We start from the raw sequence: 57,671 nt of genomic DNA, 5'->3' as shown, positions 1-57,671 counted from the left end.
CCGACTTATTTATTCAAACGGGATATTTTGGAGGCTTATCTTCTACTATACAATATGGAGATATCTTAATTGTATCTGCAGCACAAATGCAAGACGGCGTATCGCACTGGTATTTACCAGACCAAACGCTTGTAGAAGCTGACAAAGAGCTAGTGGAAGCCGCCTGCAGATATTGTGAACAAAAAGGCTACAGCTATATAAAAGGACATGTGGTCAGTATGGGTGCCATGCTTATGGAGACGCATAATATGATAAAAGAATGGTCACTTGCAGATTTTCTCGGCGTGGATATGGAGACAGCTACCACTTTAGCGATTGCTCATAAATTCAACAAGCGCGCCGTGGGCTTATTAAATTTATCAGACCACCTTCTTCACGGTGATACTCTTTATTCGTATACTAAGGACAGAGAGTTAATAGAAAGTGAAACTGATAAAGCCATTCGCGATGTGGCTCTTTATTTAAGTAGTAAATTCTACTAGCGTGCTGTCTTATAAAAATTTTTGTCTTACTGATATGAGTAAAATCTATTTGGAGTAGAATGCTCAGTTATACTATTGTTTTTAGAAGTATAGTTTTATATGACTCTAAAAAAATGGGGTAGACTAAAAAGATAATCACTTATAAAAGCGATTATCTTCTGGCTGCTTGAAAGTATAAAAATGAACCTTATAATAAAGATACAAATTTTTTTGCACTATAAATGAGACAGTCATTGTGAATTAAGAAGCATTCAGCACACTCTGCTCCTTTTTTCCTTTTTCTTTAATTAGTAAGACACCTAACAACCCCATCATTGAAAACAAAATGGGAATCATAAAAGCATAATGATACCCGATCTGCAGCGAGCGCTCGGGGAATAAATCAAGGACGTTTCCAAAAATACTAGGTAATAATACGGCGCTTAGAAAACCTCCCATATTAGCAAAACCTGATACAACTCCTACTTCTTTTACTGAGAAAGATTGACGTACTACGGCAAATGTCAAAGCGCTTGCGCCGTTTCCAAATCCGATGATAAAAAGTAAAATAACGACTAGCATGAATGAAGGTTTCACTCCGGTTAATAATAATCCTGTCCAGCTAAGCACCACAATAAGATGGACGAGTGAATAGATTTTTTTAATAGAGTTTAACCTGCTTGATACCCAGCTGATTAAAGGTCCGCCAATCATAGCGCCAAACAAACCATACATAATAAGCTGACTTGCATCAGCGCGAGATAAATGAAACACATTCATGCCATAAGGAACTCCCCAAGAACCAATAAAGCCAATGTATGTACCCACTACACCAAAATGACAAAGAAATGTTGCCCATGCTTGACGAGTCGTCATTACCCTTTTTAGGATCGCCCATACGCTTTCTTGAGTCTTAACAGAGGCTTTATTTGCTTTAGCATCATCTACAAATAATCGTTTAGGTTTTATAACTAAAACGACATAAAGCAAATAAGATACCGCCATTAAAACCAGACCTATGCTAAGAAAAGGAACTCTCCAGCCTGAAAGTGAAATCCACATAGATAAAGGCACAGTAGCTGATAATGAACCTACACTTCCTACCAGCCCAATTAAACCTAACAGCTTTACAAACTCATTTCCCTTGAACCACTGACTTAAAATTAACACTAAATTGACAAAAATCATGGAGTCTCCGGTACCGACTAGCAAACGAGAGAAAATTAAGACATATTCGTTGGGAGCCGTACTGTAGATAAGACTTCCTATTCCGGTTAAAAGCGACCCTATAATAAGAAATCGATTTGGACCGTACCGGTCAGAAAGTAAGCCAACAGGAATCTGAAGGCCTGCGTATGCTAAAAATTGTATGCTCGTCATTAATCCTATAACAGACGCTGAAACGTGAAAATCTTTCATTAACTGTTCTGTAATAAGTCCGGGGGCTGTTCGTTGACTGACAATCAAATAATATGCTAATAAAGCGGTTCCAAAAACAACCCATCTATAACTACTTTCCTGTTTGTTCATTTTGACAGATCCTCTCGTGTATAATTTTTCTGCGTAGAAATGTTAGTAGAAAACGTTTAAGAGACGAAGATATTGATAGAATGAAGGTCTTTTAAACAAATAAAGTGCTAATTTGGGGAAGCCCTTTTTTATCCTAGTTTTTCCTTTCTATCATAATTTTAAGTTTTTAAATGATATTTTTCAATGAAGTATGGACTTTTAAAATATATCCTTTACTATTTCCCTTTCACTATTAGGCATCCAAGTTAGAGTTCTTCTTGTCATTTTTGGGTATAAAGCAATTTAATAAGAACCCATAAAGAACCTATGTTATGCGTATTTTTTCAAAAGACCTCTTCTTTCACAGCTGTTCAGCTGTTTAATAAGTTGGTATAAAACTTGCATGTTCATCTATGAACACTTAATTAAAGGAGGAGAACTTTATGAAAAAAGCTAAACGTAAGAAAAGTATTAAAAAGCAAGTCATCACTTGTGCTGTTCTCGCGACGTCTCTTTTACTGCCCATTTCAGCTTCTGCTGCTTCTGCACCTTATACGCTTTATCAGGTGGGAAGTACTGCAGACAAAGCGACCAGTACAAGCTTCGGACAAGTCTATATGGGAGGAAGCACCGATGTAGATGAAGCGTTCAAATGGATGATTCAAAAGGCAAACGGCGGAGATTTCTTAGTTATAAGAGCGACGGGTACTGATGCCTATAACTCTTATATCTACGACCTAGCAAAAAGCATAGGTAAGCCTCTTAACTCTGTTAGCACAATTCTCGTCGATGATTTAATAAGAGCAGGCTCAGACTCTTCTTTAATTGATAAAATCAACAAAGCAGAAGGCATCTTTTTTGCTGGAGGCAATCAGGATGATTACGTAGATTTCTTAGAAGGTTCTGCGGCTCTGACAGCATTAAATAATCGTATCAATCAAGGCATTCCTTTTGGGGGAACAAGTGCTGGTACTATGATTCAAGGGGATCATATTTACGACTCTATCTCAGCAGGCTCTACAACTTTAGATTCTAAAACAGCGCTAAACAATCCTTATAGTTCTCTTATTTCCTTTACAGATTATTTGATTCAAACACCTCATAACAACAACATCCAAACAGACACCCATTTTGAACAACGAGATAGAATGGGACGCTTTCTAACATTTCTAGCACGTAATATCCAAGACGGAGAAGAAACTGGGACAACCGCAAAAGGGATTGCTGTTAATGAACAGTCAGCGCTTCTGGTAGAAAAAGACGGTTTAGCTAAAGTAGTAACACAGCCAGGCTCTACAAATGCTGCTGTTTATCTGGCTAAAACAAATAAGGCGCCTACTACTTGTGTAAGCGGTCAGCCTCTGACGTTTAATAATATTTCTATCTATAAACTATTTAATGGCAGCACTTTTAATCTTTCCACTTGGACAGGTTCTGGAGGATTAGCTTATACTTTAAACGTAAACGGCGGTGTTATTACTTCTTCTACAGGAAAAGTTTACGGAGGAAATCAGCCGTAAACGGTAAATGAATATTTTATTTTATAGAAAAGGGAAACTTAATTAGTGAAGTTTCCCTTTCTTCCTTATATTAAGGATTGATTAAGTGCTGTTTTGTTTTTAAATGATATAGATAATGCAGTCCTTTTTCTGTTATTTTTGTTCCTGCTCTGCCTCTGCGCTTTATAATATACTCTTTTTCTTCTAGTACATCCAAACGATTTCTCACCTGCTGTTCTGTAAGAGTAAAGCCTTTTAAATGCTGTGTGATCCACTTTCTGCTTGCTGCTTTTCCTGTATCATTACACTGTTTTATCGTTTCTAACAGAGCATGATTTTCTTGAAGTTCAATCAAGTCCAACGATTCATTTTCAATTTCATACAAAGAATGATCCTCTTTTTGACTACTAAGCCTATATTCTACGTCTTTTGCTTTCACTTCGTTTTCATCACAGACGGTAAGCAAATACTCAATGACTCCTTTTAATTCTCTTATATTTCCTAACCATTCGTATTCCATCAGCAGTTTCATCGCTTCTGGATGGATATGCGTCCACGTTTTCGATTTAGAAATAAAATGATGAATGAGTAAAGGAATATCGGTTCTTCTATATCTTAAAGGAGGAATGGTTAAAGATAGTACATGTAAACGATAGTATAAATCTTCTCGAAACACACCTTCTTTCATTTTATGTAGTAAATTGTTGTGAGTGGCTGCTATGATTCTTACATTAATCGGAATTACTCTTGCACCTCCTACCCGCCTAATTTCTTTTTCTTGAAGCACCCTTAAAAGCTGGGTTTGTAAACGCGGGCTGATATCACCAATTTCATCTAAAAAGATTGTACCTTTATCAGCGCTCTCAAACAGCCCTTTTTTGCCGCCTTTTTGCGCTCCTGTAAAGCTGGCTTCTTCGTACCCAAACAGCTCGCTTTCTAACAATGTATCGGTCATGGCACTGCAATTTACCGCAAGAAATGGTCCATTTTTACGTGTAGAATGATTGTGGATAGCCTGAGCAAACAGCTCTTTTCCTGTACCGGTTTCTCCTTGAATTAAAATAGGATACTCAGTGGCAGCCATTTTCCGGGAAATTTCAATCGTTTTAAGCAAAGCTGGATGTTCTCCGATAATATCTTGATAGTTATACTTAGCAGAAAAACCGTTTTTTCTAAGTTCTGACTGCGCTTTTCCTTCTATTTCAACAGCTTGATTAACACTTTTAAACGTTGCTACAGTAGTATTGCTCTCTTTAATCATTGACTTATAGATAACCATTTCGTACCCGTTTATGTTAAAGTACTGACTTTTCTCGTTGGACGATATAATAAACTCCACAAGGCTTTTGTTAGAAATTACGCTTTGAATCTCATGATCTATAGCATCAGAAGAAGCTAGTTGAAACAATGATTCTAACCTTTTATTGAATAACGTAATTTTTCTATTAAAATCCACGGCAAGAATACCATCTTCTACTACGTTTACAATACTCTTTACATGAAGGTGAAGTTCTTTCATTTGCCCTTCTGCTTCTATTAGTTTTTTTTGCAGCACAATGATGTTTCGCAAATAGCGATCCCAAATTATTGAATGATTAGACTGATTAAAACCGAATGATTTTATAAGTTCAAAAATGGTCGCCATATCAAAAAGTCTAACGCCTATATCAATTACATGTTTTACGTATGGGGGACACAAGTGAACCTCACCTGGAGAAACAGCAATTTCAACCCCTTCGTAATAGGTCTTTTGCTTTTTAAAAGGAATAAACTGAACATGATTAATCCCTACTTGATAGAGAGACTCTATTAACTTAAGAGTTTCTTTATCATCATCGTTTACAATTAACACTTTTGTATGGGCAGGGATTTTCAGCAATTTACTTATATGTTTATGGTGAATCGTTCTATTTCCTACAATTTCATGTGCATGCTGAACGTCTAATCTGTTCTTTATTTCATGATATATACTCTCTGATGAATAAAGGACAACATCTCCATCAATTTTTCCGGGTAATTCTTCATCAATCGCAAAGCATTCAATAAAAATGTAATCTCCTAACAACTCTTTTAATTGATTGTGTAAAATGATTCTAGTTTGCTTACTTCCTGTTATTAAAACTAATTTCTTTTTCATCGTATGGACACCTTTCTACAGGCCTTTAACTTGACTTGCCTTCAGAGATTAGCTTTTGGAATACTGTACCTATCATTTTATACTTTGCTGTGCATTTCATCTAGCGGACGTTTGTCCCTTTTGTAAATAAAAAAAGTAGAAAAAAGCGCCTCCACTTTAATAGGTGGAGGCACGATATGCTAAAGTGCTAGATGCATTGAATTACTTCCTTCTCATTTAATGTCTACGTTTATTGGTTTGATATCTAAGGCTACTTTCACAATAGAGTAATTGTCTTTTTGACCGTCGGTATAAGCCCAATAGCCATTGCTTTCAGGGCTTTTTCTGAAGGTAAGCTCAAAACCTTTGTTTTGGTTAAACGTATAGCTCTTTATTTCTTTGCTCTGAGCGTTATCGATAAGATCGTAAGCTAAAAATTTTCTTAATACACCGTGCGGAGAGAAAAGACCCGTGTTTGGCCCAATTTTTTCACTGTAGTATTCATTTTTTCTAGTAGACGTTTTACCTGGGTTTATTACGATTTCTTTTGTTGTCATATTTACTTTATCGCCTGGAGTAATACAAGAGATAAGAATATTTTTGTAATCACTCGGAAATTTGTCATTTGCCTGTACTTTGGCTAAATCAACTAACGTAATACCGCCTCTTCCAACAACTTCTATTTGTTTTCCTGAATTGTTGACCACCATAGCTGTATCTTCATCGATTCCGTACGCAAGCTGATTTTTATTTCCTTTTTCGTACGCTGTTGCAATAAGACGTCCCAGTCTTGCTTTGTTGTCAAAATGCTGATCTACAAGACCGTATTGAAAAAAGCCAAGGCCTTTTTCTAAATAAGCAGGACCGCCTTCTTGCTGAGTCATATCATCGTATGTGTCTGTAAATCCGTACGAAAGAGCTCCGTAGCTATCTCCGCCAGCGAGCATAGTATTACTCATAATCGCCGCTCCGGCACTCGTACCGCCAAGTACTGCCCCGTTTTTATACGTATGCCATATGGCTTGTAAAACTTTTGAGTCCGAACCATTTTCATTCCGCAACGAGCCCGTAATCAAGGTTTGATCTCCTCCTACAAACCAAATACCTGTTAGCCCTTTAACTTTTTGCGCTAGTTTATCACTATTCATATTTGCTTTCCAATTCGACTCATTTTCAGAAGTTCCTTTAAAGTCATGGTTTGAAATAGGTAAAATCTCTATATTTTCTGCCTTCACTCCGTATTTAACTAAATCACTTTTAAACTGATTAGAAGAGTCGAACTTAGTACTCGCTGCAGGAACAATTCCTATTTTGGCCTGCTTTCCTCCTGCCAGAGTAATAAACTTGTTATACACGCTTGAATTACTGCTGCCAAGCGCTCCTCCTGCAATTAAGAGGTTACCTTTAATCGAATCGTATGCAGGACTTTCAGATGAAGAAAAAGTAGGTTTTTTATACGTTAAACTAGTTTTTTTATCCGGTTGAAATTTGACGGTTTTAGGCGTAATGTCCATTCTTACATTTACAATGGAATAATCATCTTTTTGTCCGTCAGTATATCTCCAATAGCCGTTTGTATCACTATTCTTTTGAAAAGCAATTTCGTACCCAGACCCTTGACTGTCATAAACATAGCTTTTGGCAGATTTCATCGATTCATTGTCAATAAGAGAATAGGATAAATAAGCCTTTAACCTTCCATACGGTGTAAAAACACCCGTAGCAGGTAGTGCGTTAAAGGAATAATATTCAAACCCCTTCGTTTCTACTTTATCGTTTGGAAATTCAAATGATTTTAAATGATAGTTAATTTTATCTCCAGGAGATAAGTAACTGACTTTTATGTTCTCTAAGCCTGAACGCACTTTTTGCTTAGATATAAGCTTAGCTTTGCTCATATCTAATACAGCTACTCCGCTTCTTCCAACGACTTCAACCTTTTGATCTTTATTGTTAACGACCATAGCAGTATCTTCGTCTACACCGTATGCAAAGTTTTTTTCTTTGTCGCGTTCAGCATTATACGCAGCTACTGCAAGTCGCCCAAGTCGTGCTCGTTCATCCATATGCTGATCAATTATGCCGTGTTGGAAAAATCCCAGCCCTTTTTGAACTGATAGAGGCTCGTACTCTTTCTTATTGTGTTGGTTTTCGTTTACATGTTTATTTTCCTTGTTTCCTATACTTTCTTTTAAAGCTCCTAGACTGTCTCCTCCTGTAATCATGACGTCACTCATAATTGCAGCTCCTGCACTTGTACCTCCGATAACTGCTCCCTTACGATATATATCCCAGATAGCTTTTAACGCTTCAGAATCGTTTCCATTATTTTGACGAAGGGAATCCACAATTTTTGTTTGGTCTCCTCCAACAAACCAAACTGCCGTTAGTCCTTTAATCGTACGGGATAACTTCTTGTCGTTCACTTGATTCTTCCAAGTCGATTCATCTTTTTGTGTGTCAGAAAAATCGTGATTGGAAACGGGAAGAATTTGAATAGAATCTGAGTTTACTCCGTATTTCACGAGGTCTTCCTTAAACTTTTCAGAAGACTGCAGCGTTGTGCTAGCAGCTGGAATAATCCCTACTTTGGCTTTTTCTTTTCCCCCAGCAAGCAAGAGAAATTTTTCATATATATCGTGATTGGATGTTCCTACACCTCCGCCTGCAATAACAAGGCTGCCTTTAATGCCCTCAGTATTTTCTTGTGCTTTTGCAAGCAGGGGTGTACTCAACGAAGAAAGTAATGTAAAGCTGATGAGACATGAAACCAGTTTCTTTTTCATTTGAAAGATCCTTTCCACGCAAATTTTAATACCCTTCTCTAATTAGCTCGTATCCTTTCCGCGATACTTTCGATAAATGATGTCTAAAACCTGTTATTCAAACGTTCCTTTCACAACAGGGACACCGTCTTTTACCATTACTTTACCTTGAGCAAAAACCGTTTTAATTGTTAGCGTCTCTTTATTTAAAAGGACTAAATCTGCATCTTTTCCGGGTTGAATATGCCCTTTGTTGGACAGTTTTAATACTTTGGCAGGATTAGACGTAATGACTTGAAGAGCTGTTTCTAACGGTACTGATTCCTCTAATACTGCATCTCGTACTTCTTGAAATAAAGAAGACACTTTTCCAACTTGAAGACCTTTATAATCTCCGTTATCATCAAAAAACGGCAGGCTCGCGTTTCCATCGGATGAAAACGTAATGCTGTCAATCGCCACTTTCTCTTCCAACATGATGCGTAACCCTTTGCTGCACTTAACTTCGCCTTCTTCTAAAAAGTGAGGGATCGTGCTAGTCGTAAAATCTACATATCCGCCTCGCTTTGCAAATTGAATTCCTTCTTTAAACAGCTCTTCATTTCTATTAATATGTGTAGGATGAAATTGACGAATTGGCAGGTCTGTTTTATCTGCAATTTGATTTAATAAAGATAATTTTCTTTCTCCATCTCCTACGTGAATCTCTAACGTTCCGGCTTTTCCTGATAAAATTCCTCCATTGCGAGCAGCGGTAGCCACCTTCACCAGTTCTTCAAATGTCGGTTCAGAGGAACGATGGTCAGAAATGGCAATTTCACCTACTCCGATAATTTTATCAATTAAAATAAGATCTTCTTCGATGCTATTAGTTAACGTTTTTACCGGTATTTGATAGGAACCTGTGTGAATGAAGCAGCTGATCCCTTCTTCTTCTAACCCTCTTGCTTTGGCCAGAAGGTTTTCCATTCTTCTTGTTGTACCGTCTGTTCCAAGTACACCTACAATAGTTGTAACACCGGCAGTCGTTGCATCAGTTAACATTAGTTCAGGAGTGCGTGTTTTATATCCACCTTCTCCTCCTCCGCCAATAATATGAACATGTGAGTCAATGAAGCCTGGAGCTATAATGTGATTAGCGGCATCTACAACATCAATAGGAATGGACGTATTTACATGATCAATACAATCTTTTATAAGGATGATTTTGCTGTCTGCAAGCAATATATCTTTTTTTCCTAAGTGCTGTGGTGCATATACTTCTGCGTTTTTGATTAAGGTTAACAACTTCTATTCCTCCTACTAGTAAGCTCGACTTGCGAATAACATTTTTCTATATAATTTTAATGCTTAAAATGGCCCGTAATTGATAAAATAAGCAATTACAACGGCTATTAGACCAATCACATATTGAATAAGGACTAACGGCAACACCCATTTTGCCCACTTTGTCCATGAAATTCCCGCAATCGCTAAGCCAGCCATTAATGTTCCAGCCGTCGGGAAAATAATGTTTCCGATGCCGTCTGCAAAAGAAAAAGATAATACTGCCGTTTGTCGCGTAATATCAAGCAAATCTGCAAGAGGGGTCATGATTGGCATCGTCAGCATCGCATGACCCGTTCCAGATGCTAAAATAAGATGAATCAGCGCTTGGAAGTTGTAGATTCCGATGACGCTTAAATATCCCGGAATATGTTGAATCGCTCCAGATACTTGATGAAGCATAGGGTCTACAATATGACCTTCATTTAAAACAACAAGAACTGCGCGAGAAACTCCGATAACAAGCGCTCCTCCAACTAGTGCTGCTGCCCCGTTTGTAAACGACTTAACTGTATTTTCAACAGAGAGCCTTCCAATAATCCCAATCACAACTGTCAAAATCACAAACAGAGAGGCAATTTCAGTAATGTACCACTTATACTTAATAACACCAAAAGCAAGAATTACATAGTTAACAAGAAATGCTGCCATAATCCATTTATGCTTTCTAGTTAACTTCGCGTCTGAGTTTAAAAGTTTATTTGCATTAGTTATGCTGTATTTTCCGTATGTTCCAATCGAAGGACTTTTTTTCACTTTCATCGCATATCGATAGACAAACCATACTGAAACAGCGTACACAACTACGAATAAAATAAGGCGAAAGCCCATTCCAGAAAACATAGGAAGTTCTGCTACTCCTTGTGCAACACCTACTGTAAACGGATTCATAACTGCCGTAGTAAAACCAGCTGATGCTCCAATTAAAACAATGGCAGTTCCCGTTAATGCGTCGAACCCAAGAGCAAGTGCCAGCGGAATTAAAAGAGGAATATAGGCTAGCGTTTCTTCCGCCATCCCCATTAAAGAACCGCCTACCGCAAAAAATAGCATCATAACAGGAATTAATAATTTTTCTCTAGTAGCAAGCTTTTTAGCCATCGTTGTAATTAATACATCTACTGTACCCGTAGCGCTTAGTACACCAAAGAAACCGCCGATAATTAATACAAAAAAGATAATGTCGGCTCCTTCTACCATTCCTGTATGTATCGCTTTGACCATATCAAAGAAACCAACGGGTGTAGAATCAATCCATTTAAACGACTGAGGATCTACCGTTGTTCGTCCGTCTACTTCTACACGTGCGTATTCTCCGGCTGGCAAGATATACGTTAAAATAGTAGCAATCACAAGAAAGCCTAACAATAAAGCAAAAACGTTTATTTTTCTCTCTTTTTTCCGTATCTTATTTAATGAACTCATTTCCTTTTGCGGTTCACTCATTCTTCTTCTCCCCTTCATTATGAAATAATAGCCTTAGACAAACATCTCTTTCTTTAAAAGCAGCTTCCTTATCTGCGCCTACATATTGCTCCTTTCTTTTGTATTCCTCATATACAATACAAGCAATTTTCGTGCCAACGTAGAACCGTTTAATTTTCTGAATTATGATATAATTAAATCGTATTTTAGGTATTAATTGGGTGTTTTTTAAAATTTAATAGCGCCAATTAAGGTACTGGTTGATAGAAAATCTGGAGCACGAAGCATTAGCTAGTTCTTTTTTTAAAAAGCAGCAAAAAGAAAGATAAAAGAATTTAATCTATAGACATAAAAAAATACTATACTCAAATGGCTGGCTGAAAAACATGCGGATCGTAAACTTACAGAAGTGGCTGCTACAGTAGAACACGCACTTTATCAAACGCTCCAAGATGAAGTGAAAACGAAAGATTTAGGCGGACATGCCTCTACATCGGAGTTTACAGAAGCTATTTTAGAGAAAATAAAATCCACGCAAAATTAACAGCAATTTATCCATTCTATAGAGGTGATCATAATGAAAAAAAGAAAGATTATTATGGACTGTGATCCAGGTCATGATGATGCCATTGCAATTATTTTAGCTGCCGCACGACCGGAATTAGATATTTTAGCGATTACAACTGTTTCAGGAAACGCGGAAATCGAAAAAACGACGGTGAATGCTTTGAAAGTGTGTGACTTGGTATCGTTACATAACGTGATTGTTTCAAAAGGAGCAAGCGAACCAATGATGCGCAGACGTGAAAACGCGCCTAGTATACACGGAGATTCAGGATTAGACGGTCCTGAGTTCCCGGCTCTCTCTCGCAGCTGGAGCGAAGAACACGGAGTAGATACTATTATACGAATGGTCAAAGAGTCAGAAGATCCCGTTACGCTTTTGCCTACCGGTCCTTTAACGAACATTGCCTTAGCTTTAATAAAAGCTCCAGAAATTAAAGAAAACATTGGAGAGATTATCCTTATGGGCGGTGGAACCTTCGGGAACTGGACGCCAACGGCTGAGTTTAATATTTGGGCAGACCCAGAAGCGGCTAAAAAAGTGTTTGACAGCGGCATTCCACTCGTAGTAATGGGGTTAGATATTACGCATCAAGCCGTTGCAACAGATAATGTTATTAACCAAGTGATGAACATTGATAATAACGTAGCAAAAAAAGTGGGTGAATTATTAGCATTTTTTAAATCTACCTATAAAGAAACCTTTGGCTTTGATGGTCCGCCTGTTCACGATGTATTGACCGTTGCTTATTGTGTAGCTCCAGAACTATTTACGCTCAAAGAAGTTAATATTGTAGTAGAAACACGCGGAGAATACACGGCTGGAACAACTTCAGTTGATTTGCTTGGAGTTACAGGAAGGAAAGCGAATGCGAAGTTTGGTTTAACCCTTGATGTAGATGGTTTTTGGGATTTAATGATTGAGGCTCTTAACACATATTCGGCTTCGTAATGTTCATGACTTTATAAAAGTGAGGCAGCACCATAGCAGAGTTTGCCACTTGCTGGTGCTGACTTACTTTTATTCATACTATCTAGCTGTTTTTTTCGCTTTTTGATTGAGCATTACAGTAATGATTGAAGCAACAATAACACCTGTAATTAAACAGTTGGATATATCTTTATAAAAGCAGCTATTTAACAATAAAAAAAGTAAGGAAGTATACTCCCTCACTTTCTGTTTACAACTCCCGTTAAAAAATTCAAAAATACGTGTACGCCTGCTTTTACAGTTATTTCTCTTACATCACGCAACGGATCTAGACATACAATATCCATTGCTTGAACAAGCGGATGACTCCCAGCCGTGTATACCGCTTCAAACAATTCCTCCGTTCTCATTCCCCCTGTCGTTCCTGCTGGAACTCCAGGTGCGTAAGCAATATCTAACACGTCCATATCAACCGTTAAATAGATCATGTCTACTTCTTTACTCAGCTGCTTTAATGCTTCTTTCACCGTATGGGTTATTCCCGCTTTTTTTGCTTGTAGTAACGTTACATAATGAACGCCTTTGCTATCTGCATATTCTTTTAACGATTTTGAGTTGTAAAACCCGTGAAGTCCGATATTCCATACATGTCTTGCATCAATCGTGTTGCTTTCAATTAAATTTCGTATGGGGGTTCCGTTAGAAGGACCGTTATCTTCTAAGCTGCGTAAGTCAAAGTGCGTATCAAACTGTAAAATCCCTATTTTCTGTTCGGGATGTGACTCTTTCCATCCTTTTACTAACATAGCTGTAATGGAATGATCTCCTCCAAGCATAACAGGAAGCGCATGCGGATGATGTTTCCGCATAGACATCATCGCTTCTTTTATATGCTGATGAGACTTCTCTATATCTGTTACGTGCTGTTTGACGTCTCCTAAATCCAACACTGACAAGGAAGTCAAATCTGTATCATACTCAATATGATACGGATTAAAGGATTTCCAGAGTTTCCTCATGGCCATTGGCGTCTCGCTGGCTCCAGAAGCACTAATGGAAGACCTTGAAAGAGGCACGCCCAAGACCGTAATATCTATCGATGTAAAGTCGACGTTGCACCCATCTTCAACTGTCTGAATCCAATCACTTACTTTTGGGTCAGAAGTACTTTGACGCTGCCAGCAAAAAGGCGGTCGATCAAGCTGTGGGTACGGATAGTTCATGTAAAACACCGCCTTCAACCACAACTTTTCCATCTTTTAATACCGTGTCTACAAGATTTACGGCATAGTTATACTGCAGCGTTTGGTAATTGGGCGCATCGAATAGCACTAAATCGGCTTTTTTACCTACTTCAATACTTCCGATTTGATCCCCTTTGCAAATAGCATGAGCCGCGTTGATCGTACATGCCGTTAAAACTTCTGCTGGCGTCATCTTCATCGTTAAACAAGCTAAATTCATAATAAACGGCAGCGATTCTGTAGGAGAAGATCCTGGGTTTCGATCTGTAGACAAAGCAACCGGCACTCCTGCTTCGATCATTTTTCTAGCACGCGCCGGCTCTTCCATTAAAAAGAATGCAGTACCCGGCAATAGAACGGCTATAACTCCGCTTTCAGCCATTTGCTTAATTCCTTGATCCGATGCTTTTAACAAATGATCCGCAGACACAGCTCCCACTTTAGCCGCTAATTCTGCCCCGCCAAAAGACACAATTTCATCGGCGTGGATTTTAGGTTTTAGTCCGTATGCTTTTCCAGTTTGTAAAATACGCTCTGACTGTTCAACTGTAAACACTCCTTCTTCACAAAATACATCACAAAACTCCGCTAGCTCTTCTTTTGCAACAATTGGTATCATTTCTTCGATAACAAAACGAACAAACTCATCTTCATTTCCTTTGTACTCAGCTGGCACCGCATGAGCTCCCATAAAGGTTGAAACAACATCTACTGGATGCTGTTCATTCAGTTTCTTCGCTACTTTTAATTGTTTGATTTCATCTTTAAGATTTAAACCGTACCCGCTTTTGGCTTCGACAGTTGTAACTCCGTACTGCAGAAATTTATTTAAACGTTTTGTAGATTGCTTGATTAGCTCCTCTTCTGTTGCTTGTCGTGTACTAACGGTTGTTTGTAAAATTCCTCCTCCCGCTTTTAAAATATCAATATACTTTGCCCCGTTTAAGCGCATTTCTAATTCTTTTTCACGACTGCCACCAAACACAAGGTGAGTGTGGGGATCAATCAACCCAGGCGTTACGATTTTTCCTTCGGCATCAATTATATTAATAGGTTCATGGATATGCTCAAGGTATTCCTGCGCTTTGACGTCAGGCCCAACAAATACAATTTTTTCATTTTTAACGAGTACGCTGCCATTTTCAATGATTCCTAGATCTGACATTTCTTCTGCTCGTCTAGGCTGACTTCCACCTTTAACCGTAATGACTTGTTCAGCGCATTTAATATACGTAATAGTCATACGTATCCCTCCTTTTTATTCATTTAACGCGGGAATTTGTATCCCTTTTTCTTTTGCAGTTTGAATGGCCTTATCATAGCCGGCGTCTACATGACGAACAACACCCATGCCAGGATCTGTTGTTAAAACACGTTCTAGACGTTTGGCGGCATCTTCTGTCCCGTCTGCTACTACAACCATTCCAGCGTGCAGAGAATACCCCATACCTACTCCTCCTCCGTGGTGAACGGATACCCAGCTTGCGCCTGCTGCCGTATTTACTAATGCATTTAAAATAGGCCAGTCTGCTACTGCATCACTGCCATCTTTCATTGCTTCAGTTTCACGATTTGGCGAAGCCACAGAACCGGCATCTAGATGATCTCTGCCAATAACGATAGGCGCAGACAGCTCTCCGTTTGCTACCATGTCATTAATAATTTTTCCAAAGCGCGCTCTTTCTCCGTAGCCTAGCCAGCAGATACGAGCCGGCAATCCTTGAAACTCAATTTTTTCTCTCGCCATTTTAATCCAGTTGCAAAGATGCGTATTATCCGAAAACTCACGTAAAATGACTTCATCTGTTTTATAAATATCTTCTGGGTTTCCTGACAAAGCGACCCACCTGAACGGTCCTTTTCCTTCACAGAACTGCGGACGGATGTACGCTGGGACAAATCCCGGGAAATCAAATGCATTCGTGACACCTTCATCGAGCGCCACTTGGCGAATATTATTGCCATAGTCAAAAGCAACCGCGCCTTTTCTTTGCATCTCTAACATGGCTTGAACGTGAATAGCCATACTTGCTTTTGATTGTTTTATATATTCATTTGGATTTGTATTCCGCAGTTTTTCTCCTTCTGCTAAGCTGACTCCAATCGGCAAATATCCATTAAGCGGATCATGTGCCGATGTTTGATCTGTCACAACATCTGGGATAAATCCTCGCTTTATCATTTCAGGAAGAATCTCGGCTGCATTTCCAACTAATCCAATGGAAAGCGCTTTGCCCAATCTTTTTGCATCTTCAGCTAACGTGATTGCATCAGCTACACTTTCGACTACCGTATCGCAATACTTTGTTTCGATACGTTTTTCAATACGCGTGCGATCAACATCAATTCCAATTACAACGCCGCCTGCCATCGTAACGGCTAGTGGCTGTGCACCTCCCATTCCTCCTAATCCAGCTGTTACGGTAATCGTTCCTTTCAAAGTTCCGTTAAAATGCTGGTTGGCACACTCAGCAAATGTTTCATACGTTCCTTGAACAATGCCTTGGCTTCCGATATAAATCCAGCTTCCTGCAGTCATTTGCCCGTACATCATTAGCCCTTTTTTGTCGAGCTCATGGAACGTCTCCCAATTCGCAAAAGCAGGAACAAGATTTGAATTTGCTAATAAAACACGCGGCGCATCACTGTGCGTTTTAAAAACCGCAACCGGCTTGCCGGACTGTATGAGAAGCGTTTCATCTTCTTCTAATTCTTTTAACGTATCTACAATACGATTGAACGCCTCCCAGTTACGGGCTGCTTTTCCGATTCCTCCGTATACGACTAACTTTTCAGGATGCTCTGCTACTTCGGAATCTAAATTGTTTAGAAGCATGCGAAGAGCAGCTTCTTGTACCCAGCCTTTTGTTGTTAGTTCTGTTCCACGAGGTGCTTTTATTCCACTTTGTTTTGTCTCCATTTCGTTTTCCTCCTCTATAAAAATGAAAAACTGTTAAACTAACTTTTTATTACAGCGCTAGTTCATAATTAGTATCTTGCACAAAAGTTTTGAAATCAGCTGCTAACGCCTCAATATCACGTGAGAAAATTCGATCTTTAATAATGGTTGGTACGGTTTTTCTAATTCTTGAATGAATTTTTCTTGTTTCTGAAGCGAGTTTATCCACTCCTTGAATATCGGCTGCTTGAGCGGCACAAATTGCTTCAATCGATAGAACTCTTCGTGTATTTTGGATAATTTGATAAGCATGACGTGCAGCAGTCGTTCCCATGCTGACATGATCTTCTTGATTTGCTGAAGATGGGATAGAATCAACACTTGATGGATGTGCTAATACTTTATTTTCGGAAACTAATGAAGCTGCAGCGTATTGAGTAATCATGAGCCCGGATTCTAGACCTGGATCTGCACTTAGAAATGCGGGCAGCCCACTAAGCTGAGGGTTTACTATTCGTTCAATGCGCCGTTCAGAAATATTCCCAAGCTCCGCCATTGCAATTCCTAGAAAATCCATAGCAAACGCAACAGGCTGCCCGTGAAAATTTCCTCCAGAAATTACTTTGCCGCTGTCAGCAAAGATGAGCGGGTTATCGGTTGCTGAATTAACCTCAATTAACAGCTTTTCTTTTACATAATTTAAAACTTGATAAATAGCACCATGAACTTGAGGAATGCAGCGCAGTGAATAAGCATCTTGCACTCTCATTTGACCTTGAGAAGTAGTTAATTGACTGCCTTCTAAGTACGAAAGAATTCGAGCAGCTACCTGCTGTTGTTCCGGATAAGGTCTTACTGCATGAGACTCGGGCATGAATGCTTCTACAATACCCTGCAGACCTTCTAATGTTAGTGCTGCAATTCCGTCAGCAAGATCAGCGAGCTTTTGAGCTTCAAGGTACGAAACTATTCCTACAGCCGTCATTGCCTGAGTGCCGTTGATCAAAGCTAGCCCTTCTTTCGCCTGTAATTGTATAGGTTCAAGCCCCGCTAGCTTTAAAGCTTCTTCTCCTTGCATTTGCTGACCATTATATACAGCTTCCCCTTCTCCAACTAGCAGCAGCGCTAGATGTGATAACGGGGCTAAGTCACCGCTAGCTCCAAGCGAACCTTGACTCGGGATAACCGGTACTACGTTTTGATTTAAGCAATCGATAAGAAGCTGCAAGGTTTCCAGTCGTATTCCGGAATATCCTTTAGCTAATGCGTTCGCTCGTAAAAGCAGCATGACTCTGCTTACTTCTAACGAGAATGGCTCTCCTAGTCCGCAGGCATGACTGCGAATCAGGTTAATCTGCAGATCAGCTAAGTCTGTTTTTGAAATAACCGTATCGCTAAACTTTCCAAATCCCGTATTGACTCCGTAAATTACGTTGTTGTTCGTAATGCTCTCTTCAACTAACGTTCTGCTTTTTTGTATATGTTCAACTGCGTGATCGCTAATTTTCACGGAGTATCCTTGGTAAATAACTTTGTAAATTTGGTCGAACGTCAGTGAATTTCCATCAATTTGAATAAACATCATACCCGCTCCCTTGTTAAACTGTAGACTATCTTTTCTTTTTGAACACAAAAAGGGGCTATATCAAAGAGGAAACAAGCTCCTTTTGATATAGCCCCCTATAAACTAACCTACTTAAACTATGGGCTTTTATTAATAATCGGCATTTTACCTTATGCATACAAACAATCGCTAAATGACTAAATCACTATACACTTTAAGCTGTACAACTTAAAGCAACTAGGGTACCTACACTAAGTATTACGTTGAATTAATCATTTGTCAATTATTATTTAAGAAAATTTAAAATAATCTGAAATAAAACCGTTATTTTCTTATAGCAGCCATGGTTCAGGCTGCACATTTTTATTTTTTAAACGTTATCGGACGTTCATGTCACTTGGGTGCGGACCTTTGCGGCGGTTGCTGTTTAACCCGTTAATCTCTGCCATATCATCAGCAGTGAGTTCAAAATCAAACACGTTAAAGTTTTCTTCTATTCTAGATGGCGTAACTGACTTAGGAATGACAATTGTGTTGTTTTGTAAATGCCAGCGCAATACAACTTGAGCCGGAGTTTTGCTATGTACTTCAGCAATTTTTTGAATAACCTCATCTTGTAACACTTCTCCTCCTTGATCAAGAGGGCTCCATGCTTCCACGAAAATATTATGTTTAGCGCAAAACTCTTTTAATTCATTTTGAGCAAGATACGGATGGCACTCAATTTGGTTTAAAACAGGCGTTACGTCACATTCATTTAACAAGCGCTCCAAATGCTCAATTTCAAAGTTGCAGACGCCAATTGCTTTTACTTTTCCGTCGTGATAAAGCTTTTCTAATGCTTTATACGTCTCCACATACTCATCATATTGAGGAGTAGGCCAGTGAATCAAATATAAATCGACATAATCAAGTCCTAATCGTTCTAAGCTTTCATCAAACGCACGTAGTGCATTTTCATAGCCTTGGTCGCTGTTCCAAACTTTTGTTGTAATAAAAAGCTTTTCCCGAGGAACAGAAGATTCTTTAATCGCTTGACCTACTCCTTCTTCATTTTTATAAATCATAGCTGTGTCAATAGACGTATATCCAACTTCAATTGCTTTTGACACTGCAGCTGCTGCTTGGTTATCTTCTACTTGCCACACGCCAAATCCAAGCTGAGGCATTTTTAAGCCGTTGTTTAATGTAACAATATTCATTTTACATGTCTCCTTTTTTGTTAAAAAGTTCAAAGTTTTAATGATGGTGCCAGCCGATCAGCATAGCAACCTGGCCCATTATAATGCCGACTGGGATTCCTGCAATCATGGCTCCAAATCGAAATTTAAAAGACCATGCCCTCGGTACAAGGGAAAACAAATAAATCATACTCATCGTTGCCATACATGTACTGCTAAAAAAACTGACGACAGTGTGTAAATTTGGCATTCCTTCTCCTCATTTCACTAGAACGTTTGCGCCTTTTCAATTTCATCATTTATCTTTTGTTCTAATGCCTATGTTTTCGCAGCCGACATAGTTACATTCGTCAAAGGGTTCCGTAATCCTGCTTCAATCAGCTAAAAATACTTTACCTACGTAACTTTTTTAATTAAAACGAATATGTGCTTTTAACTGAGAAGTTGTGTATAATTTCCGTATATACAAAATAATAAGAATCTTTTTATTTCAAAGAGAAACTGTACGTTCTCTGTAAGGCAATCATACATATTTGCAAGAGTTAACGAAAGGAATGGATATAAAAAATGGCGATTGAAAGAGTAAAAGCATATTTTAAACAATATGGCATGGAGAATCGAATTATTGAAATGGATGAGTCCAGTGCTACTGTAGAACTGGCAGCGCAAGCTTTAAAATGTGAGCCACAACGGATCGCAAAAAGTCTTTCTTTTAACGCAGAAGGAACCGTTTTATTGATTGTGGCAGCAGGAGATGCGAAAATTGATAATCGAAAATACAAAGAAGAGTTTGGCACCAAAGCAAAAATGCTTGGAGCAAGTGAAGTAGAAACGCTGATTGGTCATGCTGTAGGCGGAGTATGCCCGTTTGCTGTTAATGAAGGTGTTCACGTGTATCTAGATGAATCTCTGAAACGTTTTGTTACTGTTTTCCCTGCATGTGGAAGTGGAAATAGTGCAATCGAATTAACAATACCCGAACTAGAAGAATTTTCGAAATGCTTAAAATGGGTTGATGTGTGCAAAGGATGGAATGAGTAATCTATGTGAATGACGGTACAGATATAATTAATCAAGACACCAGCAGGCTGAAACAATTTCTCATTTCAGCTTGTTGATGTATCTAAACGAATTTATGAAACAACTTAACCCAACCTAGGTAAGAAACCCCTAAGAGAAATACAAAAAGAAATAGTAAAGGAATGTTCCTAGGGATAAAAAGCCAGCCGTCTAACGTATTCCACAGAAATTCACTTTTATTTGCTTTTCTCATCATTTTCACCTCAAGCAGATTTACTATTTTGCATTCAAAAATTCTTTTACATAGTTATATACAGTATCTTCAACTTATGAGCTTTTTTCAAGAAAAACGTGCACGGAAAATGGACTGAATGTGAATCCTTTTAATTTATACCCGTTATGTACTCATTCATCATCTTAGTTTCATCCGTAAAAAAGAAGAAGCCTACATTTTTAGATGCAGGCTTCTTCTCGTTGATTCAGTCTTTCCTTTGTTTGCCTAGTCAGGCCCTTTCGTTACGTATATCGGTTCATAACCAAAGTGCCTTGCGTGAGATACGAATATCTACTTTCAATTTGCGGTAATACATTTGCTGAAGTCGCTGTTAAGCCTTTCAAAACCAATCAGTCCCTTCAAACGCTAAGTATTTAACCTTTCACAACAACCATTTGCATGATAGCTGCTGTAGTATATGTGTACCCCGTATTTATATAGTAAAACCTAAAAAAACAATTTTTTATTACATGTAATTTTCTAGACTTTATAGCAAAGAAAAGTTAGATAGTATAGGTGAAAGAAGCACGACAGCCATTAGCGCCCTACTGTTCAGATTCACGCATTCAAAGAAAAATCTGAACTGAAATTCAAAAAATTATTTATTGTATGGTTTCATCAATTTTTTGAAACGCATCTTCAAGTGAAGTGTATCCGTTTGTTTCTCCTTCGTTACCTTGAACGGTCCATTCTTGCTTTTCGACTGCTAATTTCCCGTCTTTATCTTTTAGATAAGGTCTGTTAACCATAAACACATGATCATTCTTTTTTACTGTGTAGCCAAGATAATAGTGATTACCTTCTCCTTCCTCTTCATATACGGAGACGCCTTGAAGGTTATATTTGTTTAAAATGTCATCCATATGATGAGTCAGTTCACTTACAATCGCTTCTCTTCCTACATATTCCACATTTCATACCCCTTTTCATTTTGATTTATACTTAGCATTCCCTTGAGCATATTCAATTACACTATCTTTCAAACGTTGTATGAACAAAGCAAGTCAATATAATAGTCATTCATTACATAGTAATAAAAAAGCTACCTCACTATAATGCAATGAAAAAACATTACTAAGTGAAGTAGCTTTTTTGTTACCGAAATCTATAGGAAAACTTGATTATAGTTCAGTTAAAATAATCGGTTCACCATTTGTTACAACAATCGTATGTTCACATTGTGCTACAAGACTATTATCAGGTGTAACAAACGTCCAGCCGTCGTCTCCGCGTTCAATGATATGATCAGCCTTCATAGAAATAAATGGCTCTACAGCAATAACAAGACCTTTTTTCAAGAGGGCTTTATCCATTGGATCATAATAGTTTAAAATGTGGTTAGGAGCGTCATGCAAGCTGCGGCCAACACCATGACCCGTTAAGTTTTCAATAACAGCATATCCGTTTTGGTGTGCAAAGTTAGAAACAGCACGACCAATTTGATTTTGTTTTGAACCAGCTTTTACTTTTTTCATAGCTGCCCAAAATGCATCTACTGCAGCTTGACACAGCTTTTCTTTTTCTTCGTCTTGCCCAATAACAAATGAAATACCCGTATCCGAATAATAGCCATCAAGTACTGCGGATACATCCACATTTACTAAATCGCCATCTTTTAATACGCGGTCTCCCGGAATACCGTGAGCCACTTCTTCGTTGACACTAATGCACGTTACACCTGGGAAATTATATTCTTTTTCAGGTGCAGAAATAGCACCGTGTTCATCTAATATTTTTTTACCGATCATATCAAGCTCTTTTGTTGTCATACCTGCTTTTGCTTGTTTTTTCATTTCTTCGCGCGCAAGTGCAACGATACGTCCAATTTTGCGTAAACTTTCTAAATCCTGTTCGTTACCAATAATCATAAAAAAACACTTTCCTTCCTCGAAATATATATCCTATCCGATTTTATCATATTTTTATGAGGATTTTTCAAAAGACCTTTTAAGAACTAAAATGTACGATTAATTAGACTAGTAAGATATTTATCATATGCTAAACTTTTGGTTCTTAACCAATTAAATGCTCAAAAAAGAGGTTGAGACATACCTAAATCAAACGAATATAAAGACAGACAAATTGGATACATGAGCTGAGCCGCTTGTTACACCGCTGTTGATTTCCGTGCAAGACTTCGCTTTCCGCAGGCGGGCGATGAGCCTCCTCGTCGCTTGCGCTCCTGTGGGGTCTCATCCGTTCCGCTTTTCCTGCAGGAGTCTTCGCCCTGCTCTCCAATCAACAGCTAGAAGCACCTACATAGATGAAACCTGCGTTCACCACAACAAAAAAAATCCGAACGATTAATAAATTTTATTAATCGTTCGGATTTACCTTTAACTAAAATACTTTTATTTGGGTTGTTTCTACATGATAGGCCTTACACCTTCATCAACAAACTTATTTCCAGGTTTTTTAAGATCCAAATGGTCTCTTAATGTGTTTCCTTCATAGTCTAATCGAAACAAACCTCTCTCTTGTAAGATTGGTACAACAAGATTTACAAAATCATCTAAGCCAGATGGAAGCAAAGGAAACTGCAGCATAAATCCGTCCGCTGCTTTTTCCTGAAACCATCTTTCCATTTCGTCCGCAATTTGAATGGGGGTTCCTACAAAGTTATCTTTCCTTGCAGCACCGAAAAATCGCGTATAAAGATCTCCTACGGTAAGTTTTTCCCTTGCTATAATTCTTAGCATCTCATCAAACTGACTTTGGATGCCATTCACGGATGGAAACTCTATCTCTGAGGCAGGAGTGTTTAGGGCATACTTCGTAAAATCAACGTTCCCCATATACCCAGAAACGAACTTTAATCCTTCATACGGATTCACTAGCTTTTGTAAATCGCTGTATTTTTGAACCGCTTCTGCTTCTGTTTCTCCTATAATAGGGGAAATGCCGTGAAGAATATGTAAATCCGCTTCTGTTCTATTGTATTCAGAAAGCCTTGATTTAAGGGATTTATAAAAACTTTTGGCTTCTTCTATATTATCTCGGTGAGCAAATACCACTTCTGCCGTTCTTGCCGCTAAGCGCTGTCCCGGCTCTGAAGAACCGGCCTGAACGATAACTGGCTGTCCTTGAGCAGAACGAGCGATATTTAACGGCCCTTTTACAGAAAAATACTTCCCTTTATAGTTAAGCTCATGTACCTTATTAGCATCAAAAAACGCTCCGTTTTTTTTATCATATAAAAAGGCCTCATCTTCCCACGAATCCCATAACCCTTGAACAACATCAATGAATTCTTCTGCCCGTTCGTATCGGTGATCATGTTCCCAATGAGTATCACGGTTAAAGTTTAACGCCGTTTCACCTGTTGCATCTGCTGTAGTCACAACGTTCCACCCTGCCCTTCCTCCACTTACATGATCGACAGAGGCAAACTGGCGTGCTAGTGTATAAGGTTCATTGTAAGTAGTTGAAGATGTGGCAACAACGCCAATTTTCTCAGTAGCTGCTGCCATTGCTGTAATGATGACAACAGGGTCAAATCGATTTAAAATCTGAGGATGTGACTCTGCATTTACTGCTAAACTGTCGGCAATAAACGCAATATCAAATTTTCCTCTTTCGGCGGTTTGTGCAAGTTTTTGATAAACAGAAACGTCGATACTTGCGTTAGGCTTTGAATCAGAATGACGCCATGAAGCTACATGCATACCTGTGCCAATCAAATAAGCGGCAAGTTTCATTTTTCGTTCCTTGGCCATTTTCCCACCCCTATTTAGTCCTTATTTTGTTTCATACGTGTCTTTATACGTATTCAATTCTTTCAAACTAATAAACGTCGGAATATAATTTCCTTTGTATGTTTTTTTAATAAAGGCAGCCGTACTTTTGGATTGATACACTTTTACTAGCTTCTTTAAATACGCTTTATCCTGATCTTTTTTTCTTGCAGCGATGACATTAATATAGGGCTTCGCTGTTTTGTTTTCATGAATGAGTGCATCTTTTAAGCTTAGACCTGCTTCTACAGCTACACCGTTGTTAATAATGGAAGCGGCCGTATCTTGCATAACGCGGGGGGTGCTTGCAGAATCAACGGGAACAATCTTTAAATTTTTAGGATTGCTTTTAATTTTATCCTCTCCTCCGTTACCATCAAAGCCTTCGACCACTGTAATCAAATCTGCTTCTTGCAGCAAAACTAGTGCTCTTCCCCAGTTGGATGGGTCATTTGGAACAGCAATTTGAGCACCATTTGGAATGTCTTTTAATGATTTATATTTTTCAGAATAAAGACCTAGAGGCGCAATGATCGTCGTTCCAATTGGCACAATATCGGTTCCGTTCTTTTGATTAAACAAACCTAAATAAGCAACGTGCTGAAACGCATTTACATCTATTTCTCCTTCGACTAAGGCTTGATTAGGATCGTAAGCTGAAGAAAAATTCACAAGTTCTATATCCAGCCCTTGTTTTTTTGCTTTCTCTTTTATAAATTCCCACGTCCGAAGTTCAGAGCTTCGAATGCCTACTTTAATTTTAGCTTCTTTACTATTGGCACTGGATAAAGAATTAGAACATCCTGTTATGGTGAGGATGAACAACAGCAGAAGCAGGAATATCGGTTTTTTCATTTATAACTCCCCTTTTAAAAAGCTTGCTTCTAATACGTTCTTACACTCTTCTAATCTTGCGTTCTATGACGTTTCCTAAAGATTGAATACCTTGAACAATAATAATAAGAAGCACAACGGTGACTACAATCGTAATCGTGCTGAAACGCTGATAACCGTAAGTAATAGCTAAATCGCCAAGCCCTCCGCCTCCGATAGCACCGGCCATTGCCGTTGCTCCAATTAACCCAATTGTGACAGTTGTTAAGCTTAAAATAAGAGAGGGAAAAGCCTCTGGAATTAAAAAACGGAATATAATTTGAGCTTTAGAAGCACCCATCGCTTGCGCTGCTTCAATAATACCTTCATTTACTTCAAGCAAAGAATTTTCAACGAGTCTAGCCATATAAGGTCCAATATGTAAAACTAGCGGAACAATAGCCGCCGTTGTACCGATAGTCGTGCCGACGACGAATCTTGTAAACGGGATGATTGCTACAAGTAAAATGATGAACGGGATTGAACGAAAAATATTTACGATGGGATTTAAAATTGAAAAAATAACTCGATTTTCAAGAATATGACCCTTGCGTGTTACAACAAGTAAAATCCCTAAAGGAATTCCAATTAAAGCCCCGAAAAGCAGGGAAGCACTAACCATGTACAGTGTTTCCCACAAAGCCGCTAGTATCAATTCTTGGCTTACTTCTAACATTTGCAACCACCTCTTCCATTTTTATATTTTGCTGCAGTGCATATAGTTCAGCTCTGTCTATTTCTTCTTGTGTGCCAATTAATTCAATAATTAAATGCCCAAATGGAATGCCCTGTAACTCCGTAATGTTTCCAAGTAAAATGTTCACCTGTACATTAAAGCGCTTTGATAAGGTGGAAATCACAGATTGACCGGAATTGCTGCCGAGAAAATTAATCTTAAAAATCTTCTGATTTGAATTTGTAGTTTGTACTAATTCATACACGTTTTGCGGAATGTCATCTCGAACAACGGACTGAACAAAGTTTCTAGCAATTTCAGTACGTGGATTTGAAAAAATATCAAATACATTTCCTGTTTCAATAATTTTCCCGTCCTTCATCACAGCGACACGATTACAAATTTGCTTAATGACTTCCATTTCGTGTGTGATTATTACGATCGTAATTTGATATTCTTCATTAACTTTTTTCAGCAATTTCAAAATAGATTCTGTTGTATGCGGATCTAATGCGGAAGTTGCTTCATCACATAATAAAATAGAAGGGTTTGTGGCTAATGCACGTGCAATGCCCACTCTCTGTTTTTGACCTCCTGACAGATGATCGGGATATGCACCTGCTTTGTCTTGCAAACCTACAAAATGAAGCAGCTCTTCTACACGTAGCTTTATGTCTTTTTTTGGTTTTCCACTTAATATAAGGGGCATTGCTATATTTTCAAACACTGTTTTTGAATTTAATAGATTAAAGTGTTGAAAGATCATGCCGATTCTTTTTTTATTTTTTCTTAGCTCTACTTCAGACAACGTTGCTAAGTTTTCTCCATCTACTATGACTTCACCTGACGTCGGGTACTCCAGCAGGTTAATCGTTCGAAGCAGTGTGCTCTTCCCCGCCCCACTTAATCCAATTACTCCAAATATGTCTCCTTTTTGTATCGTTAAGTCAATGTCTTTTAGAGCTTCAACTTTCTTTGAGCCACTCTCGAATATTTTTGAAACACGTTGAAACTTTATCAAAAGAAACCCTCCTTTTCTTTCAAACTGTTATTCCTATTTCTTTTTTACTCCTATACTAGAAAGCTGGAACGACTGCGCCATCATATTTGTCATTAATAAACTTTTTAACCTTATCTGTAGTAAGTGCTTTTGCTAAACGTTGAATATTTTTATCATCTTTTTTCTCTTTCGTAGTCACTAAAATATTCACATAAGGAGACTCTTTCTTTTCAATAATTAACGCATCTTCAGTTGGTTTGAACCCGCCTTCAAGGGCGTAATTTGTATTGATAGCTGAAGCTTCTACATCATCAAGAGAGCGTACAAGAAGCGGGCCGTCTACTGCAACAAAGTCTAGCTTCTTTTTATTCTTTGAAATATCTTCAACCGTATAAGAGCTACCACTAGGTTTCTTGTTTAATTCAATGATTCCATTAGCCTCGAAAAGCTCTAGTGCACGTGAAAAGTTCACTGGATCATTAGGAACAGCAACCTTTGCTCCTTTGGATAAATCGTCAATTGATTTTATTTTTTTGGAATACACTCCAAACGGTTCAATATGAACGTTTTTCACGCTGACAAGATTTAATCCACTGTCTTTATTCGTTTGCTCTAAGTACGGCGTATGCTGAAAATAGTTGGCATCTAATTCTCCATTTGCTGTTTGTTCATTTGTCTGTATGCCGTCTTTAATATTTACAATGTCCAACTTTATACCTTCTTTTTTCAAATCAGGTTCCACATACTTTAAAATTTCGGCATGCGGCGTGGAAGCTGCTCCCACTTTAAGAACTACATCTTCTTTCTTGTCACTATTTTGGCCAGATGCTTTTTCTTTATTTCCACATCCCCCCACAACAGTAATCACTGCTAATAATGCAAAAAGCCATACAAATTTCTTCATTTCTCTCTCTACCTCCACCATTTGTGATGTATTAAACATATAGTGTTAATCTTCTGCCACTAAAAAAGACAAAAACTCTGAGGGAATCCTCGTCATTTTTGTCTCCATTCGTCTGGTCGACTGTTCTATTTCCACTATATGTTTAACAAACATTTTTAAATCCGATAATTCCTATAAGAATTTTAAATCTTTTGAAAAATATACCAAACATCTTTTTAACTGTCAATTTAGTATTTTTAAACCTTGAGATTACATATTTTATCTGGGCTGGTTGTACTTAGGTGCTTCAATCGAGCATTAGATAAAAAGTCTAAAAAATCTAACCAAAATGTTTATACTGCCCAAAAATCATACTTTACAAATCGGAATAATTAACCTAATATAAACTTCATATTAATCAGGCCGCCTGGTCAACCAGAGGCTCTTCAAACGTATTGATAACTTTTGAAGAGCCTCTTTTGTTTCGCAATCTAAAGTTCACTGCCTACTGGATCACCAATGGCACCGAAAAAGCTTTTTAGCAGCTTTTTCGGTGCTTTTTTATTACTCGTCAAACAGAAATCAGTATCGGGAGGAATAAAACGATGAAAAAATTATGCTTTACTTTAACTTTGGCAATTGGACTTATTATGGCTTTAGGAGGATGCTCTCAAAGCTCTAGTTCAGAAAACCGAGATAGAAAAGTAGTCAAAGTTGCTTTGAGTGATGAAGTAAATCCGCCTTTTCTATTTACGGACGAACAGAATGAACCTATTGGATATGATATGGATTATTTAAAGCAGCTTGAAAAAAAGCTTCCAGAGTACAAATTTGAATACACCCTTGGAGAAGAAGAAACAAATTTGGTAGGTGTCTCGACGGGAAAATATGATTTCGCCATCAACTGGTTCTTTAAAAACCCTGAACGTGAAGAAAAGTTTCTTTATCCTGCACATGAATATGGTTATTCTTTAACGGCCTTAGTGACACAAAAATCACGGAATGATATCAAAACACTTGACGATATGGTAGGTAAAAAATTTCCACCTGTATCGGCTACGGGCGGATTGCGCGCTATTTTAAATGCTTATAACAAAGAACATGCCACTAAGCCTTTAACATTAGAAAGCATTGATAACCCTTCTACGGCAGAAAACTTAAAGTTAGTGGATAAAAGTAAAGCGGATGCTATTTTTTTAAACGTAACAACATTTAACGAAGTACAAAAACAGCTCAAATTAAATTTAAAAGTAGGAGGCATTGTATCAAAAGAACCAACTTGGTTAGTCTTTAATAAAAATAATCAAAAACTTGCTGATGAAATTGATAAAGCGACAGTCAAATTAAAAAATGACGGGACGCTAGAAAACTTGGCTGAAAAATGGTTTAAAGTAAATTTCTTTAAAGACTTAAAGTATATTAATCAACAAAACTTCAATTTTCAAGATTAAATGAGTATAAGAATTCATCATTAAGGCGGGGTGAGATATGATCAGTACTGATTTTCATGATTGGTTAAAACTATTGTGGCAAGTGGTAGATAAACTTCCTTTAACGCTATTTATGTTAGGCCTTTCTCTACTTTTTTCGTTGCTTTTAGGTTTCGTGATTGCCCTGATACGCATTCAAAAAAAGCCTGTTCTTTCTAAAATGGCTACCATCTATTTATCTTTTATGCGCTGTACACCGCTGCTTGTTCAGCTGTTTCTTGTATACTTTGGCCTTCCTCAGCTGCTGCTCCTTGTGCATATCGACATTAACAGCTGGAGTCGCATCACTTTCTTGGTGATTGCTTTTTCCTTACATACTGCCGCTCCTTTATCGGAAGTTATTCGTTCAGCATATCTCTCGATTGATAACGGCCAGTTCGAAGCAGCGTATAGTATAGGCATGAACTATTTTCAATCCTTAAGAAGAATTATCCTTCCTCAAGCGTTTGTAGCAGCACTACCTAATTTAGGAAATGCTACGATTTCATTATTAAAAGATACTGCACTTGCTTTTAGCATTGGGATTATTGATATTATGGGGCAAGTTCGCCTCATTTTGGGCAACAACTATGGAATAGGAATGTTTGAAATTTATGTTACGATTTCACTTGTTTATTGGAGCATGTGTATCGTAATTGAAATCATAGTCAGTAATTTAGAGAAACATTTTAAAAAAGGCAGGGTCAGCATCTCTAAATAGCCTGCACTAGTAAAGGAGTGAACATGATTGCCTATTATTGATTTGCGATTTGCTTTGGAGCAAACTCCTGAAGTCTTAAAAGGTGTGCCTTTAACACTAACAATATCGATCATTTCAATGGCGTTAGGAAGTATTTTTGGTCTTTTCATTGCGGTATGCAGAATATATAAAATTCCACTGCTAGAGCAAATAGCTGTTATATACGTCTCATTTATGAGAGGCACTCCATTGCTCGTACAGCTCTATGTATTTTTCTACGGAATCCCTATTTTTATAGAATTTCTAAACGAGACTCAAGGATGGCACTTAGGTGGGGATACTATTTCACCTTTAATTTATGCTTTAATTGCGTATACATTAAATACCTCTGCTTATCAATCAGAGGTATTCCGTTCTTCTATTCAAACCATTGACCGTGGTCAATTTGAAGCTGCATATTCAATAGGAATGACTACTTTTCAAGCTATTAAAAGAATTATCTTCCCCCAATCTTTAGTAGCTGCTATTCCTAACCTTGGAAACATTTTTATTAGTTTAATTAAAGCCACTTCTCTTGCTTTTGCAGTAAAAGTAGTTGAAATTATGGCGATATCTAAGGTCATCGCCAATGATGGGTACAGATATTTAGAAATGTATCTGGTCGCTTCACTTATTTACTGGATTCTTTGCTTTTTCTTTGAAAGGCTGTTTGTAGTCATTGAAAAAAAGCTTAGTTATTATGAATTAAGAGAAGAAGTGCGTTCAGTTTCTTAGTCCCCCTAGAAAAATCACCATAAACGGATTAAGAAAGCTGCCTTAGTACACGGCAGCTTTCACAATCCCTTAATCCACTATTTCAAATTTCACTTCATTAAACAAACTAGTAGAATTCCACACATTCAGCCCAGCATAACCTTCTGAAAAGGTAGAGTCCATCGTATCGATCACCAGCTTATCATTGAGATAAACTTGAATGTGTTCTCCTTCAGCCGTCACTTTTAGATGGTAATCCGTATTTGTCTTTAAAGCCAGCTTTCCCCCATCATCGTAAATAATGAGATCCTTGCCTATTCCGTCTCTAAACGCAATGAGCTTTATTTGATTATTCAGCACATCTACATTCGCAGCATAAGCATTGTTTGCCTGTTCATCCGAACGGAATACTAGCGCTCCTGCTCCTGTAGAATTTGAAACGGGATCGTCTAACACCTTTATTTTTGCCTCATATGTGAAATTTTTTGCTTCTTTTGATGATAAGGTAAAGGAATCTTCTTTGCTTCGTCCTTGTTTTCCGTTAATCGTATCGGCCCATAGTCCGCTAATATTCTTCCATTCAGATAAGTTTGTGTCAACAGGACTTTTATTCCAAATAGATTTTAATGGATACATCTTGAGAGAATTTAATTTTACAGCTCCTCCTTTGCTGTAAAGCTTTATTTTATTGCTTGAAAGCGTTGGAAAGAGCTGGTCTGTTATTACTGCAGTGCCGTCATTGCCAAATACTTCTGCAGACGACTGGTCTACAAACATATGAAGCTTAACCTTTCCGGCTTTTGGAAGCATGGGAGCAGAGTGTTTGCCTTTCACATTTTCACCAAAATCAAAACTTCCAGAGTTTGTTCGGTCAACAAATAATTGCTGCTTGTTTATGTTATAGCTGACTTTCGTATTTTCGCTGCCTTCTTTTTGAATTTGAAAACCAAATTCTTGTGCATCTGTATTTGAAACATCGAATTCTGCAATGATTTCATATTTGTTTTCCTGTATGCCTGAAAGAAGATTTTTGTTTTCAGTAACCATCAGATTCTTCAACACCTTTTTTTCTTGCTTATTGCGAATTGAATCAATTGAAACAGGTATTTGTTTTAAACGAAGCCCTTTTGCTGTGTTGGTGAGTTCTATTTTTCTTGGGATTGACATAGAGCTTCTCCAAGTAGTAGTTGGGGTATTGTTGGCATATTGCCAGTTGCTCATCCAGCCTAGCCAATACTTTTCTCCGTTATCTTCTTCAACACCGCTCCAATCTACAGCAGCATAAAAGTCGGCACCATAATCTGTCCAAAGCACTTCCTCTGGCGGGTTTTCATTTTTAAATGTTTTTCCGTCAAAATCACCAACAAAGTACTGCATACCTGAACCTCCAGCTGCCGCTCCATCATTGATACTGACTTGCAGTACCCATTTTTTCTTCGTGCTGTCTCCATCAACCGGCAGTTCGAGTAAAGTAGGACATTCCCAAATTCCTCCGTTGCTTCCGTGAGTTGAATTCACCCATTCTCCTGACACTGTGTTCCAATCTGAAAGCTCTCCGCCTTCTCTTTGTTTAGCTTCCTCTGGTTCTTTTGCTACACTATCTACTTTCTCCGGCATTTTTTCTGTATTAAATACATTCACATCATCTAGATTAATATGCCCCCATCCTCCTACAGCTTGATCAACGGCTTTAATGTACAGTACTTCTCCTATATACTTAGAAGCATCCCACACGTAGCGCTGGTACTTTTCATCTGCAAACTTTGTATTCGCTTGACGAATCAATTCTTTGTCGTCAGAGGCCCGGACTAAGGATACATAGCGATTTGCGGAGTCGTTTCCTCCTCCTATTAACAAATTGATTTCACCTGAACCGCTCAATTTAAAATAAGATGAATGTAATTCCCCCGTGGCATTATCGCCATCATGCTTATCAGAAAACCCCCATAAATGATACTTTCCCTTCTGTTCAAAGAGGCCGCTCCAATTTGCGGTGGCGTCCGTTACATGATCATTTGTGAATGCATTTCCTTTTATTGTTTTCCAGCCGGTGAGATCTCCTGTTTCAAAACTTTTATTTTTAATTTCCTTTTCATCCGTATCAATAAACTTGGTCATGTTAACGTCTTGGAACCGGACTGAAGATTGATTAACGTGTAATCCAAACAATCCTTTTGAAAAAGTTTCATCTTTTGCAGTAAGGGTGAAGTTATCGTCTATATGCAAATCAAGTTCATTTCCCGATGCAGTTACTTTTACTTGATGTGATTTGCTCGTATCAATTTTTTCGTTTGTTTCAGCAAGTACAGTTGAAATGCCATTTTGAAGCTTGACTAGTTTGACTGTATCCTTAGAAGCATCCACGCTAGCTATATATCCGTTTTTGGCTTCCGCGTCTGCTCGAAAAAGTAGTGCACCTGAACCATGGTTTTTATCTAAAAATGTCATATTTGACTCGTAAATAAACTGATCTCCCTGTTCTTCACTCATAATATATCCGTCGCTGTCAGATTTACCGATTTTTCCATCAGTAGTATCATTCCATGTTCCCGTAACAGGTTTCCAGTTAGATAGATTGGTGATGAAATTAGATTGATTCGTAAATTTAACATGACGAAAGACAGCTGTGGAATTCCATGCTGTTAGTCCAAACTGACCGTTTTCAAAAGATGCATCACTGCCTTCTAAAACCTGTTTTCCATTTAACAGTATCTTAAAGTGGTGACTGTTTGCTGCTACTTTCACGTGATACGCTTGTGACGTATCCAGCCTCATTGGCTTTGAAACAACGGTCGTTACGTTTCCTTTCTCTACTTTGTTAAGTGTTAAGAGGTTCTTTTCAGCATCTAAATTGACGGTATATGCATTTGTTGTATCTTTATCAGAACGAAAAACAAGGCCTCCTGCACCTTCGCGTCCATTCTTTTCTACAAGCGTAATTTCTCCCTCTAGAGTAAAGGATTGACCTTTTTGTTCAGACAAAGTATATGAATAGGCACCGCTTTGACCGTTTGCTTGAATCCCTCCGTCAGATCCAAACTCACTTGCGTATTTCCAACTTTTTAAGTCAGGTGATGTATAAAACATGATTTTATCTTTAGCAGCTAAAGACATCACCCACTGCTTGGTTTGGTCGTGCCAAAATACTTTTGGGTCGCGCCAGTCAGGAACTGGGGGATTCGGCATAACAGGATTTCCTTCATATTTGGTCCACGTTCTTCCGCTGTCCTTGCTGTATGCTAGACTTTGCACCTGCCCTTTACTGCCCGAGTGCGTAAAGATAGCTACCATCGCTTCTTTTCCAAACCCTGCGGTATTATTCCAATCAATAACGGCACTTCCTGAAAAGATCTCTCCGTTCTCATCTGGAGAAAGAGCAACCGGCAAGTGTTTCCATTTCACTAAGTCTGTACTAACTGCATGCCCCCAGTGCATAGGTCCCCAGGTGGTACCGTAAGGATAATACTGATAAAAAAGGTGATACTCCCCGTTATAATAGACCATTCCATTTGGATCGTTCATCCAGTTCGCTTCTGGAGAAAAATGAAATTGATTCCGGTATTTTTCTTGATAATACCCTGTATTATCAGCTAATACAGGGTATACAGAAAACAAGCTTATAGAACAAGCGACTCCAATCATTAATAACTTTTTGACGGTTCTTTTCATCTTCCTTTCCTCCTTTATTGGCATACTGGCTATGTAAAACACGTTCACCAGCAGATGCTAGAAGAATAGATGACTCCTCTTATTTATCAGCCTAAAAAGCCGATCCAATAACCTCCTATACCGATTAAGAAAATACCGAAAATAATAAGCAGCGGATTTGTACCTTTTCGAAGCATCCATGCTACTAATAAAGTTAGCGCTAAAGGTAGCAGTCCCGGTAGAATACTATCGAGTACGTCTTGCACGGTTTTCACGACAACTTTACCAGAATCATCTTTGATCCTAGAAACAACCACTGGTATATTAATAGTAGTCCATTTCGAAACCAATGCTCCCATTACAAAGAGTCCTAAAATGGACGCACCTTCCGTCAGTTTTTGAATTCGATTCCCTACTAAATCTTTTAAAATTTCTGTTCCTTTTAAATAGCCATATTTTAATCCATAATATTTTGTACTTAATCGAATGGCATTAATTAAGATGAAAAACAGCAGTGGCCCGGCAATATTCCCGCCTAACGCAAGAGATGCGCCTAGTGCTGCGAGAACTGGCCGCAGCGTTCCCCAGAAAATAGGGTCTCCTACACCAGCAAGCGGCCCCATTAATCCAATTTTCATTCCGCTGATAGCTTTTTCATCAAAATCTTTTTTGTTTGCCATTTCTTCTTCCATTGCTGCCGTTACGCCGAATATAGGTGCAGAAATCCATGGATGTGTATTGAACCATTCTAAATGCCGCTTTAGTGCTGCATTTCGCTGTGCCCCTGGTCCGTATAAACGTTTGATTGCCGGAATCATAACATAACAGTAGCCCATTGCCTGAACACGCTCAAAGTTAAATGAACCGAGTAAAAAATTCGAACGAATGAACATGCTAAAGATATCTTTTTTCGTTAATCTTTTTTCATTTTCCATCTCTATCCCTCCCTTAAGTTCGCCGTTTAGGCATCTAAATCATCGTCATCATCATATACTTGTTCGCTCCCTGTAGCTGCGGGAACGCCCGCCGGCTGCATTTGATTTCGCTGCTGCATTACTTGCTGATAAAGAAGTGCTAAACAAAGACCCAGCGCTCCAAATCCTACCAGGTTAAACCCTGTAAATGCCGCCAATAAGAACCCGATATAGAAAAAGGGCTTTAAATGAGGAATGTTCATCATATTGATAACCATGGCATATCCTACGACCACGATAATGCCTCCTCCAATTTGCAGGCCTTTTGTAATAACTTCCGGAATATTTCCGAGGAAAGTTTGCACGGCGCTTACGCTGATTAATGTAACAATTAAAGTTGGAATCATAACGCGGAGAGCCTGAAAACCCATAGCAGTAATATGCATAATTTCAATTCCTTTAAAGTTTCCTTCTTCCGCATACTTATCAGCTCGATGAATTAAAAATACTGTGATGGTACGAACAAAAATGGTGAGTACTTGCCCTGCAGCTGCTAAAGCTATAGCTACCGCAATGCCTTCACCAATCCCCTGACCAGCTGTGATAACTAAAATAGTTGAAATAACAGAAGCAATAGCCGTATCAGGTGCCATCGCCAATCCAACATTCATCCATCCAAGAGCCATTAATTCCAGTGTTCCACCTAAAATAATGCCGGTTTTTAAATCTCCAAGCACCAAGCCTACTAACGTGCAGGCAATGAGAGGACGATGGGATTGCCCTTCGTCCAACACGCTTGCGATGCCAGTTACCGCTGCAATGACTAATAATAAAATAATTTGTATGGAAGACATAAACTCATCTCCTTATTTGATTTTTGTTTCGTTTCTCAGTAGTTGAATAAAATTTTCACTAGAATCTGAAGGTAATTGGCGCAACTCAAGCTTTACGCCTAGTTCCTGCAGCTTCTCAAAAGCATCGATATCTTTTTCGGTAACGCTTACAGATTTGGTGATTTGTTTTCGGTCATTAGCAAAACGCATGCCCCCTACGTTTACTGTCTCAATAGGTACGCCCGCTTGAACAAGAGCGACAATGTCTGCGGGGTTTTCAAACAGCAGCATGGCTGTTGTATCCTGATAACGCGGACTATGAAAGGCTTTTGTCATTTTAGAAATCGAGACAGCGCTCGCTTTTACATTCGAAGGAGCCACAGAAAGTATAAGCGTTTTTCGCATTTCATCCGCTGCCACCTCATCTGAAACAATAATAATTCGATCTGCTGCATTTGTTTTGATCCATCTTGTTAATACCTGCCCGTGAATAAAGCGATCATCAATTCTTGCTAAAACGATTTTCATAATAATCCATCCTCTCCGATTTGGTTTGCTTGCTGGATTTTCTCCAAATGTTCACTGCACACTTGAAAACTTTCTTCATTCACTTGCTTTAATCTTCCTAACATCTCTTTTAACGTAACGTGTTCTCGCATGGCTAACACTTCTAACAGCATAGGCAAGTTAACTCCGGATACCATATCCGCTGTTTTATTTTTAAGGATATAGGGAGTAGCCGCATTGTAGGGTGTACCTCCGAAAATATCGACTAAAAAAAGCACTTCATTTTCTAAAGGCATTTCCTCTAGTGCCTGCTTATATTTTTCTTCAAGGGTTTGGATACCCTCTCCTTTTAGAAAAGGTACGGCTACTACGTGATTCTCTTCACCAAATATCATTTTGGAAGACCCTTCTAATGCTGGTGCGAAATCACCATGTCCACTAATAATGACTGAAATCATGTACACTTGCTCCTCTCTTTTACGTTCTACACTTATTTATTGCAAGTATCGTGCCAACAAAGAGTATTAAGCGCTTTCATTTATTTTTCAATACCTTTTTCTGTGTTGTTGATACAGGTTTCTTAAAATAAACAAACCTGTATCAAAACGTCATGCGTTTTAATACAGGTTTTTCTGTTATTTAAAAAGTGGGATAAAAAAAGAAACTAGTGGCATATAAATCAAACTAGTTTCTCAGAATTATAATATGATTTTTACATTTCATCCGCAAAAATGGTAGCAATAAATAATTTTTCATCTCTTGTTAAGGTAAGTTTCAGCTTTTTTTCGACGGCTTGTAATGTTTTTTCCGTTTTTTGATAAATATTTTCTAACTGATGAGTGATTTCTTCATCCTCTGGAAAAGTAAGAGGTTCATTTTTTATCATTCTTTCTAAAGCAAAGGCTGTATGCATCACAATTCGAATCATAACAGTGTTGCTTAATTCCATTTCTAACTCATCTTGTACGTGACTTAACCACTCTAACAGAATTTCACTTATGAGGTATGGATTAATAAATAGAAGGTACTTTCGCAAGTTTTCTTCGCAAAGTTCACGCACCACAATATTCGCTTCGGTTTTCTCGTCATCATAGCGTATCGTTTCTTTTGTAATTGCCTGTTGAAGTATCCGCTCTCCCTGCCCTTCAATGAGGACTTCTAATGATACATGAGGCGCATCAATCCTTGGATTTTTAGTACCTGCTGTTGCAACAATTTCATATTCTTTTTGAATTTCTCGAATGTTTGCTGCTAATTTAATAGAAGAAACGGTTAGAATTTTAATAGGTTCTTGAGATACTTTGCGTGAAATAATCGTTAAGATTTTTTCTAATTGTTTTGCTGTACCGCTTCCTGTTGTACAAATAGAAACAAGTGCTTTCTTTTTTCCAAACACGTGCTGCTGCTTATCTATAAATTCCATAAAGTCTTTTTGCACCGAATCAAATATGGCATATAAATTTAAGTCTAAATAATTTACTTTTCTAACGGTGTCTAACACCATAGACGTCGTCACGTTGCTGATTGTTTTAATCTTAGCCCCTGTTTTTTGTTCCAACTTGCTTTCTAACATGGCAAGCGAACCCATGTCCACGAGCATTAATACGCCTTCTCCTTCATCTACTGTCTTAATTCCTTGGATTAACCTATCTACAATCTCGACCGGAGATACCGTCAAAGGCACATCAATAGCTATAATAGGAGTGCTTCCTAAAAGCTCCGTAGCCACTTCTACCATAGAAGTGGCCGTGCTGTTTCCATGTGCAGCAACTACAATCCCCACTCGCTTATTTTCTTCTAACGTTCGAATGGATTGAATAACCATTGTGAGATAAATGACTTCTATTTCTGGCACGACAATGTTAAACCACTTTTCAATTCGATTTTTAAAAAGCAGGGCTACCGCATATTCTTTTGGATATGTTTCGCGAATTTCATCTATCTCCTTTGTATTTAATACGTCTACTTGTTTTTTTCGCTTTAAAAAGGAGTCCATATGCATACTTAAAAAATGAATAAATCTGCGATCAAATTTACAGTTCAATTCTTTTTCTGCTAAATGTTTTAATTCTTTAGTAAGTTGAATCACGTCATCTTCTACGAATTTCATTAAATTAGAACTCTGGCCATTTTTTTGATTAAAAAAGCTCCGAACATTCAAATGAATGTCGGTAAGAATATATTGATTGATGTCTTCTTGAGATAAACCTTCTTTTGTTAAAACATCTACTTTTTCTTCTATTAACTGATATAAATTAAATGATACGTCTTCCTCCATTTTTATTTCTCGGCTCTCCATAGCCGGAGAAATGATTGTTTTGAGGTTTACATATTCAGAAATTTTTCTGCTGCGCTCCATATTTTTACTATTTGAAATCCAATCTCGTTTAATATCGTCAGGCAAATCTCTCACTGTAAGTTCCACCATATGTTTACTATCAAGGTTATTTAAAAACCCATGTGCGCAAACGAGCTGTACATTGGACTTTAACTGCCCTACATTCCCGAATTTTTCAGTGTGTATTAAAGCATTTAATACATCAATGTGGACACTTAGCTTTTTATTAATTCGTTTAGCTTCTTGTTCTAAAAGAAACGTTGTGAGACGAATCTTTTCTTTTAGAGATCGCTCTTCTAATGACGGAATATGGATAGTCATCGGAATTCTTCTTAAGAAAGTTTGCAGTAAGGCTGAACCGGGATTTTCAGTTGTAGCACAAATAATTAATACTTTAGACGTTCGCTTATGATCTGTTTCCCCTAGGCGATTGTACGTGCCTTGATCAATGAGGTAAAAAAGCATTTCTTGGCCTTCAGGAGGAAGCCGGTGTATTTCATCCATAAAGAGAATGCCTTCATTTGCTTGTTCTACTAAACCTACTTTACTTTCAGTTGCTCCAGTGAAACTCCCTTGCTTATGACCAAATAACTGAGAAAGAAGTAATTGAGGATTATGGTAATAATCAGCGCAGTTAAAGGTAATGAACGGGGCATCTGTTTTTAGCCTCTCTGAATATAAGGCAAATTGATAGATTCGTTTTGCAAAAAGAGATTTTCCTGATCCCGTGGGGCCTAATAGCAGCATATGTAATCCGTTGGGCGGGTAAAGAACAGCAGCTTTTGCTTGAGAAATCGATTTTTTCAAACTGCCTGTAGCTCCAATCATTAATTCAAAAGGATTAGCAGGGAGAGCTTCTTCTTTTCCCTCATTAGATAGCTGCTCTAGTTTTTCTACTTCCATCTTATTCGTATCCCACTTTTGACGACAAATGGTTTCGACAACCTCTAGCGGAACGTAGCGAACGGGGAACATTTTAATTTTGATTACTTTTTGCATCCGGACAAGTTTGTTCAGTTCAAGACTTACATTAGATCTCTCTAAATCTAACTGTTCAGCAATTTCAATCGCTGAGCTTCCTTGTTTATGTAAAAGTTCCACTTCTGTAAACTCCTGAAAATTACTCAACAGCTGATTGTATACCTTATCAATTCGTTTCATTAGAAGCACCTTCTTTATTTTCAGTTCACGATCGGGAGGTTCTCTTTCAAAGAAATGAGGCATTCCCTACTACTACAAGTTATTTCATCTATAAGTACCATCATGTCATACTAATCTATGAAAGCGTTTCAAGCCATTATATGTAAATATATTAAGTTAGTCAACCTTGCATGTCAACCGGTTTCATTCTTAAAGTTATAGTCTGTCTGAATGTTTCATTTTCTTTGAATAACTGTGAATCTGTATATACTACTTTTTTATTTTACTTAGTACTGCAGTTACAGCATATTTTTGATTACATAATAAAACGAAAGAAAACAGCAGCAGTTGTCACCATTTTCTTTCGTTTTTTAAAATTATTTATCTGTAGTTAATTGTCCTTGTTGTAAAATACTATTTTTCACAACAGCTGTTTTTGATCCTTTAATACTTAACAAGAAGCTAGGAGCAAACGTAGAGTGTTCCTCTGAATAGAAGCCTCTGTTTGTCATGTAACTTGTAATCACGACATTGTCTCCTTTCACTTGTGGAACTGCAAAATGTGAATATGTGAACGTTTTGTCATTAGGATCGAGGTTCATATGTAAAACAAGTCCTGTATCATTTAGCGGTTTGTATTTTCCTGTCAGCGTATTTGATACGTATCCTAGCATATATACGTCATCTTGGCCGATACCATCAATGGTCATTTTAGACCCGCGAGAATCTGTGAATAAGTACCATTTCCCATCTTTTTTGAATACATTTGCGCGTTCAATTTCATCTGTTACCGTGTTTGAAGTAATCAGTGGATCCATTACTTTTTTTAAGGTATAGTCGTTATTTAGTTCTACAATGCCTAATGCGCCGTTTGCTAAAGAGGCTTTCTTCTTATTAGAACTCTGCAGTAATTTCTCTTTTTCTGATTGAAAAAATGGATTGTTTCCACCGTAGTAAGCTCGATTGTAAAGAGAATCTTCACCTTGATAACCATCTTCAGTTCCTGTGTTTGCTTCAAACACAAGGTATTTATGCCCTTTATCTTCTACATAGTGAGGATCTCTCAACGTATGATTATCTTCTGAACCATATGCGCCTTCGTCAATAAACTGCTGAATATTTTGATATTTTTTACCGTCACCATCAAAAATGGATTTATGATCTTCAACACCTTCAATTTTTAACGTATCTGCACTTGGCTGAGATACATTTACTTGAGCTGTTGTTAAGGTTTGTTTTCCATAGTTTGTACCTGAAAAATTAGTATAGAATAAGCGTACTTTTCCGTCTGATGTTAAAGTAGCAGATCCTGACCATTCTTGTGTTTGTTTTTTCAAATGAGGATCATTCGGTACAAATTTGTCACTGTCTTTGAACACTCTTCCTGCATTTTTCCAACTGTCAATCGACTCTTCACCCATTTTTTTATAAAACACATAAATAGATGTATCATCCGCATCTTTAGGATCACCTGCTAGTGCAAATACAACTTGGTAACCATGGTAGTTGGCTACTGTTCCGTCAGCATTTTGCAGAGGCCAGCTGTCCCATACGTCTAAGTCAATTAAATTACCCGATTTATCATACCCTTTTGCAGAGGCAATATTTTTGATTGTTGCTTTATCAAAAGCTGGAACTTTAAACTGTTCGCTTTTTTGCTGCTGAGGAATTTTCAGCATGTTATCACGTGTAATATGAGAAACTCTATAATTATTATTTGTATCTTTGTGATTGCTTTCAGCAGCCCATGTTTGAGATCCAGCACCTACTAACATAGCTGTAGCAAAAGATAATGCTGTTGTTCGCTTTGCGATTTTCTTAATGTTCATCTGTTTTCTCCCTTTTGTACAATACTTTTTCTTGTGTTACTCACAAGTAATCCATTTTCTATGTATCGAGAAGTCATATCCATCTGGCGAAATAACAGAACCGGTTCCATCACCTTTCCAAGATTACTTGGATAATATTGAAAAGTCAAATAGGTAAAATGGAGTGATCATACTCTTTTTTCTCCTTTTATTTTTTTGATTTAGTTATAAAGTCTTAAATCTTTAAATTTTTAATTAAATCGGCAAATTCATCATCATATTTAACCTACTATTCTTTTATAAGCTTTCCTACAGCTATTAAAGTAACAAATTTTCAAGAAAATATCGTTAATGTATTTTTTGTGAAATAGTGGAATAATTTATTATATAATAGTTTCTACTGGTAATAATAAGAGACAAAAGAATTAGGTAATACCTTTTTATTTCGATTCTTTTATACTATTAAATTTTATACAGCTCTTCCTAAGGAATCGCTATCATTTCAATTAATCAATAATACATTTTTCAGAAAATCAAAAAGGGCTCTTTATAAAGAGCCCTTTTTGATGTCATTTATGCTGCCTTTAAATAGCTGTTCTTATTTAAATGAATCAAGTTCCGCAGTACGTTTGATAAGGCTGATTAGACGGAGCAGACGGTGTACAATACTCTGGCTGACCCGGAGATTCATATGGGCTAGAAAGCACTTGTAGAAGGGTTTCCATGACGCTGTAGTCTTCTTTTTGTGCTGCGTCTAACGCTTCTTCCACTCGGTGATTTCGAGGAATGACAGCCGGATTATTATTTTTCATAAGCTCTTGTGACTCCGCTTTAGATTGTTGTTGTCTACCTAGTCTTTTCTGCCATAGCTCATGCCACTGTGCAAATTCTTCGCTTTCAAACAGATCACTATTTCCTATTTTATCGAAAGTTAATTCACGAAACGTATTTGTATAGTCAGCTTTATAGGTTTTCATTATTGTAAGAAGCTCTTGGAATAATGCTTCATCTTCTTTTTCTTCGTTAAAAAGCCCAAGTTTAGCCTGCATACCTGCCAGCCAGTTTTCCCGATAGAATTTTGGAAATTCCGTCACGGCGCTTTGCGCTATTTCAACTGCTTTTTCTATATCTTGATCCAATAGCGGTAATAAAGCTTCAGCAAATCTCGCAAGATTCCACCCTGTAATGCCTGGTTGATTTTGATATGCATAGCGCCCTTGTACATCAATTGAACTAAATACAGTTTCTGGATCATAGGTATCCATAAATGCACATGGTCCATAATCAATTGTTTCTCCACTGATTGTCATATTATCCGTATTCATAACCCCGTGGATAAAACCAATAAGCTGCCATTTAGCAACTAGGGTAGCGTGACGCTTAATCACTTCTTGAAGCAATGATAAATATTTTTTTTCATTCTTTTCTATGTGGGAAAAGTGACGTTCTAATGCATAGTCAGCTAAAGCTTGAAGGTTTTCGACCGTTCCCCATTTTGCAGCGAATTGAAATGTACCAAAACGAAGGTGACTGGAAGCTACACGCGTCAAAATCGCCCCCGGCAGTTCTTTTTCACGAACAATGGATTCGCCTGTTATTACGACTGCTAGGCTCCGAGTAGTTGGAATACCAAGAGCATGCATGGCCTCACTAATAATATACTCACGCAGCATAGGTCCTAGAGCTGCCCGGCCGTCTCCTCCTCGGGAATATGGAGTTCGGCCTGAGCCTTTAAGCTGAAGGTCTACTTTCTCACCTGAAGGCGTAACTTGCTCCCCTATCAGCATAGCCCGGCCGTCTCCTAGCATGTTAAAGTGGCCAAATTGATGTCCCCCATAAGCTTGTGCAAGCGGGAAAGCACCTTTTGGGACACTGTTTCCAGCTAAAATGCTAACTCCTTCTTGGCTTTGCAGCTGTTCTTTTTGTAACCCTAGAGATGCGGCTAAAGAGTCGTTAAATTTGACTATTTTAGGTGAACTTACTGGATTAGGATTAAGAGGCGTAAAAAAGATGTTTGGTAACTCCGCATAGCTATTACGTAAATTCCATCCTGTTTCTTTTTGATTAGTCATCGTATCTCCTTTTCTTTTTGTGTCTTAAAACATAACTCTTTTCTTTACTGATCGTGGTTTTATACGCGCAGTAGCCCTGCTCTATCCTGCTTTCTTTTGGGCATCTTAGAGCAGGGCGATTTCTCTTTCATTCATTATCTCTTTTACTATTATATCGTATTTGCTCGTACTTTTAATCTAAAGTGCCTTATTCATTTATATACCTCCACTTTGTTGACGAGCTATTAAATGCTCAAAAAAGAAGAAGTATTAATATACTTCTTCCTCTGTATTTTACCCCCAAATATCTTTTAAATTCCAATACGTTAACTCTTTTACGATTACGTCTCCTCCTTCAGTAAATAACTCAATTCCAAGCCTGCTTTCTTTTGGGTAAATACGGCTCGTCATGGTCGCTTGTCCTTCGTTTGCAAATACTTCAATGGAAGAACGATCCACAAATATTCGTAAAGCTAGTGTCTCACCTGCTTGTAACGCTACTTTCCTAACTCCATCTTCTTTTCCCGAGTGAGTACAGTCAAGCAATAGCTTTTGCTCATTGAGGTTATAACACATAAGCGTTTCTTCGTTGTTTATTCCACGAATTTTTATTCCTACTGATGAAGCTTGGCAGTCCGCTAAATCAAATACAGCTTGTATCTCTAGCAAGTCTTCATTTACTTCTACTACATAGCTTTCAGAAAGAGCTTTATTGGTTAGCATATTATATTGAGTCTTCCGAAGTGATGTAAGCTCTTGGACGGGGTTCATTAACACTTTATCCTCTCTTAAAGTTAGTTCTCTCGGAAGCGTTAGCGCACCGCACCATCCATCTTTTTTAGTTGGCATATTGGCTTCCCACATGTCCATCCATCCAATTGCAATTCGTCTTCCTTTATCATCTAAAAGCGTTTGAACAGCATAAAAATCGTGGCCGTGATCTAATTCAGTAAATGACCCATGATGAAATGTATTAGTTTTATAACTATATTCTCCAACTAAATATCCTGTTTGAAAAAGGTTTTGATAGGAATCGCCTTTTGCTTCTATCCCTTGAGGAGAAATCATTAAAACATGTTTTCCGTCTAACTCAAAGAAGTCCGGACACTCCCACATGTACCCTAGACTCCCATCGCTTTTAGCAAGGACGCCAACATATTCCCATTTTCGTAAATTTGAAGAGCGGTATAAGATAACACGTCCTTCTTGTTTCTTTGTTGAGTTTCCTAGAATCATATACCAGAAATCCTCGTGCTTCCATACTTTAGGATCTCGAAAATGATGAGAGCTATCTGCCGGTGGCTCAGCAATAACTGGGTTGACCTCTGCTTTTTCAAAGGTAATGCCGTCTTTACTAACAGCTATATTTTGGTTTTGAAAAAAAGTATCCAGTTCTTTGTCTATATAATTATGTCCTGTATAAATTAGCGTAAGCTCTCCTTCGTTATCCACGGCACTTCCAGAAAAACATCCATCTTTATCAAATGTATCTCCAGGAGCTAAAGCAATCGGTAAATGCTGCCAATGAACAAGATCTTTGCTTTTTACATGTCCCCAATGCATCGGCCCCCAATTCTCGTCATAAGGATGATGTTGATAAAAAACATGATATTCTCCTTTATACTGAACCAGCCCATTAGGATCATTAATCCAGTTCGCTGGCGCCATAATATGATAACCTAACCGATATTGATGATTTACCTTTTTCTCTGCTTCATTTAATGAATTTTGAGCTTGCTCGATTTTATTTATCGTTAACATTATCATATCCCCCTATATAATCTGCGTGTTTTCTTGTACATCTTTTCTTATAAACTTATGTTTTTTAGAGTTTAGTAGTGTAAACATGGAAATAACGTTAAATACCAAAACCATTCCACCCATAATTAAATAGGTACGAGAAAAACCTACGCTATCATATAATCCTCCCGCTATGGGTGAAAGAACGGAAGCACCTATTTGTGAAGCGAATTGGAATCCAACCAAATAAAGTATAGAAGATAGGCGCGTGTCAAAGTTAGCTGCCAAATATTTAAAGATGGCAATGAGCATAATAGGAAGTTCTAATGCATGAATAAGCTTCATCGAAGATATTCCAATTGGACCTACCACAAGTCCTGACCCAATAATACGAAATCCCATTAGAAATCCTGCTAAAATCAAACTATTTTTTGCACCGATCTTATTTACAATAAAGGGTGCTGCGAACATCATTCCAGCTTCTAAAAATACTTGAAATGAATTTAAGTAGCCAAATACTTGGTTACCTATCGATTCAGTAGGAAACAAAGATGCATAATAGATAGGAAATTGCTGATCGTATACTCCATATACGCACGTAACGCCAACAACATAAATCATAAAAAACCAAAATTCCTTCAATAAGAATAAATTACCTACATCTCTCAGCGTGACGGATTCAGCTTTTTCCATTTCATAGCTGCTCATTTCTACCTTCACAGAAAAAATAATAGCCACTAGGATAACCGCTGAAACGGATGCCACCCAAAAATTAATATGAGGATTAATATTAAATAGTTGTCCTGCAAAGAATGTAGCTGCAGCCCAGCCTAATGACCCCCACATTCTAGATTTCCCGTACTCAAATTTATATTTTCGGCTGACTTTCTCTATGTATGTTTCAATCGCTCCGATGCCCGCCAAAAACGCTACTCCTAAATATAATCCTCCAATAATAGCTCCTATTAACACATTGTATTGAAGCAAAGGTCCATAAACAAAAATATAAAATGGTCCTACAAACACTAAAAGACAGCTAATAAAAAATAAAACGTGTTTCTTTAAACCTATCCTGTCAGATATATATCCGTACAAAGGCTGCATACACAAAGCAAAGATAGCGTTTACAGAAAAGATTAAGCCTGTTGCTGATCCGTTCAACTTAATCTCTTGCCCTAACCAGATAGAAAATAAAGAGTAGCTTGACGACCACGTAAAAAAGAAGAAGAAAAAATATGCACTCAGCTTCCAATATAAACTTTTTGAACTTTTCATTTTAGTTACCCCTTTAGCTTAAGATATAAAATCTTTTATCTAACAAAATGAAAGCACTTTCAAATTTGATTTTATGTCAACCGGTTTCATATGTCAACCGGTTTCACATTTTATATTGAAAAAAGATGTATTAGGCGTAAAAGTGGGCTTTGTGGTATGTTTAAATTGTTCAATAAACCGTTTACAATCCTTACATAGATTTTATGTATCGAAATAAAACATATCGACTGGAAAGCTGCTTGCTTGATTGCATTTATTTTAAGGCTTTTACATAACTGATATATACTATAAAAGCAAGGTTTTGGAGAAATTAGGAGGAAACTAGATGAAAGCCAAAATTAGTGATGTAGCAAAAATTGCAGGTGTTTCACCGACTACAGTTTCTCGTGTATTAAATAACCGTGGTTACATAAGCAAAGAAACGCGAGAAAATGTTTATAAAGCAATGAAAGAAATTAATTATTTCCCAAATGATATTGCGCGTTCATTATTTAATAAGCGAACAAATTTAATCGGTATGATTGTCCCGCAAACGAGCAACCCTTTTTTCGGAGAGTTAGCCTTTCACATTGAAAGCATATGTGCTTCCCTTAACTACAAAGTACTTCTTTGTAACAGTCTGAATCGAATTGATAAAGAAAAAAAATACGTAGAAATGCTTATCAGAAATCAGGTAGACGGTGTTATTGCCGTTACTTATAACAGAGGTATTTTTGATTCCGAAAGTCAAAGCCTTCCTGTAGTAGCAGTTGATCATTATTTATCAAAAGATATTCCTACCGTATCTTCTGATAACTATTCTGGAGGAGAACAAGCCACGGAATTGCTTATTTCAAAAGATTGTAAGCATATTATTCATATTAACGGTCCCCTTAAACTTGAAACTCCAGCTAACTTAAGAAGGAAAGCTTATGAAAACGTGATGAAACAGTACGGAAAACAGCCTATCACGTATGAGATTTCAAATACCTTTGACCGCAACATTCAGCGAGAAACTATTTCTAAGGTTTTTGAAGAACATCCGGAAGTAGATGGTATTTTTGCAAGCAATGACTTACTTGCAGCTTTAGTAGTTGCTGAAGCACAAAAAAGAGGAAAAAGCATCCCAAAAGATTTAAAAATCGTGGGCTATGATGGAACGGAAGCCAGTCAGACTTTGTTACCTGGTCTAACTACAATTCAACAGCCCATTGAATCGATTGCTCAAACAGCCATTGATATTTTACTAAAAGAAATTGAAGGAGAATTTAGTAATGTCCCCCGTGAAATCTGTCTTCCAGTTAAGCTTCTAGAAGGGCAAACAACGTAAAAATACGTTTTTTATAAAATAAATATCAGTTTTTTGCATATTCTTCTTCCTTTATTCACACCTTAACGTTACAGAAAGGAGTTGAATACAATGGCAAACAATAAAAGCAGCAATAATAATGAATTATTAGTATACGGAGCTGAACAAGCAATCGATCAAATGAAATATGAAATCGCTAGCGAGTTCGGAGTAAATTTAGGAGCTGACACTACTGCACGTGCAAACGGATCAGTAGGCGGCGAAATCACAAAACGTCTTGTACAATTAGCTGAGCAACAACTAGGCGGCGGACGTTTCTAAGACAATTTCATACACACCATGACTTAAGGAAGAATGGATATCCATTCTTCCTTTTCATATATTTAATTTCCATCTTTATATAAAAATTATTATTGCTCATCCTCTTTACTGACTGATTTTGTTTTTCCTTTCTTTAGTACAGCACTGATTCCTAAACAACAGACAGCTGCTATCCATCCGGAGATGAGAAAATAAACGGAAGTATTTGCAAAGAGTGTACCTATTAAAATAAACAGGCCTCCGAGAATAATAAAAAGGACGTGACCTTCACCATTTTTTTTCACCTTCATCACCTCTCCCCTACCTACGTATACAAACTACTGTTCAGATACAAAAGAAACTTCTTGATAAACAAGAAGTTTTCTTACGTCCGTTTCTTTTTCAATAGAAAATAAAGATGTTTTCTTTTTATTTATTCAACAAAACCACTCAATATTCTTCTCAATTACGTGCTATTCAATAATTTCTCCTGTTTTATACTCTTTCATAAATACATCAATAACATCTCCTGCTTCCTCGTTCTCCTCCTGCATTTGAACGAGTATTTCGTTTTGTGCATTTACCGAAAGAATTCTGACATCCGACATTCGGTTTATGTCCAGCTGCAGTTCCAAATCTTTGGCAACTTCATCAGCTTTTAGTGAATCTTTGATAATATATCTGTGACTTCTCACGACATTCGCTCCTTTACGTTATATGAACGAATATAGTTTATCCAAACTATCACTACACAATGACATTTTTTCTTATGTCTTTTATTTAAACAAAACAAAAAAACGGCTTTTATCAGCCGTTTTTTTGTTTTGCTTTTCGATTATGAAAAAGCATATTTATTTCTTTATTTGACCGTTCTCTGTCTCAGGTATCATACGTTTATTTATTCCGAATGCGTAAAAACTAATGACAACGAGAGCGAGGAAGATAACTCCTACAATAAGTGAAATACGCGTTTCATCATTAAACCACATGCCTACAAGCACCATTAGTAGAAAAGCAATGGTTACATAGTTCGTTACAGGCGCAAAAGGCATTTTGAAAGGATGACTATCCATTTCAGCACCTTTAGCTTTACGGAAACGAATTTGGCTGATAAGAATAATGAACCAAGGAATCATTCCAGGAAGCACGCTAGCACTGTATACATAAACAAATACATTAGGTGGAGCGATGTAGTTTAAAATAACACCAATTACTAATCCAATCATAACAGCGAGCGTACTGTAAATTGGAACGCCGTTGCGAGAAATTTTTGTAAAGAATTTAGGTGCTTGACCGTTTACACCGAGCGTATAAAGCATGCGCCCTGCACTAAAAATTCCGCTATTGCAGCCTGACATCGCTGCCGTAATGACTACAAAGTTAATGATACCTGCAGCTGCCGTAACACCAACTTTAGCAAATGTAGATACAAATGGACTTCCTAAAGAATCTAACTCATTCCAAGGATATACCGTCACGATGACGAAAATAGCTCCAATATAAAAAATTAAAATGCGCCAGATGATGCTTTGAATTGCGTTTCTTAACGTTTTTTTAGGGTCCTTTGCTTCACCAGCTGTAATCCCAATTAGCTCGACTCCTTGATAAGCTGCAATAACAAGAGATAGCGCGAAGAAAAAGCCTGACCATCCGCCTGCAAAGAAGCCTCCATGTGCCCAAAGGTTTGATAATCCGATTGCGTCTCCCCCGTTTCCAAATCCAAAGAAAATTAATCCAAGTCCTGCGATAATCATTAAAATAATCGTTACAATTTTAATCATCGCAAACCAAAATTCAAACTCTCCAAATGATTTCACTGAAACTAAGTTTGCTGTGCCTAAAATCAACATGGCGATAATACCTGGTACCCAAGCAGGTAGATGTGGGAACCAGTAATGCATATATGCTCCTACCGCTATAATTTCGGACATCCCTACGATTACAAATTGAAACCAGTTGCTCCACGCAGCCATATAACCTGCTAATGGATGAATATATTTGTGGCCAAATGTAGCGAATGAACCTGTGCTTGGTTCCATGTACAGCATTTCGCCCATGGCACGCATAATAAAGAAAATAAACATTCCGCAGATTGCGTAAGCAAGCAATACCGATGGACCTGTCCATTGGATGGTGCTTGCTGATCCCATAAATAATCCAACGCCAATTGTTCCGCCTAGCGCGATCATTTGAATGTGACGGGATTCTAAGCCTCTTTTTAGCTCTTTGTCTGCCATTCCATTTCCTCCTCCTAAACTTGTTATAGCTCTGTTAGGAAAGATACTTTTTGTGTCTGATGGAACAGCTATCGTTTTTAAAACCTTCCATTTTTACCTAGTACCTTTACAACTAAACTATTTTTTCTATTTTTAGCTATTCGACTGTATAATTACTTATTTTATAATAATAAATTTCCCCCAGAAACACAATTGTTTTTTTCAGAAAAACACTTAAGTAAACCATTTACCTTTGTCAAATCAGTCATCTTCGTAAAATAGTTTTTTATTTCAGTATAATTAAAATTTTATGAATATTAAAAATAAATATAGGCTCAGCTTGGATGTTGGAACACTCTCTTTCTCAAGGATAACAAAATGAAACCACTACTTAATCGAATAAATTCCTTTCTTATACTTTTACGTTTTTTCTTTCTTTTCTTAGGGAATTTATCCATAGAAAATAGAGATGAGGAGGGATTTTTCCATGTGGCAAGCTGCGATGTGGGGCGGAATTTCAGGATCAGCTGTCCTTCTTGGGGCTTTGGCAGCAGTTTTTTTACCTATCGGCAAAAAGATAATTGGTTATATTATGGCTTTTGGGACGGGTGTATTAATTGGAGCATCTACCTATGAGCTGCTTGGAGACTCAGTTCATAGCGGCGGGTTAAAAGTCACTTCTCTTGGATTCCTTGCGGGGGCTGTCTTTTTTACTTGTTTAGACTATCTAATTTCACGTCAAGGAGCGAATAAAAGAAAGAGGTCTACAAAACAAATGGCCGCGAATAGTTCTGGAATTGCTATATTTATAGGAACCGTAATGGATGCAATCCCAGAGTCAACTATGATTGGAGCTAGCTTAATTGAAAATGCAACCGTTAGCTGGCTTCTTGTTATCGCTATTTTTATAAGTAACATTCCTGAAGGACTGTCCAGTACGGCCGGTCTAGTAAAAAGCGGATTCTCTAAAAAGAAAATTTTTTTACTATGGGCAGCTGTTTTGTTCATTTCAGCTTTTAGCTCATGGACAGGATTTGTTTTTTTAGATCATGCATCTGAACCACTTATGGCTGCTATTGCTGCTTTTGCAGGCGGCGGTATTATTGCTATGGTAGGTTCTACAATGATGCCAGAGGCCTATGAAGACGGAGGGTCTATTACAGGATTGATTGCTGCACTTGGATTACTTGCTTCACTGATACTGGATCATTTTTCTTAATCGTCTTCATACTACTTTTATCGTTTCCAAGTAGAAAACAGAAAGCCTTCTACTTGGAGACATTTATCTCAATCACATCATTATGAATGTGTCTTCTTAATAAGTAAAATCATAGTTTTCCTTTATTTCCCGAGTAAAAGCTTTCCAATCCGTAGCTTCAAATTCTGCATTGCGTGCTTTTAACTCTTTTTCCATTCCTTGAATCTCTTGAACAGCTTCTATAGTTCTTTCACTTCCTGGCCCTACTCTCCAAATTAATTCTTTGTATTCTTGTATTTTCTGTCGCAGCGAAGCGTTATCCATTTCTACATATTTTGACATGTTTCTAAGCTCCTTTTTCTTATTTCTATTAACCATATCATATTTCATATAAATTTTTTTGAGATTAACTTTAACTTACTAAATACTGCTATACAGGACTTTGCGGCCTGCTAGTTTTGAGAAAAATCTAATTTTTAGAAAAAAATATAAAATAACCAGTTTAATCCTTTTTTGGCCGGGAAGACAGACTATGAATTCAAATTTATTAGGAGGGATGCAAGATGGCAACTAATAAAAAGAATGACAAAATGAGTCGTGAGGAAGCAGGAAGAAAAGGTGGAAAAGCTACTTCCAAAAATCATGACAAAGAGTTTTACCAAGAAATTGGTGAAAAAGGCGGAGAAGCTACTTCCAAAAATCAAGGTAAAGAATTTTACGAGGAAATTGGAAAAAAAGGCGGCAGATCCAGCAACAGCCAGCGTAATAATTAACTAATATTTGAAGTATATAAAAAACTCGAGGAAGAAAAGTTCCTTATAGATAGTAATAGTACAAGCTACAGGAACTTTTCTTCTTCTAACTAATCTTTTCCATCTCCTTACGGTAATGGGCTAACGATTCATCTTTGACGGATGAGAATAGCTCTGAATCAATAAAAGGAATCAATTTCTCTCCTATCTCCCAAGCATTACATTCGATTTGATACAAAAGCCATATATCTTCTGTTTGATCAAATTTTGCACTCAAAGATAAAAGGTCTTCATCTAGCGCATGACCTAATTCATGAGCTAAAATAATCCATTGATAAGATTCTAAACACTCATTTGAACCAAACAAGTGCCGACACTGTATTTTAATATCTTTGTCATATAAAAAAATAGAATGCGTGCTAGGGACATACTTTCCGCCTACACACCGCGTTCCAGGAAACTCATCTTCAATAACTAGCTTTATTGTTGGATCTACTCCATGAACAAGATCATGTAAATTCATAAAATCCCCCACTTCTTTTCTCCAAACTTTAACTTTTTTCCAAAAATACATATACAGATTTACCATTATGCATACGTTTATCTAAAATAACGTATGTATGGTTTTTTTTCAATATGTACACAGCTATATATAAAAAAAGCAAGCATAGCTGCTTGCTTTTTTATGTATGAAAGCGGTGCTTCAACTTTTAAATTGCCCACTTATCCTTACAGTTTTATATGTAAAATTTTATTAACGATAACGACTTGAATATTCGAGAATGCTGCGCAGCATTTGACGTGTACTCTGTGATTCATTTGTACGTTCTTTATATTCAAGAGGACGACTAGGCGTTGACTTATTTTCTTTTTTATACTGAGAATTTTTGTGTTCTGACACGTTTTTTCACTTCCCTATCTCTATTTTATCCAGAGCAGCTCAAAGCTGCTCTTTTGTCTGTCACTCTTTTATTTGTTATGACGGCTTACTTTTGCTTTTTGAAGCTCATCTGTATGAATATCGTTTGATAAAATACTTTTATTCACATTATCGACAGCTGCTGCACTGCTGCTGACTCCTTGGTTTGTGCTTTTATTTTGTTTACTCATTCCATCCACCTCCATGTGTAACGTCTATATTTTATGGAGTTATAAAAAGAAAATAAGAGGTAGTATTAGGAAAATGACCTTCTTTTCTTTTTGCTTGCATCCCTCACATTGAATAAAAAATAAAATCTCCATGTTTAACAGAATGCACCAGAAATAAATGTTCATACTATAGAGTAGAAATTCTGCATATTTATTTTGAAAATATAGGAGGAAATAAGTGTGAGTACAAATAGAAACACACTATCCATTTTTGCTTTAGGCGGCATTAATGAAATAGGAAAAAATATGTATGCCGTTCAATATGATGATGACATCATTGTAATTGACTGCGGCTCTAAATTTCCTGACGAAAGTTTATTAGGAATTGATTTGATCATACCTGATATTACATACTTACAAGAGAATCGAGAAAAAGTTCGAGCACTGGTTGTTACGCATGGTCATGAAGATCATATTGGAGGTATTCCTTATCTTCTAAAACAGTTAAGCCTCCCCATTTATGCAACAAGCCTTACACTCGGGTTAATCGATATTAAACTGCAGGAACATCACTTATCTGCTGAGACGGAGCTTATTGAAATCAACGAAGAGTCAGAAATTACATTAGGCAATATTCCGCTTTCTTTTTTTAAAACGAATCACAGCATTCCAGATTGTCTTGGAATTGTCTTTCATACGCCTGAAGGAGCTGTGGTTCATACGGGGGATTTTAAGTTTGATTTAACTCCTGTTAACGACCAATATCCAGATCTTCATAAAATGGCGAAAATCGGCAGTGAAGGTGTACTAGCTTTAATATCAGAAAGTACAAATGCTGAACGCCCTGGATTTACGCCTTCAGAAAAGCTAGTTGGCAAACATGTAGAAGAAGCTTTTCGTAAAGCAAAGCGAAAAGTGATTATTTCTACTTTCGCCTCGAATGTTAACCGCGTACAGCAAATTGTAGATGCAGCGATTAAAACGAACAGAAAGCTTGCGCTGCTAGGAAGAAGCATGGTTAACGTTGTATCAGTTGCGTTAGAGAAAGGGTATTTAACCATTCCTGAAGGAATGCTGATTGAACCTTATGAAGTACATTCACTTGCGCCTGAACGAGTCGCTATACTCTGCACTGGAAGCCAAGGCGAGCCGATGGCCGCTTTATCTAGATTAGCCAGCGGAAATCACCGACAAGTAGAGATTCTTCCTGAAGACACGGTCATTTTATCAGCAGGGCCAATTCCTGGCAATGAGCGTAATATCTCTCGTATTGTCGACAGTCTTTTCACACTCGGGGCTCATGTGATTTATGGTTCAGGAAGCGCAACAGGGATGCACGTATCAGGACATGGATATCAAGAAGAACTAAAATTAATGGCTACATTAATGAAACCAAAGTATTTTATCCCGATTCACGGTGAGTTTCGTATGCTTCATCACCACAGCTTATTAGCAGAATCCGTCGGGGTGGAAAAAGAGAACATTTTTATTATAAATAACGGTGATATTGTTGACATCAAGGGCGGAACAGCTGTTCAAACAAGAAGAATCCCTGCAGGCAATGTATATGTAGATGGGTTTGGCATTGGGGATGTTGGCAACGCGATTTTACGTGACCGCAAACAGCTTTCAGAAGATGGCATGCTGGTTATTGTGATTACTTTAAATAAAACGGAAGGGAAAATTGTGTCTGGTCCAGATACCATTTCACGAGGCTTTGTTTATACAAGAGATTCAGAGCAGTTATTGAAAGATGTTAATCGACAAGTGACTAAAATTGTAAATCAATTGCAAAAAGCGCACGTTCACCAATGGAACATTATGAAAAAAGAAATTAAGACCACCCTTGGACAGTTCTTATATAACCAAACGAAAAGAAGACCTATGATTCTTCCCATCATTATTGAAGTTTAATCCCTCCAGCAAAAACTGCCTTAGTCCCCACTAAGGCAGTTTTTCCCTTATAAATCCGAAGCTTAACCCAAAGTTAGAAGTTGCCTTCTGTAGTTTATGAGTAGGCACTGCTTTTATATGTATGGTTAAAAGTGTTAGGTGTATTTCTTCTTTTTTACCCCATTCTATAAGAGAGATATTTCACCGCAAATATCTTGTGAAAGTATCCTATCCTTGAGGTGATTATGATGAATGATAAAAATCATGTAGATCAGCATTCAGAACTATTCCGCCACAACTGGACGAGACCGAAGCGTTCAAAGTCCCAAGTAAATGGACATACAGAGATGTCTCAAACGAACATCATCTTGCGAAGTAATGCAAAAGCTCATCGTTGGTAAGGATACACTTCAACAAAAAAAGACGCGAACGCGTCTTTTTTTGTTATTGGCCGTCTGCTCCGCTTTGAGTTATCTTGCGAATATGACCATCTTCATAATTATTTTCTCGTAGCGCTTTTGCTTTGTCATCTACTACTTGTTTTTGATCTACTTGTGAAGAAGGAGTCTGCTTGTTTTTTGGCACGATCATAACCACCTTTTATTTTTGTAATTGTACAACGTGCATAGTGTCCCTCATAAAGATTAAATATATGTTAGCTAGCAGCTTCTTCTTCTTTCCACTTATGGCGCAGTTTTAAAATAACAAGGCTTATAACAATTAAAAAGCCTAAGCTTGCAAAGAAACCTGGCCTGCTTGCAGATTCTAACAGCGTACCGCTTACTGCTAGCAGGATTAATAAGAGGCCAACAGCTTGTTTTACTTTATCCCAAACGGTTTGTTTGATTAAGCGATGAAACGAAATTAAAATAAAAAACCAGTTATAAATCAGCATCAGTCCAGCTGCTGTTGTAATGTACTCATAAATTTTCCCGGGCAATAGCAAGGAAAGAACAATAGAAACAACTAATCCCGCTGTTGTTAAAAGTAAAGCCGGTAAAGGAAACTGCAGCTTTTTCTGTTTTTGTTTTGAAAACAATGCAGGAGCATCTCCATCTTCTGAAAGAGTGACAATCATTGTTGTTACGGAAAAAAAAGACGCTGACATCGTTGAGAAACCCGCAATAATCATTGCTCCATTAAAAACATGAGGGAAAAATGGAAGATGATATGTTTCTAAAGCCGTTATAAATGGACTTTGATTTCCATGAAAATCATGAAATGGCACAATTAAAATAGCTAAACTCAGTGAAACAATATAAATAATTCCAAGGAGAATAAGCATACTTCTTCCCGCTTTCGGTGCGTCTTCTTTTTTTCTAAACGAACCGTCATGATTCCCATGACTTCGATGCCGCCGAAAGCATAAAAGGCATAAAGCAAAGCGCCCCATAAACCTAAAAATCCATGAGGAAATACTTCACTTATCGTTCGCGGCACTCCTTGTTTGGCACCTTCATCAAGAAATCCAAATAAAGCGAGACTAGCTAATATAATAAACATTAAAATAGCAGCCACTTTTGTGACAGCAAATACATTTTCCATTCGTTCAAAACCTTTTGTTCCAATTAATACAACAGCAATGCCTAAAACAGCATAAATAGAGGCAAAGACCCACAGTGGAATATCTTCAAACCAAAAACGTGTAAAAAGAGATAAAGCCGTGAGTTGACTCCCCATGATCAGCATCTCTGAGCTCCAGTATACCCATCCGCTGCTAAATCCTGCCCATCTTCCATAAGCTTTTTTAGCATAGGAGCGAAACGAACCTTTTTGAGGATCTTGGGCACTCATTTTAGCAAGCGCCTCAAATAA

The 57,671-nt window shown here is 37.7% G+C and carries 51 protein-coding genes and 1 pseudogene (1 of these 52 running past the window's edge); 14 read left to right on the top strand and 38 right to left on the bottom strand.

What is annotated here, in order from left to right; genetic code table 11:
- On the top strand, nucleotides 1–482 hold the 3' portion of the coding sequence (locus ACO1DI_RS00575) for a uridine phosphorylase (RefSeq protein ID WP_423144948.1). 268 nt of this gene lie to the left of the window's left edge; only the last 482 of its 750 coding nucleotides appear in the window; the start codon falls outside the window, past its left edge; it ends in the stop codon at nucleotides 480–482.
- A 240-nt stretch (nucleotides 483–722) separates the two neighbouring features.
- Here the strand turns inward: ACO1DI_RS00575 and ACO1DI_RS00570 are convergent, their stop codons facing one another.
- Nucleotides 723–1,991 carry an MFS transporter gene (locus ACO1DI_RS00570; RefSeq protein ID WP_014460764.1) on the bottom strand — a complete coding sequence of 423 codons (1,269 nt, stop codon included), beginning with the start codon at nucleotides 1,989–1,991 and terminating at the stop codon, nucleotides 723–725.
- 422 nt (nucleotides 1,992–2,413) lie between these two features.
- On the opposite strand from ACO1DI_RS00570, the gene ACO1DI_RS00565 reads away from it, so the two are divergent.
- The gene (locus tag ACO1DI_RS00565; protein ID WP_423144947.1) at nucleotides 2,414–3,490 is read left to right on the top strand and encodes a cyanophycinase; all 1,077 of its coding nucleotides are present in this window, start codon (nucleotides 2,414–2,416) and stop codon (nucleotides 3,488–3,490) included.
- Between the two features lie 70 nt (nucleotides 3,491–3,560).
- Here the strand turns inward: ACO1DI_RS00565 and ACO1DI_RS00560 are convergent, their stop codons facing one another.
- The 4 genes from ACO1DI_RS00560 to ACO1DI_RS00545 all read right to left on the bottom strand — a co-directional run bounded on the left by ACO1DI_RS00560 (nucleotide 3,561) and on the right by ACO1DI_RS00545 (nucleotide 11,122).
- A complete protein-coding gene (locus ACO1DI_RS00560) occupies nucleotides 3,561–5,606 on the bottom strand; it encodes a sigma 54-interacting transcriptional regulator (RefSeq protein ID WP_423144946.1) in 2,046 nt (681 codons plus the stop codon).
- A 212-nt stretch (nucleotides 5,607–5,818) separates the two neighbouring features.
- Nucleotides 5,819–8,371, bottom strand: coding sequence for a cyanophycinase (locus ACO1DI_RS00555; RefSeq protein ID WP_423144945.1), 2,553 nt, complete (start codon nucleotides 8,369–8,371; stop codon nucleotides 5,819–5,821).
- Between the two features lie 93 nt (nucleotides 8,372–8,464).
- Nucleotides 8,465–9,637, bottom strand: coding sequence for a beta-aspartyl-peptidase (iadA, locus tag ACO1DI_RS00550; protein WP_140450573.1), 1,173 nt, complete (start codon nucleotides 9,635–9,637; stop codon nucleotides 8,465–8,467).
- Between the two features lie 63 nt (nucleotides 9,638–9,700).
- The gene (locus tag ACO1DI_RS00545; RefSeq protein WP_423144944.1) at nucleotides 9,701–11,122 is read right to left on the bottom strand and encodes a YfcC family protein; all 1,422 of its coding nucleotides are present in this window, start codon (nucleotides 11,120–11,122) and stop codon (nucleotides 9,701–9,703) included.
- Nucleotides 11,123–11,510: 388 nt separating this feature from the next.
- Between ACO1DI_RS00545 and ACO1DI_RS00540 the strand changes: the two genes are divergently transcribed.
- Both ACO1DI_RS00540 and ACO1DI_RS00535 read left to right on the top strand, forming a co-directional pair.
- Nucleotides 11,511–11,645, top strand: a complete 135-nt coding sequence (locus ACO1DI_RS00540) for an isocitrate/isopropylmalate family dehydrogenase (RefSeq protein WP_014460770.1) — start codon at nucleotides 11,511–11,513, stop codon at nucleotides 11,643–11,645.
- Nucleotides 11,646–11,678: 33 nt separating this feature from the next.
- The gene (locus tag ACO1DI_RS00535) at nucleotides 11,679–12,617 is read left to right on the top strand and encodes a nucleoside hydrolase (protein ID WP_014460771.1); all 939 of its coding nucleotides are present in this window, start codon (nucleotides 11,679–11,681) and stop codon (nucleotides 12,615–12,617) included.
- Nucleotides 12,618–12,835: 218 nt separating this feature from the next.
- Here the strand turns inward: ACO1DI_RS00535 and hutG are convergent, their stop codons facing one another.
- The 6 genes from hutG to ACO1DI_RS00505 all read right to left on the bottom strand — a co-directional run bounded on the left by hutG (nucleotide 12,836) and on the right by ACO1DI_RS00505 (nucleotide 19,734).
- Nucleotides 12,836–13,819 (bottom strand): formimidoylglutamase, encoded by a 984-nt coding sequence (hutG, locus tag ACO1DI_RS00530; protein WP_209368697.1) that lies wholly within the window; start codon nucleotides 13,817–13,819, stop codon nucleotides 12,836–12,838.
- A complete protein-coding gene (hutI, locus tag ACO1DI_RS00525) occupies nucleotides 13,794–15,083 on the bottom strand; it encodes an imidazolonepropionase (protein WP_423144943.1) in 1,290 nt (429 codons plus the stop codon). Before hutI ends, hutG begins: the two co-directional genes overlap by 26 nt.
- Before the next feature lie 15 nt (nucleotides 15,084–15,098).
- A complete protein-coding gene (hutU, locus tag ACO1DI_RS00520; RefSeq protein ID WP_014460775.1) occupies nucleotides 15,099–16,760 on the bottom strand; it encodes a urocanate hydratase in 1,662 nt (553 codons plus the stop codon).
- Nucleotides 16,761–16,809: 49 nt separating this feature from the next.
- Nucleotides 16,810–18,321, bottom strand: coding sequence for a histidine ammonia-lyase (gene hutH, locus ACO1DI_RS00515; protein WP_209369339.1), 1,512 nt, complete (start codon nucleotides 18,319–18,321; stop codon nucleotides 16,810–16,812).
- Between the two features lie 359 nt (nucleotides 18,322–18,680).
- Nucleotides 18,681–19,505, bottom strand: coding sequence for an aldo/keto reductase (locus tag ACO1DI_RS00510; protein WP_014460777.1), 825 nt, complete (start codon nucleotides 19,503–19,505; stop codon nucleotides 18,681–18,683).
- 37 nt (nucleotides 19,506–19,542) lie between these two features.
- Nucleotides 19,543–19,734: a hypothetical protein gene (locus ACO1DI_RS00505; RefSeq protein ID WP_115653461.1), complete on the bottom strand. Its 192-nt coding sequence runs from the start codon at nucleotides 19,732–19,734 to the stop codon at nucleotides 19,543–19,545.
- A gap of 317 nt (nucleotides 19,735–20,051) precedes the next feature.
- Here ACO1DI_RS00505 and ACO1DI_RS00500 point away from each other — a divergent pair, with 317 nt between their 5' ends.
- Nucleotides 20,052–20,525 (top strand): YbaK/EbsC family protein, encoded by a 474-nt coding sequence (locus ACO1DI_RS00500; protein WP_034267780.1) that lies wholly within the window; start codon nucleotides 20,052–20,054, stop codon nucleotides 20,523–20,525.
- Nucleotides 20,526–21,380: 855 nt separating this feature from the next.
- Here ACO1DI_RS00500 and ACO1DI_RS00495 read toward each other — a convergent pair.
- The 8 genes from ACO1DI_RS00495 to ACO1DI_RS00460 form a co-directional block, all read right to left on the bottom strand.
- Entirely contained in the window at nucleotides 21,381–21,689 is a 309-nt protein-coding gene (locus ACO1DI_RS00495) for a DUF5634 family protein (protein ID WP_406866756.1), read from the bottom strand.
- A 210-nt stretch (nucleotides 21,690–21,899) separates the two neighbouring features.
- Complete coding sequence (map, locus tag ACO1DI_RS00490; RefSeq protein ID WP_014460782.1) at nucleotides 21,900–22,646, bottom strand: type I methionyl aminopeptidase; 747 nt, start codon at nucleotides 22,644–22,646, stop codon at nucleotides 21,900–21,902.
- Nucleotides 22,647–22,885: 239 nt separating this feature from the next.
- The gene (locus ACO1DI_RS00485; protein WP_423144942.1) at nucleotides 22,886–23,020 is read right to left on the bottom strand and encodes a hypothetical protein; all 135 of its coding nucleotides are present in this window, start codon (nucleotides 23,018–23,020) and stop codon (nucleotides 22,886–22,888) included.
- A gap of 124 nt (nucleotides 23,021–23,144) precedes the next feature.
- On the bottom strand, nucleotides 23,145–24,494 hold the full coding sequence (locus ACO1DI_RS00480) for an LLM class flavin-dependent oxidoreductase (RefSeq protein ID WP_423144941.1): 1,350 nt from the start codon (nucleotides 24,492–24,494) through the stop codon (nucleotides 23,145–23,147).
- 21 nt (nucleotides 24,495–24,515) lie between these two features.
- Nucleotides 24,516–25,367 (bottom strand): MetQ/NlpA family ABC transporter substrate-binding protein, encoded by an 852-nt coding sequence (locus tag ACO1DI_RS00475; RefSeq protein ID WP_423144940.1) that lies wholly within the window; start codon nucleotides 25,365–25,367, stop codon nucleotides 24,516–24,518.
- A gap of 40 nt (nucleotides 25,368–25,407) precedes the next feature.
- Entirely contained in the window at nucleotides 25,408–26,061 is a 654-nt protein-coding gene (locus tag ACO1DI_RS00470; RefSeq protein WP_034266706.1) for a methionine ABC transporter permease, read from the bottom strand.
- Nucleotides 26,000–27,082 (bottom strand): methionine ABC transporter ATP-binding protein, encoded by a 1,083-nt coding sequence (locus ACO1DI_RS00465; protein WP_423144939.1) that lies wholly within the window; start codon nucleotides 27,080–27,082, stop codon nucleotides 26,000–26,002. Before ACO1DI_RS00465 ends, ACO1DI_RS00470 begins: the two co-directional genes overlap by 62 nt.
- Nucleotides 27,083–27,137: 55 nt before the next feature.
- Nucleotides 27,138–27,965 carry a MetQ/NlpA family ABC transporter substrate-binding protein gene (locus ACO1DI_RS00460; protein ID WP_108674542.1) on the bottom strand — a complete coding sequence of 276 codons (828 nt, stop codon included), beginning with the start codon at nucleotides 27,963–27,965 and terminating at the stop codon, nucleotides 27,138–27,140.
- Between the two features lie 584 nt (nucleotides 27,966–28,549).
- Here ACO1DI_RS00460 and ACO1DI_RS00455 point away from each other — a divergent pair.
- Genes ACO1DI_RS00455 through ACO1DI_RS00445 form a run of 3 tightly spaced genes read left to right on the top strand, consistent with a single transcriptional unit; the run spans nucleotide 28,550 to nucleotide 30,887 of the window.
- Nucleotides 28,550–29,395, top strand: a complete 846-nt coding sequence (locus tag ACO1DI_RS00455; RefSeq protein ID WP_423144938.1) for a transporter substrate-binding domain-containing protein — start codon at nucleotides 28,550–28,552, stop codon at nucleotides 29,393–29,395.
- A 37-nt stretch (nucleotides 29,396–29,432) separates the two neighbouring features.
- Nucleotides 29,433–30,134, top strand: coding sequence for an amino acid ABC transporter permease (locus tag ACO1DI_RS00450; RefSeq protein WP_108674540.1), 702 nt, complete (start codon nucleotides 29,433–29,435; stop codon nucleotides 30,132–30,134).
- A 27-nt stretch (nucleotides 30,135–30,161) separates the two neighbouring features.
- Nucleotides 30,162–30,887, top strand: a complete 726-nt coding sequence (locus ACO1DI_RS00445; RefSeq protein ID WP_423144937.1) for an amino acid ABC transporter permease — start codon at nucleotides 30,162–30,164, stop codon at nucleotides 30,885–30,887.
- Nucleotides 30,888–30,956: 69 nt separating this feature from the next.
- Here ACO1DI_RS00445 and ACO1DI_RS00440 read toward each other — a convergent pair whose 3' ends face one another.
- The 10 genes from ACO1DI_RS00440 to ACO1DI_RS00395 form a co-directional block, all read right to left on the bottom strand.
- On the bottom strand, nucleotides 30,957–34,535 hold the full coding sequence (locus tag ACO1DI_RS00440) for a GH32 C-terminal domain-containing protein (RefSeq protein WP_423144936.1): 3,579 nt from the start codon (nucleotides 34,533–34,535) through the stop codon (nucleotides 30,957–30,959).
- A gap of 86 nt (nucleotides 34,536–34,621) precedes the next feature.
- Nucleotides 34,622–35,449: a mannose/fructose/sorbose PTS transporter subunit IID gene (locus tag ACO1DI_RS00435; RefSeq protein ID WP_013056298.1), complete on the bottom strand. Its 828-nt coding sequence runs from the start codon at nucleotides 35,447–35,449 to the stop codon at nucleotides 34,622–34,624.
- 26 nt (nucleotides 35,450–35,475) lie between these two features.
- Complete coding sequence (locus ACO1DI_RS00430; RefSeq protein WP_013056297.1) at nucleotides 35,476–36,282, bottom strand: PTS mannose/fructose/sorbose transporter subunit IIC; 807 nt, start codon at nucleotides 36,280–36,282, stop codon at nucleotides 35,476–35,478.
- A gap of 12 nt (nucleotides 36,283–36,294) precedes the next feature.
- A complete protein-coding gene (locus ACO1DI_RS00425) occupies nucleotides 36,295–36,789 on the bottom strand; it encodes a PTS system mannose/fructose/N-acetylgalactosamine-transporter subunit IIB (RefSeq protein WP_013056296.1) in 495 nt (164 codons plus the stop codon).
- Nucleotides 36,786–37,226 (bottom strand): mannose/fructose/sorbose PTS transporter subunit IIA, encoded by a 441-nt coding sequence (locus tag ACO1DI_RS00420; RefSeq protein ID WP_014460796.1) that lies wholly within the window; start codon nucleotides 37,224–37,226, stop codon nucleotides 36,786–36,788. The genes ACO1DI_RS00425 and ACO1DI_RS00420 overlap by 4 nt, the downstream gene beginning before the upstream one ends.
- Before the next feature lie 254 nt (nucleotides 37,227–37,480).
- Nucleotides 37,481–40,267, bottom strand: coding sequence for a sigma 54-interacting transcriptional regulator (locus ACO1DI_RS00415; protein WP_423144935.1), 2,787 nt, complete (start codon nucleotides 40,265–40,267; stop codon nucleotides 37,481–37,483).
- Nucleotides 40,268–40,623: 356 nt separating this feature from the next.
- The gene (locus ACO1DI_RS00410) at nucleotides 40,624–42,075 is read right to left on the bottom strand and encodes a glycoside hydrolase family 68 protein (RefSeq protein ID WP_014460798.1); all 1,452 of its coding nucleotides are present in this window, start codon (nucleotides 42,073–42,075) and stop codon (nucleotides 40,624–40,626) included.
- 590 nt (nucleotides 42,076–42,665) lie between these two features.
- Entirely contained in the window at nucleotides 42,666–44,126 is a 1,461-nt protein-coding gene (locus ACO1DI_RS00405) for a protein adenylyltransferase SelO (protein WP_423144934.1), read from the bottom strand.
- 273 nt (nucleotides 44,127–44,399) lie between these two features.
- Nucleotides 44,400–45,857, bottom strand: a complete 1,458-nt coding sequence (locus tag ACO1DI_RS00400) for a glycoside hydrolase family 32 protein (RefSeq protein WP_423144962.1) — start codon at nucleotides 45,855–45,857, stop codon at nucleotides 44,400–44,402.
- A 21-nt stretch (nucleotides 45,858–45,878) separates the two neighbouring features.
- Complete coding sequence (locus ACO1DI_RS00395; RefSeq protein WP_423144933.1) at nucleotides 45,879–47,120, bottom strand: MFS transporter; 1,242 nt, start codon at nucleotides 47,118–47,120, stop codon at nucleotides 45,879–45,881.
- 325 nt (nucleotides 47,121–47,445) lie between these two features.
- On the opposite strand from ACO1DI_RS00395, the gene ACO1DI_RS00390 reads away from it, so the two are divergent.
- Both ACO1DI_RS00390 and ACO1DI_RS00385 read left to right on the top strand, forming a co-directional pair.
- Nucleotides 47,446–48,429 carry a LacI family DNA-binding transcriptional regulator gene (locus tag ACO1DI_RS00390; RefSeq protein ID WP_423144932.1) on the top strand — a complete coding sequence of 328 codons (984 nt, stop codon included), beginning with the start codon at nucleotides 47,446–47,448 and terminating at the stop codon, nucleotides 48,427–48,429.
- Between the two features lie 90 nt (nucleotides 48,430–48,519).
- Entirely contained in the window at nucleotides 48,520–48,729 is a 210-nt protein-coding gene (locus tag ACO1DI_RS00385; protein ID WP_013058452.1) for an alpha/beta-type small acid-soluble spore protein, read from the top strand.
- A gap of 89 nt (nucleotides 48,730–48,818) precedes the next feature.
- Here the strand turns inward: ACO1DI_RS00385 and ACO1DI_RS00380 are convergent, their stop codons facing one another.
- The 3 genes from ACO1DI_RS00380 to ACO1DI_RS00370 all read right to left on the bottom strand — a co-directional run bounded on the left by ACO1DI_RS00380 (nucleotide 48,819) and on the right by ACO1DI_RS00370 (nucleotide 50,945).
- Complete coding sequence (locus ACO1DI_RS00380; protein WP_045291392.1) at nucleotides 48,819–49,019, bottom strand: hypothetical protein; 201 nt, start codon at nucleotides 49,017–49,019, stop codon at nucleotides 48,819–48,821.
- A 162-nt stretch (nucleotides 49,020–49,181) separates the two neighbouring features.
- On the bottom strand, nucleotides 49,182–49,403 hold the full coding sequence (locus ACO1DI_RS00375; protein ID WP_016763596.1) for a hypothetical protein: 222 nt from the start codon (nucleotides 49,401–49,403) through the stop codon (nucleotides 49,182–49,184).
- A gap of 156 nt (nucleotides 49,404–49,559) precedes the next feature.
- Entirely contained in the window at nucleotides 49,560–50,945 is a 1,386-nt protein-coding gene (locus ACO1DI_RS00370; protein ID WP_116737134.1) for an amino acid permease, read from the bottom strand.
- A gap of 466 nt (nucleotides 50,946–51,411) precedes the next feature.
- Between ACO1DI_RS00370 and ACO1DI_RS00365 the strand changes: the two genes are divergently transcribed.
- On the top strand, nucleotides 51,412–52,143 hold the full coding sequence (locus ACO1DI_RS00365; RefSeq protein ID WP_423144931.1) for a ZIP family metal transporter: 732 nt from the start codon (nucleotides 51,412–51,414) through the stop codon (nucleotides 52,141–52,143).
- 96 nt (nucleotides 52,144–52,239) lie between these two features.
- On the opposite strand, the gene ACO1DI_RS00360 is transcribed toward ACO1DI_RS00365, so the two are convergent.
- Nucleotides 52,240–52,464 (bottom strand): hypothetical protein, encoded by a 225-nt coding sequence (locus ACO1DI_RS00360; RefSeq protein WP_013056283.1) that lies wholly within the window; start codon nucleotides 52,462–52,464, stop codon nucleotides 52,240–52,242.
- 221 nt (nucleotides 52,465–52,685) lie between these two features.
- On the opposite strand from ACO1DI_RS00360, the gene ACO1DI_RS00355 reads away from it, so the two are divergent.
- Nucleotides 52,686–52,895, top strand: coding sequence for a KGG domain-containing protein (locus ACO1DI_RS00355; RefSeq protein ID WP_014460809.1), 210 nt, complete (start codon nucleotides 52,686–52,688; stop codon nucleotides 52,893–52,895).
- A gap of 85 nt (nucleotides 52,896–52,980) precedes the next feature.
- Here ACO1DI_RS00355 and ACO1DI_RS00350 read toward each other — a convergent pair whose 3' ends face one another.
- The 3 genes from ACO1DI_RS00350 to ACO1DI_RS00340 form a co-directional block, all read right to left on the bottom strand.
- Nucleotides 52,981–53,397 carry a hypothetical protein gene (locus tag ACO1DI_RS00350; protein WP_116737616.1) on the bottom strand — a complete coding sequence of 139 codons (417 nt, stop codon included), beginning with the start codon at nucleotides 53,395–53,397 and terminating at the stop codon, nucleotides 52,981–52,983.
- A gap of 231 nt (nucleotides 53,398–53,628) precedes the next feature.
- Nucleotides 53,629–53,775: a hypothetical protein gene (locus ACO1DI_RS00345; RefSeq protein WP_014460813.1), complete on the bottom strand. Its 147-nt coding sequence runs from the start codon at nucleotides 53,773–53,775 to the stop codon at nucleotides 53,629–53,631.
- Nucleotides 53,776–53,843: 68 nt separating this feature from the next.
- Nucleotides 53,844–53,984 carry a hypothetical protein gene (locus tag ACO1DI_RS00340; protein ID WP_013056280.1) on the bottom strand — a complete coding sequence of 47 codons (141 nt, stop codon included), beginning with the start codon at nucleotides 53,982–53,984 and terminating at the stop codon, nucleotides 53,844–53,846.
- A gap of 219 nt (nucleotides 53,985–54,203) precedes the next feature.
- Between ACO1DI_RS00340 and ACO1DI_RS00335 the strand changes: the two genes are divergently transcribed.
- A complete protein-coding gene (locus tag ACO1DI_RS00335; RefSeq protein WP_423144930.1) occupies nucleotides 54,204–55,877 on the top strand; it encodes a ribonuclease J in 1,674 nt (557 codons plus the stop codon).
- A 227-nt stretch (nucleotides 55,878–56,104) separates the two neighbouring features.
- Nucleotides 56,105–56,257: a YpzG family protein gene (locus ACO1DI_RS00330; RefSeq protein ID WP_014460817.1), complete on the top strand. Its 153-nt coding sequence runs from the start codon at nucleotides 56,105–56,107 to the stop codon at nucleotides 56,255–56,257.
- 43 nt (nucleotides 56,258–56,300) lie between these two features.
- Here the strand turns inward: ACO1DI_RS00330 and ACO1DI_RS00325 are convergent, their stop codons facing one another.
- Together ACO1DI_RS00325 and ACO1DI_RS00320 are read right to left on the bottom strand one after the other, a co-directional pair.
- Entirely contained in the window at nucleotides 56,301–56,441 is a 141-nt protein-coding gene (locus ACO1DI_RS00325) for a hypothetical protein (RefSeq protein WP_013082476.1), read from the bottom strand.
- A gap of 70 nt (nucleotides 56,442–56,511) precedes the next feature.
- Nucleotides 56,512–57,671 (bottom strand): annotated as a pseudogene (locus ACO1DI_RS00320) (amino acid permease); the annotation flags it as partial.

The sequence above is a fragment of the Priestia sp. 40 genome, assembly GCF_049368575.1.
GTDB lineage: Bacteria > Bacillota > Bacilli > Bacillales > Bacillaceae_H > Priestia > Priestia zanthoxyli.
This window is presented reverse-complemented; position numbering and strand designations above follow the sequence as displayed.

Coding starts and splice junctions, on each gene's coding strand:
- ACO1DI_RS00570 (WP_014460764.1), bottom strand. CDS start 1,991: ATGAACAAACAGGAAAGTAGTTATAGATGGGTTGTTTTTGGAACCGCT.
- ACO1DI_RS00565 (WP_423144947.1), top strand. CDS start 2,414: ATGAAAAAAGCTAAACGTAAGAAAAGTATTAAAAAGCAAGTCATCACT.
- ACO1DI_RS00560 (WP_423144946.1), bottom strand. CDS start 5,606: ATGAAAAAGAAATTAGTTTTAATAACAGGAAGTAAGCAAACTAGAATC.
- ACO1DI_RS00555 (WP_423144945.1), bottom strand. CDS start 8,371: ATGAAAAAGAAACTGGTTTCATGTCTCATCAGCTTTACATTACTTTCT.
- ACO1DI_RS00545 (WP_423144944.1), bottom strand. CDS start 11,122: ATGAGTGAACCGCAAAAGGAAATGAGTTCATTAAATAAGATACGGAAA.
- ACO1DI_RS00535 (WP_014460771.1), top strand. CDS start 11,679: ATGAAAAAAAGAAAGATTATTATGGACTGTGATCCAGGTCATGATGAT.
- hutG (WP_209368697.1), bottom strand. CDS start 13,819: ATGAACTATCCGTACCCACAGCTTGATCGACCGCCTTTTTGCTGGCAG.
- hutI (WP_423144943.1), bottom strand. CDS start 15,083: ATGACTATTACGTATATTAAATGCGCTGAACAAGTCATTACGGTTAAA.
- hutU (WP_014460775.1), bottom strand. CDS start 16,760: ATGGAGACAAAACAAAGTGGAATAAAAGCACCTCGTGGAACAGAACTA.
- hutH (WP_209369339.1), bottom strand. CDS start 18,321: ATGTTTATTCAAATTGATGGAAATTCACTGACGTTCGACCAAATTTAC.
- ACO1DI_RS00510 (WP_014460777.1), bottom strand. CDS start 19,505: ATGAATATTGTTACATTAAACAACGGCTTAAAAATGCCTCAGCTTGGA.
- ACO1DI_RS00505 (WP_115653461.1), bottom strand. CDS start 19,734: ATGCCAAATTTACACACTGTCGTCAGTTTTTTTAGCAGTACATGTATG.
- ACO1DI_RS00500 (WP_034267780.1), top strand. CDS start 20,052: ATGGCGATTGAAAGAGTAAAAGCATATTTTAAACAATATGGCATGGAG.
- map (WP_014460782.1), bottom strand. CDS start 22,646: ATGATTATTGGTAACGAACAGGATTTAGAAAGTTTACGCAAAATTGGA.
- ACO1DI_RS00480 (WP_423144941.1), bottom strand. CDS start 24,494: ATGGCCAAGGAACGAAAAATGAAACTTGCCGCTTATTTGATTGGCACA.
- ACO1DI_RS00475 (WP_423144940.1), bottom strand. CDS start 25,367: ATGAAAAAACCGATATTCCTGCTTCTGCTGTTGTTCATCCTCACCATA.
- ACO1DI_RS00470 (WP_034266706.1), bottom strand. CDS start 26,061: ATGTTAGAAGTAAGCCAAGAATTGATACTAGCGGCTTTGTGGGAAACA.
- ACO1DI_RS00460 (WP_108674542.1), bottom strand. CDS start 27,965: ATGAAGAAATTTGTATGGCTTTTTGCATTATTAGCAGTGATTACTGTT.
- ACO1DI_RS00455 (WP_423144938.1), top strand. CDS start 28,550: ATGAAAAAATTATGCTTTACTTTAACTTTGGCAATTGGACTTATTATG.
- ACO1DI_RS00450 (WP_108674540.1), top strand. CDS start 29,433: ATGATCAGTACTGATTTTCATGATTGGTTAAAACTATTGTGGCAAGTG.
- ACO1DI_RS00440 (WP_423144936.1), bottom strand. CDS start 34,535: ATGAAAAGAACCGTCAAAAAGTTATTAATGATTGGAGTCGCTTGTTCT.
- ACO1DI_RS00435 (WP_013056298.1), bottom strand. CDS start 35,449: ATGGAAAATGAAAAAAGATTAACGAAAAAAGATATCTTTAGCATGTTC.
- ACO1DI_RS00430 (WP_013056297.1), bottom strand. CDS start 36,282: ATGTCTTCCATACAAATTATTTTATTATTAGTCATTGCAGCGGTAACT.
- ACO1DI_RS00425 (WP_013056296.1), bottom strand. CDS start 36,789: ATGAAAATCGTTTTAGCAAGAATTGATGATCGCTTTATTCACGGGCAG.
- ACO1DI_RS00420 (WP_014460796.1), bottom strand. CDS start 37,226: ATGATTTCAGTCATTATTAGTGGACATGGTGATTTCGCACCAGCATTA.
- ACO1DI_RS00415 (WP_423144935.1), bottom strand. CDS start 40,267: ATGAAACGAATTGATAAGGTATACAATCAGCTGTTGAGTAATTTTCAG.
- ACO1DI_RS00410 (WP_014460798.1), bottom strand. CDS start 42,075: ATGAACATTAAGAAAATCGCAAAGCGAACAACAGCATTATCTTTTGCT.
- ACO1DI_RS00405 (WP_423144934.1), bottom strand. CDS start 44,126: ATGACTAATCAAAAAGAAACAGGATGGAATTTACGTAATAGCTATGCG.
- ACO1DI_RS00395 (WP_423144933.1), bottom strand. CDS start 47,120: ATGAAAAGTTCAAAAAGTTTATATTGGAAGCTGAGTGCATATTTTTTC.
- ACO1DI_RS00390 (WP_423144932.1), top strand. CDS start 47,446: ATGAAAGCCAAAATTAGTGATGTAGCAAAAATTGCAGGTGTTTCACCG.
- ACO1DI_RS00385 (WP_013058452.1), top strand. CDS start 48,520: ATGGCAAACAATAAAAGCAGCAATAATAATGAATTATTAGTATACGGA.
- ACO1DI_RS00380 (WP_045291392.1), bottom strand. CDS start 49,019: ATGAAGGTGAAAAAAAATGGTGAAGGTCACGTCCTTTTTATTATTCTC.
- ACO1DI_RS00370 (WP_116737134.1), bottom strand. CDS start 50,945: ATGGCAGACAAAGAGCTAAAAAGAGGCTTAGAATCCCGTCACATTCAA.
- ACO1DI_RS00365 (WP_423144931.1), top strand. CDS start 51,412: ATGTGGCAAGCTGCGATGTGGGGCGGAATTTCAGGATCAGCTGTCCTT.
- ACO1DI_RS00360 (WP_013056283.1), bottom strand. CDS start 52,464: ATGTCAAAATATGTAGAAATGGATAACGCTTCGCTGCGACAGAAAATA.
- ACO1DI_RS00355 (WP_014460809.1), top strand. CDS start 52,686: ATGGCAACTAATAAAAAGAATGACAAAATGAGTCGTGAGGAAGCAGGA.
- ACO1DI_RS00350 (WP_116737616.1), bottom strand. CDS start 53,397: ATGAATTTACATGATCTTGTTCATGGAGTAGATCCAACAATAAAGCTA.
- ACO1DI_RS00340 (WP_013056280.1), bottom strand. CDS start 53,984: ATGAGTAAACAAAATAAAAGCACAAACCAAGGAGTCAGCAGCAGTGCA.
- ACO1DI_RS00330 (WP_014460817.1), top strand. CDS start 56,105: ATGAATGATAAAAATCATGTAGATCAGCATTCAGAACTATTCCGCCAC.